Source organism: Saccharicrinis carchari (genome assembly GCF_900182605.1).
GTDB lineage: Bacteria > Bacteroidota > Bacteroidia > Bacteroidales > Marinilabiliaceae > Saccharicrinis > Saccharicrinis carchari.
The window spans coordinates 173,014-219,143 of the sequence record NZ_FXTB01000007.1; the positions used below are offsets into that span (position 1 = coordinate 173,014).

37 protein-coding genes and 1 rRNA gene (1 of these 38 running past the window's edge) are annotated in these 46,130 nt (G+C 40.4%); 9 read left to right on the top strand and 29 right to left on the bottom strand.

The genetic code is table 11. From position 1 onward, the window contains the following. The 9 genes from FN809_RS13315 to purL all read right to left on the bottom strand — a co-directional run. Positions 1-340 carry the start of an adenylosuccinate synthase gene (locus tag FN809_RS13315; protein ID WP_142534016.1) on the bottom strand. Its footprint begins 929 nt before the window's first position, so 340 of the gene's 1,269 nt are visible here — the first part of the coding sequence; it begins with the start codon at positions 338-340; its stop codon lies beyond the left edge, outside the window. A gap of 210 nt (positions 341-550) precedes the next feature. Then, a complete protein-coding gene (locus FN809_RS13320) occupies positions 551-1,009 on the bottom strand; it encodes a Fur family transcriptional regulator (protein ID WP_142534017.1) in 459 nt (152 codons plus the stop codon). A gap of 99 nt (positions 1,010-1,108) precedes the next feature. Further along, positions 1,109-3,331: a RelA/SpoT family protein gene (locus FN809_RS13325; RefSeq protein ID WP_142534018.1), complete on the bottom strand. Its 2,223-nt coding sequence runs from the start codon at positions 3,329-3,331 to the stop codon at positions 1,109-1,111. 63 nt (positions 3,332-3,394) lie between these two features. Beyond that, a complete protein-coding gene (locus tag FN809_RS13330; protein WP_142534019.1) occupies positions 3,395-4,672 on the bottom strand; it encodes a M16 family metallopeptidase in 1,278 nt (425 codons plus the stop codon). Next, entirely contained in the window at positions 4,666-5,922 is a 1,257-nt protein-coding gene (locus FN809_RS13335) for a M16 family metallopeptidase (protein WP_142534020.1), read from the bottom strand. Before FN809_RS13335 ends, FN809_RS13330 begins: the two co-directional genes overlap by 7 nt. A gap of 4 nt (positions 5,923-5,926) precedes the next feature. Continuing rightward, on the bottom strand, positions 5,927-6,880 hold the full coding sequence (locus FN809_RS13340; protein ID WP_142534021.1) for an NAD(P)H-dependent flavin oxidoreductase: 954 nt from the start codon (positions 6,878-6,880) through the stop codon (positions 5,927-5,929). Positions 6,881-7,154: 274 nt separating this feature from the next. Beyond that, complete coding sequence (gene porT / locus FN809_RS13345; RefSeq protein ID WP_142534022.1) at positions 7,155-7,919, bottom strand: type IX secretion/gliding motility protein PorT/SprT; 765 nt, start codon at positions 7,917-7,919, stop codon at positions 7,155-7,157. Between the two features lie 169 nt (positions 7,920-8,088). Then, complete coding sequence (gene ubiE / locus FN809_RS13350) at positions 8,089-8,811, bottom strand: bifunctional demethylmenaquinone methyltransferase/2-methoxy-6-polyprenyl-1,4-benzoquinol methylase UbiE (protein ID WP_142534023.1); 723 nt, start codon at positions 8,809-8,811, stop codon at positions 8,089-8,091. 370 nt (positions 8,812-9,181) lie between these two features. Then, positions 9,182-11,413, bottom strand: a complete 2,232-nt coding sequence (purL, locus tag FN809_RS13355) for a phosphoribosylformylglycinamidine synthase subunit PurL (RefSeq protein ID WP_142534024.1) — start codon at positions 11,411-11,413, stop codon at positions 9,182-9,184. Positions 11,414-11,677: 264 nt separating this feature from the next. On the opposite strand from purL, the gene FN809_RS13360 reads away from it, so the two are divergent. Then, complete coding sequence (locus FN809_RS13360) at positions 11,678-12,442, top strand: SDR family NAD(P)-dependent oxidoreductase (RefSeq protein ID WP_142534025.1); 765 nt, start codon at positions 11,678-11,680, stop codon at positions 12,440-12,442. A gap of 2 nt (positions 12,443-12,444) precedes the next feature. On the opposite strand, the gene FN809_RS13365 is transcribed toward FN809_RS13360, so the two are convergent. From FN809_RS13365 to tamL, 5 genes are all read right to left on the bottom strand, one after another. Continuing rightward, a complete protein-coding gene (locus FN809_RS13365) occupies positions 12,445-13,533 on the bottom strand; it encodes a ComEA family DNA-binding protein (RefSeq protein ID WP_142534026.1) in 1,089 nt (362 codons plus the stop codon). Positions 13,534-13,771: 238 nt separating this feature from the next. Then, positions 13,772-15,082 (bottom strand): sodium-dependent transporter, encoded by a 1,311-nt coding sequence (locus FN809_RS13370; protein ID WP_142534027.1) that lies wholly within the window; start codon positions 15,080-15,082, stop codon positions 13,772-13,774. Between the two features lie 12 nt (positions 15,083-15,094). After that, positions 15,095-16,408, bottom strand: a complete 1,314-nt coding sequence (locus FN809_RS13375) for a sodium-dependent transporter (protein WP_142534028.1) — start codon at positions 16,406-16,408, stop codon at positions 15,095-15,097. 99 nt (positions 16,409-16,507) lie between these two features. After that, on the bottom strand, positions 16,508-17,587 hold the full coding sequence (gene fbaA, locus FN809_RS13380) for a class II fructose-bisphosphate aldolase (protein WP_142534029.1): 1,080 nt from the start codon (positions 17,585-17,587) through the stop codon (positions 16,508-16,510). Positions 17,588-17,821: 234 nt separating this feature from the next. Continuing rightward, complete coding sequence (tamL, locus tag FN809_RS13385; RefSeq protein ID WP_246095604.1) at positions 17,822-20,188, bottom strand: translocation and assembly module lipoprotein TamL; 2,367 nt, start codon at positions 20,186-20,188, stop codon at positions 17,822-17,824. Between the two features lie 140 nt (positions 20,189-20,328). On the opposite strand from tamL, the gene FN809_RS13390 reads away from it, so the two are divergent. Further along, positions 20,329-21,099 carry a TrmH family RNA methyltransferase gene (locus tag FN809_RS13390; protein ID WP_142534030.1) on the top strand — a complete coding sequence of 257 codons (771 nt, stop codon included), beginning with the start codon at positions 20,329-20,331 and terminating at the stop codon, positions 21,097-21,099. Positions 21,100-21,343: 244 nt separating this feature from the next. On the opposite strand, the gene FN809_RS13395 is transcribed toward FN809_RS13390, so the two are convergent. The 3 genes from FN809_RS13395 to FN809_RS13405 all read right to left on the bottom strand — a co-directional run bounded on the left by FN809_RS13395 (position 21,344) and on the right by FN809_RS13405 (position 24,203). Then, positions 21,344-22,906 (bottom strand): NAD(P)/FAD-dependent oxidoreductase, encoded by a 1,563-nt coding sequence (locus tag FN809_RS13395; RefSeq protein ID WP_142534031.1) that lies wholly within the window; start codon positions 22,904-22,906, stop codon positions 21,344-21,346. A gap of 178 nt (positions 22,907-23,084) precedes the next feature. Further along, entirely contained in the window at positions 23,085-23,543 is a 459-nt protein-coding gene (gene smpB, locus FN809_RS13400; RefSeq protein WP_142534032.1) for an SsrA-binding protein SmpB, read from the bottom strand. Positions 23,544-23,597: 54 nt separating this feature from the next. Beyond that, on the bottom strand, positions 23,598-24,203 hold the full coding sequence (locus FN809_RS13405) for a hypothetical protein (RefSeq protein ID WP_142534033.1): 606 nt from the start codon (positions 24,201-24,203) through the stop codon (positions 23,598-23,600). Between the two features lie 94 nt (positions 24,204-24,297). On the opposite strand from FN809_RS13405, the gene miaA reads away from it, so the two are divergent. Both miaA and FN809_RS13415 read left to right on the top strand, forming a co-directional pair. Beyond that, on the top strand, positions 24,298-25,239 hold the full coding sequence (gene miaA, locus FN809_RS13410; RefSeq protein WP_142534034.1) for a tRNA (adenosine(37)-N6)-dimethylallyltransferase MiaA: 942 nt from the start codon (positions 24,298-24,300) through the stop codon (positions 25,237-25,239). A 930-nt stretch (positions 25,240-26,169) separates the two neighbouring features. After that, entirely contained in the window at positions 26,170-27,570 is a 1,401-nt protein-coding gene (locus FN809_RS13415) for an adenylate/guanylate cyclase domain-containing protein (protein ID WP_142534035.1), read from the top strand. Between the two features lie 61 nt (positions 27,571-27,631). Here the strand turns inward: FN809_RS13415 and FN809_RS13420 are convergent, their stop codons facing one another. Continuing rightward, entirely contained in the window at positions 27,632-29,536 is a 1,905-nt protein-coding gene (locus FN809_RS13420) for a sensor histidine kinase (protein ID WP_142534036.1), read from the bottom strand. 129 nt (positions 29,537-29,665) lie between these two features. Between FN809_RS13420 and FN809_RS13425 the strand changes: the two genes are divergently transcribed. After that, positions 29,666-30,397, top strand: a complete 732-nt coding sequence (locus FN809_RS13425) for a lysophospholipid acyltransferase family protein (RefSeq protein WP_142534037.1) — start codon at positions 29,666-29,668, stop codon at positions 30,395-30,397. Positions 30,398-30,610: 213 nt separating this feature from the next. Here the strand turns inward: FN809_RS13425 and FN809_RS13430 are convergent, their stop codons facing one another. Next, positions 30,611-31,615 (bottom strand): substrate-binding domain-containing protein, encoded by a 1,005-nt coding sequence (locus FN809_RS13430; RefSeq protein WP_142534038.1) that lies wholly within the window; start codon positions 31,613-31,615, stop codon positions 30,611-30,613. 238 nt (positions 31,616-31,853) lie between these two features. Between FN809_RS13430 and FN809_RS13435 the strand changes: the two genes are divergently transcribed. Then, complete coding sequence (locus FN809_RS13435) at positions 31,854-33,629, top strand: methyl-accepting chemotaxis protein (protein ID WP_142534039.1); 1,776 nt, start codon at positions 31,854-31,856, stop codon at positions 33,627-33,629. Positions 33,630-33,848: 219 nt separating this feature from the next. Here FN809_RS13435 and FN809_RS13440 read toward each other — a convergent pair whose 3' ends face one another. Further along, complete coding sequence (locus tag FN809_RS13440; RefSeq protein WP_142534040.1) at positions 33,849-35,981, bottom strand: HD family phosphohydrolase; 2,133 nt, start codon at positions 35,979-35,981, stop codon at positions 33,849-33,851. A gap of 148 nt (positions 35,982-36,129) precedes the next feature. On the opposite strand from FN809_RS13440, the gene FN809_RS13445 reads away from it, so the two are divergent. Together FN809_RS13445 and FN809_RS13450 are read left to right on the top strand one after the other, a co-directional pair. After that, positions 36,130-36,912, top strand: a complete 783-nt coding sequence (locus FN809_RS13445; protein WP_142534041.1) for a C40 family peptidase — start codon at positions 36,130-36,132, stop codon at positions 36,910-36,912. Further along, on the top strand, positions 36,912-37,343 hold the full coding sequence (locus FN809_RS13450) for an NUDIX domain-containing protein (RefSeq protein ID WP_142534042.1): 432 nt from the start codon (positions 36,912-36,914) through the stop codon (positions 37,341-37,343). The genes FN809_RS13445 and FN809_RS13450 overlap by 1 nt, the downstream gene beginning before the upstream one ends. A 48-nt stretch (positions 37,344-37,391) precedes the next feature. On the opposite strand, the gene FN809_RS13455 is transcribed toward FN809_RS13450, so the two are convergent. The 5 genes from FN809_RS13455 to dapB all read right to left on the bottom strand — a co-directional run bounded on the left by FN809_RS13455 (position 37,392) and on the right by dapB (position 42,020). After that, a complete protein-coding gene (locus tag FN809_RS13455) occupies positions 37,392-38,036 on the bottom strand; it encodes a WbqC family protein (protein WP_142534043.1) in 645 nt (214 codons plus the stop codon). Continuing rightward, positions 38,023-38,298, bottom strand: coding sequence for a LapA family protein (locus FN809_RS13460; RefSeq protein WP_142534044.1), 276 nt, complete (start codon positions 38,296-38,298; stop codon positions 38,023-38,025). The genes FN809_RS13455 and FN809_RS13460 overlap by 14 nt, the downstream gene beginning before the upstream one ends. Before the next feature lie 198 nt (positions 38,299-38,496). Then, positions 38,497-39,729 (bottom strand): signal peptidase I, encoded by a 1,233-nt coding sequence (gene lepB, locus FN809_RS13465; RefSeq protein ID WP_185957555.1) that lies wholly within the window; start codon positions 39,727-39,729, stop codon positions 38,497-38,499. Positions 39,730-39,846: 117 nt separating this feature from the next. After that, on the bottom strand, positions 39,847-41,286 hold the full coding sequence (gene lepB, locus FN809_RS13470; RefSeq protein ID WP_142534046.1) for a signal peptidase I: 1,440 nt from the start codon (positions 41,284-41,286) through the stop codon (positions 39,847-39,849). A 17-nt stretch (positions 41,287-41,303) separates the two neighbouring features. Then, complete coding sequence (dapB, locus tag FN809_RS13475; protein ID WP_142534047.1) at positions 41,304-42,020, bottom strand: 4-hydroxy-tetrahydrodipicolinate reductase; 717 nt, start codon at positions 42,018-42,020, stop codon at positions 41,304-41,306. Between the two features lie 715 nt (positions 42,021-42,735). Between dapB and FN809_RS13480 the strand changes: the two genes are divergently transcribed. Next, a complete protein-coding gene (locus tag FN809_RS13480; RefSeq protein ID WP_142534048.1) occupies positions 42,736-42,933 on the top strand; it encodes a hypothetical protein in 198 nt (65 codons plus the stop codon). 246 nt (positions 42,934-43,179) lie between these two features. Here the strand turns inward: FN809_RS13480 and FN809_RS13485 are convergent, their stop codons facing one another. The 4 genes from FN809_RS13485 to rrf all read right to left on the bottom strand — a co-directional run. Next, positions 43,180-44,868: an FAD-dependent oxidoreductase gene (locus FN809_RS13485; protein ID WP_142534049.1), complete on the bottom strand. Its 1,689-nt coding sequence runs from the start codon at positions 44,866-44,868 to the stop codon at positions 43,180-43,182. 145 nt (positions 44,869-45,013) lie between these two features. Then, on the bottom strand, positions 45,014-45,529 hold the full coding sequence (locus FN809_RS13490; RefSeq protein ID WP_142534050.1) for a cob(I)yrinic acid a,c-diamide adenosyltransferase: 516 nt from the start codon (positions 45,527-45,529) through the stop codon (positions 45,014-45,016). A gap of 15 nt (positions 45,530-45,544) precedes the next feature. Continuing rightward, positions 45,545-45,793 carry a hypothetical protein gene (locus tag FN809_RS13495; RefSeq protein ID WP_142534051.1) on the bottom strand — a complete coding sequence of 83 codons (249 nt, stop codon included), beginning with the start codon at positions 45,791-45,793 and terminating at the stop codon, positions 45,545-45,547. Positions 45,794-46,055: 262 nt separating this feature from the next. After that, positions 46,056-46,130: ribosomal RNA gene (gene rrf, locus FN809_RS18265) — 5S ribosomal RNA — on the bottom strand; the annotation flags it as partial.

A 46,130-nucleotide genomic window follows, 5' to 3' on the forward strand; every position in this document is an offset into this window, starting at 1 on the left:
CTAAAATTCTATGGGTGGGTAAAATGAGATGGGCCTTTTTTGAAATCATCAGATTCCGGGTCAGATCCATTCCCATCGCCTCCAGCTTATCCACTTCCTCTTTAAAACTTATTGGATCCAGCACAACTCCGTTGCCAATGATATTCATCTTGTCGGAATGGAAAATGCCGGAAGGAATGTTGTGCAGCACATGTTTTATACTATTAAATTCGAGTGTGTGCCCAGCATTGGGGCCACCCTGAAAACGGGTAATCACATCATACTCCGGGGTAAGTACGTCCACAACTTTACCTTTACCCTCGTCGCCCCATTGGAGACCAAGAAGAACATCAACTTTCATTTATAACTATTTTTGTGTTAACACAACAAAAATAGCTATTAATAATATTATAATAGAATGGATTTTAATAAATTTTGAATGGATTTGACAAATTGCACCAATAAACTTAAACAAAGCAAAAAAGGAATATTCCCACTTATTAAATAATGGTCTTATTTATTAGCTTGTATAATTTAGTAACATATAATTTAATGGGAACCCGGGCGATGGCTATATATTCTTTTTATCGTCGCATTCGCTGCAAATACCATATATATACAAGGAATGATGCGACACCTTAAAGTTCATTGTTTCTGTGGCATTGTTAAGTACCAACTGTATGCTAGGGTCGCAAAACTCCGTTACCCTTCCGCAATTAATGCAAAGGAGATGATCATGTTGCTTGGATTCATAAGCTTTTTCGAATTGAGCTATATTTTTACCAAATTGGTGTTTGATAACAAGCTTACATTCTAACAGCAAATCGATGGTGTTGTATAACGTGGCTCGGCTTACCCTGTAGTTTTTGTTTTTCATATGGATGTAGAGCGTTTCTACGTCGAAATGACCAGTGCGGGAGTAAATCTCATCCAATATAGCAAAACGTTCAGGTGTTTTCCGATGACCATTTAATTGCAGGTACTCGGTAAAAACATTTTTAACCTCATCCTTGGCTTTCACCCTATTCATATTTAAATCAATTAAAAATAATAGCTAAAGATAGGTATTTCGGCAAAAAAAAGAAATGATTGTTTAGACTAAATTAAAACAAGGCAAGAAAGACATCTATTATGTGGGTTGTATTCGTTCCTGACGGGTAACGGTATGGATGCCCTTAATCTTCATTAATTTATAAACAAGGTTGTTTAAGTCCTCAACACTGTGAATATAAAGATATAAGGAGCCTTCGAAAATACCATCATGACTCTCCACGTTAATGGCACGCATATTCACATTTTGGTCATCCGCAATCACTTTCGTCATCTTATTAACGATACCTACCTTATCGATACCTGAAATATTAAGAATGGCCAAAAAGGAAAACAGCTTATGCGTAGTCCATTGGGCAGATACCAAATGGTTGCCCTGGCTTGACATGAGTTTAATGGCAACAGGACATTTGCGACTATGTAAAATTACTTTCTCCTCACTATCTACATAGCCCACTACATCGTCGCCGGGGATAGGGCTGCAACAATCGGCAATGGTATAGCTGGCCTGATCCGTTTCGTCGTTTAATACGATAGGTTTACGCTTGTCAATTTTTTTATTGGGCGAATTTTTTTCTTTTTTAGTACCAAACGACAAGCCCCAATATTTAATCCATTTTTTTGATGTTTTTTCTGTAAGTATCTTATCCAGATCTTTGAGTTCAATCTTTTTTTTACCGAGCCTGTAATACAAGTCATCTTTTTTCTCAATCTGAAAGTAACGCAAAAGCTTATTAAGTATCCGATTGTTGGTGGTTAGTTTTCGCTTGTTAAGGGCTTCCTCTAACATTTTTTCGCCAATACCAATAAATTCTTTTCGCTCCTTTTTGGAAGCATCTTTAATGGCCGTTTTTGCTTTGGCTGTGGTAACCATATTTAGCCATTCGTATTTAGGCTTTTGCTTCTCCGAGCTCAATATTTCTACCTGGTCGCCACTTTTTAGCACATGGCTGGCGGGCACTAACTTATAATTAACTTTAGCACCAATACATTGGTATCCCAGGTGTGTATGTATTTCAAAGGCAAAATCGAGTGCCGTTGCACCTTTAGGCAGGATGACTACCCGACCTTTGGGAGTAAATATCATTATTTCGGAAGTAAAAAGATTGAGCTTAAAGTCATCTAAAAATTCCAGTGAATCAGAAACCGGGTTTTCAAGCATGTCGCGGATACGCTGCAGCCAGATGTCAAGTTCCGATTCTTTTTCGTTTAATCCCTTGTATTTGTAATGCGCGGCAAACCCCCGTTCTGCAATTTCGTCCATCCTTTCGCTCCGTATCTGAATCTCTACCCATTTACCGCCCGGTCCCATAACAGTGGCATGTAAGGCCTCATAGCCATTGGCTTTAGGGTTACTCACCCAATCTCTTAATCTGTCGGGTTTTGGTTTGTACAAATCCGTGATTAACGAATAAATATTCCAACACTGTGCTTTTTCGTGAGTTAAATTGTCGCTTTTAAACACAATACGGATAGCCAATACATCGTAAATTTCATCTACCTGAATATTCTTTTTTTGCATTTTGAGCCAGGTAGAATAAATGGATTTAGGTCTGGTTTTTAGTTCAAAGTTAATACCGGCATTTTGAAGCGAAGCCTTTATAGGCGATATAAAACGCTCTAAGAGCTCTTTGTTTTTATACTTATTGGTTTCTAGCTTTTCACTAATATCTTTATGTATAGTGGGATGCTCATACTTAAAGCTCAAATCTTCCAACTCTGTTTTTAAAGCGTACAGCCCTAAGCGGTGTGCCAGCGGAGCGTATATAAATAGGGTTTCGCCGGATATTTTAAGACGTTTATGCTCGGGCATGGAATCCAAGGTGCGCATGTTGTGCAAGCGATCGGCCAACTTAATAATGATTACCCGTATATCCTCCACCATGGTGAGTAAGAGCTTTCTGAAGTTTTCGGCTTGTGAGGATTGGTTTTTATCAAAAACATCCTCCAGCTTGGTCAGCCCTTCTACGATGGAGGCTACTTTAGCACCAAATACGGCTTCCAGATCTTCGTAACTATAGTCGGTATCTTCTATTACATCATGCAGCAGCGCGGCAGCCACACCTGTACTTCCCAAGCCTATCTCTTGAGCAACTATTCTCGCAACCGCCAAAGGATGGGTAATATAAGGCTCGCCTGATTTTCGGTATACGCCTTTATGGGCATCCAATGCCAACTCAAAAGCCTTTTTTACAAGTTTGAGCCCATCCTCCGTCCTACACTTTGGGCAGACGCTAATTAAATCGTCAAATTCCTTTCGTATGGCGTTTCTTTCTTCTATATCCGACAGTGATTGATCCATTCAGAATTATTTGTTCATCAAGGGTTTTTACAGCACAACACACCAATAATAATAAAAAAAATGCTACTTCCCGGCAACTATCACGTAAAAATCATCCGACAATAAATATTTATTAGCCAGCTGATGTAGTTGCGAAGATGTTATATGCTGTATGGTATGTTCAACTTTCTTAAAATAATCAAAATCCAGACCAAAACCCAATAAACCCCTATACGCGTCGGACATTGCAAAAGGTCCGTCGAGGTTACGCATCAAATCGCCCAGCATATAATTTTTTAAACGGGTAAGTTCTTCTTCTTCTACCGGAAAGTTGCGCAGCTTGTCCATTTCATTAAATATCTCATCAATAGCCAATTGCCTCATATTGGCCATTACTTCGGTGGCAACACCAAATATTCCCACATTTAATAAGGAAGTTAAATACGACGAGATACCGTAAGTAAGCCCTTTTTCTTCGCGTAAATTGTTCATCAACCTGGATCCAAAATATCCACCAAACAAAGTGTTTAATACCAATAAAGGTAAAAAATCAGGATGTTTTTTACTCACACATGGCCTCACTATCCGGATGGCTGATTGTAAGGCATTCTCTTTTTCTTCGAGATGAAAGGTCTTTTTAAAACTTTTTACTTCGGGCACCTCGTGCTTATCATCAGTTCGGTTACCCCAATCGTTTCCTCCAAAGTGCTTGTTTAGCAAATCCAAAAATCCCTCACCCGGTTGACCCGAAACGATGAGAGTGCACAAGTTAGAGGCATATTGCGTCTTATGGAAGGCCTGCACATCAGATAGCGATACCTCACTAAAATGATGCAATTTAGCCACCCGGCCATACGGATGATCTTCGCCAAAAAGAACTTCCTGCGATTTACGGTAAGCCAAATTCTTAACTTTCTCAGAGTCCACCAAAAAGTCCTGTTTTTTTCGTGCCAGCAGGACATCAAATTCGTGTTGAGCAAGTGCCGGCTTTTTGAGTATCTGCTCTATAACGGGCAGTAAGTCGGGCAAATACCGCGACAAGGTGTAGAGGGTTATTTGGGCATGGTGATAACTGGTAGATTGCCCCAGAAAAGCACCAAAAAAATCAATCTTTTCCGATACTTCAAACGAAGTCATCCATTCCGTTCCCTCCTGCAAAAGGGTGTTGGTGAGTGCTGCCACCAAAGGCTTATTGGATTGAACAACCCCGGCCGAAAAAATGAAATCGATCTTTGCTACTTCTTGTGTTCCGCCTTGTATAAAGTGAACCGGCACCCCGTTTTTTAAACTTAGCTCCTTTTGTTTTAACATGTTTAAACCGGTGGGTAATGCATACATTGGAACCTCTTTTCGTTTTAACATGTTAACTGCTTTTTGTTTTTTGATAAATAATATAATTTAGAACAGTTGTGGGTTTTAAAAATGTCGCGCGCATAATTTCTTATTTCCTGGGCCGTAACCGCACTATACCTTTCTACCTCTGAGTTCAAATCCTCGGCCTGCCCCAACAACTCAAACTGTGCCAGATTCATGGCTTTATTCAGGAAGTTTATCTCGGCAAACATCATCGAAGATTCTATCTTATTTTTAACTTTTTGCAATTCGTAATCACTCACCAAAGTGGTTTTAATAATTTCTATCTCTTTCCATATGGCTTTCTCCGCTTCGCATATGTCAACATCATCGGCTACATTGCCGGCAAATGTAAATAGCCCTTTTTCCACATCTCCCGAAATATAGGCATGTAAATCGGTAAACAATTTTTGCTCCTTAACCAATCGCTGGTAAATTCTGGCACTCGTACCGTTCGATAGTATATCTGAAAGCAAATCAGCGGCATAGTATTCCGGCTCTGTTCGGGCGCACATATGAAAAACCAATTGCAATATGTCGGAGGGAACGTCCCTTACCACCTTAGTTTGGCGCATTTCGGTTTGTGGAGGCTCCGGAGGCAGCGCGCGTTTTTGTATGTCACGCGCCGGAATACTGCCAAACCATTTTTTCACTTTTTCAAAAACGTCCTCCGGTTCTACATTCCCGGTAATGGCAAGTACCGCATTGTTGGGCCCATAATGTGAATAAAAAAAGCTTTTCACCTCATCCAATGTGGCGTCCTCTATATGCTTAATATCGGCACCTATGGTAGGCCAGCGATAAGGATGTGTTTTATAGGCCAGCGGTCGCAGCAATAGCGGAATATCGCCATAAGGCTGATTTAAATAGCGCTGTTTAAACTCCTCTATGACCACTTTTTTTTGAACATCGAGTGATGCTTGCGAAAAGTCGAGCGACAGCATGCGATCCGACTCTAACCATAGGCCTGTTTCGAGGTTAGATGCGGGCAGCGTTAAATAATAGTTGGTAAAATCGTTACTTGTCCACGCGTTATTGTCGCCCCCGGCATTTTGTAAAGGCATATCGTACGACGGGATGTTAATACTCCCTCCAAACATCAAGTGCTCGAACAAGTGCGCAAAACCCGTTTTATTTTCATCCTCGTCCTTGGCTCCAACATTGTAGAGTAGATTAATGGCCGCCAGCGGAGTTGTTTTATCCTGATGCACTACAAGGCGCAGCCCGTTGTTGAGCTTATATTTTTTTATCTCTATCATTCGTTTAAAATTGATAAGCCGGGCCACAAAGCGTGTCTATCGTTGTCTTGTATTCCGACAACAGATCGGCCATAATTTCTTTTACTGGTTTAACTTGGTCTATCAGTGACGAAACCTGTCCTATCTCCAGTTCACCTTCGTCTGTATCGCCAAGGAACATCCCTTTTTTGGCACGTCCTTTTCCAAGTAGCTGCCTTAATTCCTCCACCGATGCACCTCTGCTTTGGAGCTTATCGACCGAATCTGAAAATTTATTGTGGATAAGGCGCACGGGTGACAGTTTTTTCAGGGTTAATGTGGTACCTCCTTCGCTGGCTTCAACCACTTTACGTAAAAATGCCGGATGTGCAGATGATTCTTCACTGGCCGCAAAGCGCGACCCTATCTGTACTCCGTCGGCACCGAGTGCCATAGCTGCTGCCATTGCTCTTCCTGAGCCTATTCCACCGGCAGCAAGCAGGGGCAACTTGGTGTTTTTTCGAATTTGAGGTATCAACACCATAGTGGTGGTTTCTTCGCGACTGTTGTGCCCGCCAGCTTCAAAGCCTTCGGCCACCAATACATCAACACCACTATCTTCGCATTTTTTGGCAAAGCGGCTATTTGCAATCACATGTGCCACGGTAATACCGTTCTCTTTGAGCTTAGCAGTATATTTTGCCGGATTACCGGCACTGGTAAAAACAATCTTAACCCCTTCCTGAATTACCAAATCGATTAGTTGATCCACATCGGGATAAAGCAAGGGAATGTTTACACCCCAGGGCTTATCCGTCGCTTTTTTTATTTTAGCAATGTGTTCTTTTAATACATCCGGATACATCGATCCGGCACCTATCAATCCCAATCCGCCCTGATTACTTACTGCAGCTGCTAATCTCCAACCACTACACCACACCATACCCGCTTGTATAATGGGATATTTTATATTGAATACATTCGTAATTTTATTCTCCATCTTTGTATAGCTTTTATCAAAAATAAATAGCCACAAAGATAAAAAATTTTAATGCCGAATGGTGGCTTTGAAGAAATCTCTCAAAGGAGGATGAAAGCACTATGCAGGAATAACTTCACCTCCCTGCCTGTACAACCTGAACTATATGTAAATTTTAGATACTTTGAAGTTAATGAAATGGAGAATACCCATCTTCATTGATATATTTATTTTCGGTAGTGCTTTATTTTACCCACTTCAATTGAACAACAGAGGTTCTTTCAGGGGTCCGGCCTTATTCAAAATAAAAATTCAGCACAAAAATACGGGAGGTCAGTTTATCAATAGCCTGCGTGTATGGCATGTCCAACAGTTCGCCGGTACCGTCGTGGTTGAGCACATCACGCATACCTATGGATATTTTAAACTCGGTAGATAAGCGAAAATAATTAAGATAGGAATCGAAACCCGCTCCAATCTCGTAATACAAGTCAAAGGAATTTAAGAGTAGCCCGTTTTGCTTTTTCTTAGCCAAATCGAAGCGAGGGTTTAAACCGGCTATGATATAAGGTTTAAAATTATGATTTCTATCGCCACCATACTTCAGCATGATAGGCATTTCTAAAAAGGTAGATTTAATTTTAAGCGGATCATATCGTACCGAATCGGTATCGATAAAGGATAAATCGCGCTGACCGAATGAAAGACCGGGAAGCACCCGCAAATTCAAGTTCTTGCGAAGCTTAAGACTGGTCACTATCCCCAGGTTTATACCGGGCTGCAAATCCAACACCTCAGCATACCTGGGTTTATTATCATTTTCGGGTGTGGCAGCTCTGGAGTGTATTATGCTAAAGTTAGAGGTGTTTACGCCTATTAGAAATCCAAAATGAATAAGCTTTTCGTCAAATCCCTTTAAGTTAGGCACCAATTTACCCTCCTTTTGAGCCTGCATGTTAAGGCTTGCAAGAAGCAACAAAAAAACAAAACCGATACGCAAAACGGCTCGTCTTGCTACACCATATGACGAAAAATATAGCTCACAGCAAATTTTCGACATGCTAACAATTGCCTTGCCCTGGTTATTAGTATTACTTTTGAAACACATCTTAATATATTCAATATATCCTATTCGATAAAGACGGATGGTATAAGGCCCTTTTTTCGCTATTTAAACCCAAACAATCCTATTTCAATAACTAATTTTTGTTTGCTTTATTGCGTTCCTATTATTTATGTGCAAAATATATGGTGGCCACACCCATGGTTTGCTTCCATACTTTTTCGCTCGTGAATCCGGCTTTTTCAAGTTCGGCTACAAAGGCTTTCCCCTCCGGAAAAGCAGCTACAGAAGCCGGCAGGTAAGTATAGGCTGCCTTATCTTTTGATAGCAAGCCACCCCACCAAGGTAATATTTTGCCCGAATAAAATTTAAACAACTGCTTAAACGGGAAGGCCGTAGGGTTTGAAAACTCCAGCACCACAAATTTACCCCCCGGTTTTAAAACCCGCGCTATCTCCATCAGACCTGCATTTAAATTCTCAAAGTTACGCACACCAAAAGCCACCATAGCAGCATCAAACTCTGCATTTTTAAATGGCAGATTTTCAGAATCGCCCTCAACCATAGTTATAATATGATCCAGGTTTTTTTTCTTGATTTTTGCGGCTCCTACCTTAAGCATCTCCGGCGATAAATCCAGCCCCACCACTCTTTCCGGTTTAACACGCAACGCAGCAATGGCCAAATCACCTGTTCCAGTAGCAATATCTAATATGGCAGGATGGTTCAATCCTTTTAACAGACCGATGGCTCTGCGTCTCCATATTTTATCGATACCCAGCGACAAAAAATGATTTAAAAAATCATATTTCGCTGCTATATTATCGAACATATTTTTTATCTGCTTCTTTTTACCCTCCTCAGAGCTAAGGTATGGCTTAACTGTCATATTGTATTTTTTTTATACTGTAGTTGGTGGTGTGGATGTCGTATTTCCCGGGTGTCCTGCACCAACAATGAATTTATTCAAAAAAAATTCGCTGTGTAATATCTGTGCAACAAAAATACAATAGATATTAAATATATGGTGAGAATTGTTAGAAAAAGAGTTTTAGGGTAGAAAGCGGGGGCATACCGCAGAAAGCATGAGGAGTAGAGTGGAGAACCCACCACGGGGGGTATACTGTTAGCAGGTTCGAGAGCAGGAAGGGTTACACTATAAGGCGCTTGCATTAATCGGCATAGCTAATAAAAAATGCGGCATAGAAATTTCCATGCCGCAAAATATAATAGCTTGTAATATAATGACTGCAAGAAAATTACTTCTCTCCTTCCATCCATTTTTTTAAATTAGCCGTAAACTTTTCCTTATAACTCTTTATAAAACCAAAAGACTCGTCATCGATACGTATTTCGCCTTTGGTTACATGGCCCAGTGCCGAAAAAGGAACGCTTTTATCGAGCATAAAATCAACAAAATCGTCCTGTTTTTCTGGAGCTACTGTTACAATAATTCTACTTTGCGATTCGCCAAACAGGAAAGCATCCTTGCGCACTTCGGCATCGGTTGTGATATCAAAACCAAAATTTAAAGGCATTGCCGATTCTAAAAGATTAAAGAACAGGCCTCCTGTAGACACGTTATGAACCGACCTAACCAGGTGATTATGAATAATCTGCTTTACCGTTTCTTGTAATTCGAGCTCTTCTTCTATATCAAAATAAGGGGTAGCATGGCTTTTTTGCTTATGATAAAAATTCAAGTATTCCGAAGCATTGATATCGTCTCTGGATCTACCAATTAAAAATATCATATCGCCTTTGCACTTATAGGCCAAAACGGAATGATGCTCCTTTGACTCTACCGTTCCAACCATTCCCACTACAGGACAAGGCGAAATGGACTCTATACGTCCTTCTACAGAACGCTGATTATAAAAGCTCACATTACCACTTACCACAGGGGTATTAAATCTTTTACAGGCATCCGACAATCCATCAACAGCTTGAGTAAATTGCCAAAAAGATTCAGGATCGTAGGGACTTCCAAAATTTAAGCAGTCGGTAACCGCCAATGGGGTACCCCCACCACAAACAATATTACGCGCCGCCTGGGCTACTGCTATCTGTGTACCCACGTAAGGATCAGCCTCAACGTACAAGGAATTACAATTCACTGAAAAAGCGAGCGTTTTATCCGCTTCTTCAATATATACAAAAGAAGCATCGGAGGGATACTTATTGCTTAAAGTTTCATGCTTATAAGCCTTGTCGAATTTATCGGTCAGAAACTCGCGTGACAACAAGTTCAAGTCGGTCATCATTTTGGCTATCACTTCCTGATAGTGATCCGGCTCTTCTACATCGTCAATTTGAAGTGGCTTAATTTCATTTTTTCCAGGCTCCTGTATTTCTCTATCGTAAATTGGAGCCTTACCTCCCAGCCCTACATAGGAAACCGGGATATCCGCTATGGTTTGCTCACCCCGAATACAAAGGAACGATTGCGTTGCAGTTACTGTACCTATTTGAGCTACGGAAAGCGGCATGGGCTGTAACAGTTCGGACACCCTTGCCATATTTTCCTTATCTACACACAGGAGCATTCTACCCCAGGTTTCCGACAGAAGGATTTCACGGTCAGTCATTTCTTCGTCGCGGGTAGGGATTTTATCGCACGACATCATTATGCCTGAGTTGGCACGCGCCGCCATTTCAGTGGCTGCACCCGCTATACCGCCGGCACCGATGGTTTGAATTCCGACGACCAATTTTTCTTTATTCAATTTCTTTACTGCTTCCAGCAAGCTGCGCTCCACCGTGGAGTCCATCATTTGCTCAATATTAAAGGAGCCGGTTCCGCTATTGGTAACAAAATCGGCCGAAAAGGCATCAGTATCCACTCCGTCCTTCCCTGTTAAGGCGCCCAACAGTACGATAATACGCCCTTCGCCCTTGGCCACACCCGATATCAAATCTTCTTTTGGGGCTATTCCAATGGCTACATTATTAACTATGGGACTACTGTTAAAGCCTGCGTCAAAACGCACTTCGCCACCAATAACCGGCACTTTCATGCTTTTTTCAAAATCTTTCACTCCATGTACCACCTCGGTAAAGAGCCATCGGGCGGTATCACGTTCTGCATTTCCAAATCGTAAGGAGGTTAAAAACGCCACCGGCTTAGCCCCCATCGAAAACACATCGCGGTTTACGATTCTTAAACCCGTTAATGCGCCCAGCCTTGGCTGAATGGCACAAGGGTGGTTATGCGATTCTATCTTAAAAACACAAACATATCCGTCGCCAATATCAACCGCACCGGCCGACTCATCACCTGCCTCCACAATAACTTTCTCACCCGTCTTAGGCAACTTACCTAACCATCTCAGTGAATTTTTATATGAAGCATGCTCTGTCCAAAGTCGAGAAAAAATATCCAACTCGACATCATTGGGATCACGTTTTAGTATTTCCGAAATAAAATCCAGTTCCGAGCGTGTCAGATTCAGGCTTTCAGTAGTTTGAACAGTAGATTGCGTTTTATTCATTGTATTAATTTTTTTGATGCTATCCTTAATCATATAGCCGTTGCGTGCCTATTTTATAATCGATTCAAAAATATACATTTATATCCGAAAAGATACTTTGGTTTTCCAGTTTAATATTCTATACCTAAATTGCGTACGCTTATTTAACGTTTGAAAGTATAAAAAATAAAGCGAAGTACAAAAAGCCATCTTCTTTTGAGCAAAGATATTTTTTATTCTGGCATTCGTTTTTAGTTTTACAGAAGAACATTAAACCTTGAAAAGATGGAGACCAACAAAATTGCTCTAATTACAGGAGCCACTTCGGGTATTGGTGAGGCCACCAGCAAAGAATTAGCACAACTAGGTTACAACACTATCCTTACGGGCCGAAGATCGACTCGTTTAAACAAGCTGAAACAAGAAATTGAAACTACTTATCAAACTGAGGTACTCACGCTTTGTTTCGACATCCAAGACCAGCAACAAACAACGTACGCTTTAAATTCAATACCTACCCATTGGAGAAACATTGATGTGTTGATAAATAATGCGGGGTTAGCGTATGGAGCCGAAAAAATTGATGAAGATGCCTGGGACAAATGGGCACAGATGCTTGACACAAACGTAAAAGGGCTCTTATTTCTGTCTAAAGAAGTGATTAAATGGATGGTGCAAAAAAAACAAGGCCACATTGTTAATATTTCCTCTATTGCAGGTATTAATGTATATGAGGGCGGAAGTATTTATTGTGCTTCGAAACATGCCGTGAACGCGATTACCAAAGGTATGCGAATTGATTTATTAAAGCATAACATTAAGGTCACCTCCGTTTCGCCGGGAATGGTAGAAACCGAATTCTCTTTGGTAAGATACGATGGCAACCGGGACAAGGCAAATCAGGTGTATAGAGGCATAACGCCGCTCTCGGCCATTGATGTTGCCGAAGCCATCGTATTTGTTGTAAGCAGGCCTGCTCATGTAAACATTAACGACATATTAATTATGCCCACGCAACAAGCCGATGCTTACAATACCTACCGAAAGTAAGTTTACTTACTAAATATCAGGTAATGCTTTATCTTTTCCCAGTCTTGTTCGCTTATCGATTTAAGTTTAAGGATATCCGCCGGCTTTGGAGTTGTATTTTTTCTATACAAATTTTTTAGCTCTCTGGCCTGTTGGTATGTAAAGTAGTGATGCCGGCTGATTTCTTTTAAAGAAAGGTGTTGGACATCCATTTTTTGTATAAGTGTCGGATTTACCGAAACGCACTTTTGCAAATCATTAAATAGTTTGTCTGAAATCCCATACACATCTGCCAGCTGCGATATATGGTAAAAGCCACCGAGCGAATTCCTAAAATTGACGATGCGCAGCGACAACCGGCTCCCTATCCCTGGCAATTGCATCAGCTGGGTAGTGTCGGCCGCATTGAGTTCAATATGCGGAGGCGACAGCGCAACAAGCTTATCCCCGGGTTTTGTTATAGTACGGCTATTTTTAAGCAACCATTGATATAGTTGGTCATCGCTGTAAGCATTGACCTTATGCAGCGGTAATGATTTAGTAATATAATTATGCCCTGTCAGTTGTATAATGCGACTACGAATCGAATCGGAAAGGATATGCTGCTCCCAAAACTCACCCTCTTGCCGGTTAAAGTTAATCCATTCCAATTGCTGCGGTGCTTCAGGTGGTGGGCTCGACTTTTTTCTTGACAACTTTTTTTGCTTATCCAGTAAAATATAAGGCTTAATTTTTATAAATAATGAGGTATCCATACCGTAAACTTTTAACAAGTCGGCCTTTACCATAAATTCTTTTACCTTAGTTCTATAGCCTATTAAAGATTTTAATTGATAATGGGTGAACCCAAGTGCTTTGAGTTCCTCTTCCGAAGCAGTATTTGGATTGAAATAGAACAGGGAATCTGATTTTGGGGAATTGTTTTGAGCAAGTAGCTGCGCATTTAATTGGCGAACTTGCTGCACAAATTCCTCATCTACCGTATTATTTACGAAATACACCGCCCAATATGGCATGGTAAAACGCGCTGCTACAATCAATAAAATCAGGATAATCAATACGATTATTCCACGTTGCTCGCTACGGGTATATAAAAAAAAGCTTTTCCACATAAGTTTAAATGTCGGATAAACGTATTTAACCCAATAATTAGCCAGATACCCTGCCACAAAAACTTTCCGTGAGCTACAAAGCTTCTGAACACAAGCCTGACACCAGACAGACAAGGGGTTAAACTAAAGCTTATTCCTGTCTTTGATAAACTACGAATAATTCAGCTTAATTTAATACTTATTTTATTGAAATAAAAAACCTGTAGAATGTATTTTTAATCTCGTTCGTAAATTTAATTTATATCAGTCCTAAATTATTAAGCAATACCATAGCAATGGCTATGGGTGCCACAATTTTTACTATGATTATAAAAACACGAACATAGCTTGCCCTACCTCCATGAGCCTCCAATTCGTTACGAACATTAGCCCCACCCAGAAACCAGCCAACAAATACCGAGATAAGGATACCCCCTAAGGGTAAAAGCAGGTTAGAAGATGTCCACTCAAACCCGTTGAATACCCTGGGATAGACAACACAGAAAGTACCAAGTATAATCATCAGAAAGGCCCCCAACAGGGTGGCCGATTTTCTCTGTATTTTTAGCTCGTCGGTAAAATATGAAACGACCACTTCGAGCAGGGATACGGAAGAAGTTAGTGCAGCGATAAGCAGTAAAATAAAGAATGCGGCCGAAAAGTAATAGCCACCCACCATTTGGTTAAAAATATTGGGCAAGGTTACAAACACCAATCCGGGACCTGCATCAGGCTTTATGCCAAAAGCAAATACCGCGGGAAATATAGCCACACCGGCCAACACGGCAATAAAGGTATCCAGAAAAGAAACCGACAAGGCGGTCTGTAGCAGGTTCTCCTTTTTTTTAACATAACTGCCATATGTAGCTATGGTACCCATGCCAATACTCAACGAGAAAAAAGCCTGTCCAAGCGCAACCAGTACAACATTGCCGGTAATTTTTGAAAAATCCGGTCTAAACAAAAACAAGACCCCCTCGCCCGACCCTTCTAACGAAAGCGACTTAAGGCACAGAATAAGTATAATGACCAACAAAAGTGGCATAAGGATTTTAGCATATTTTTCAATGCCATTTTTAATTCCTCCAATAACAATAGCCGCCGTTAGCGCCATAAAAACAACCAAATAAATAATAGGTCGCCAAACCGAGGTAGAAAAGTCAGTAAACAGTCCTGCTAACTGTGAAGGCGTTTTATCGGCCATTTGATTACCCAGGGCAAGTAGGGTGTATTCTACGGTCCAGCCTGCTACCACTGAATAAAAAGATAAAATTAAAAAGGCGGTTGTTACGCCAATAATCCCAATAAGCTGAAAAAAGCCATGCTGCGGAGCCAAAACCTTAAAGGCACCAAAAATACTTTTTTGGGCACGCCTACCGATAATCAGTTCCGACAACATAACCGGCACACCAATTACTACTATAAATGCGAGGTACAACAAAAAGAAAGCTCCGCCTCCATTTTCGCCCAGCACATAAGGGAAACGCCATATATTACCCAGCCCTATGGCCGAACCCGCTGCAGCCGCAATGATACCAAATCTACTGCTAAAGCCATCTCTGTTGTTCACGTTTGTTTAATTTTAAATTATATTCAGGTTGTCTAAAAACACCAGTGCTATGGCTATAGGGGCAAAGATTTTTAATATAATCATCAAAATGCTTATGGACTTTACGCTTCTGCCGTGGGACTCCAGTTCGGCCTTGGTTTTCCTGCTTCCTATAAACCATCCCACAAAAATAGTGATGAGTACGCCACTCAGGGGTAGCAAAATATTTGAAGTCGTCCACTCAAAGCTGGTAAACAATATGGGGTAAGCCACACAAAACATTCCGAATACTGTAATAAGGAATGCTGCAAGAAAGGTGGCTTTTTTTCTTTTTAATTTTAATTCCTCCGTTATGTAGGCCACCACCACTTCAAGCAAAGATACTGAGGATGTTAAGGCTGCAATAAACAAGAGAACAAAAAAAGCTACTGCAAAAAAATAGCCCCCCATCATTTGATTAAATATATTGGGTAAAGTTACAAATACCAATCCCGGTCCGGCATCGGGTTGAATGCCAAAAGCAAAAACCGCCGGAAATATAGCTACCCCGGCCAAAATGGCAATCAGGGTGTCGGCAAATGAAACGCTAATGGCCGTTTGTAAAAGGTTCTCTTTTTTTTGTACGTAAGAGCCATAGGTAGCAATAATGCCCATACCCAAGCTCAACGAAAAAAAGGCTTGCCCAAGGGCTTCCAAAATTACGTCGTTATTAATTTTACTAAAATCCGGTTGAAACAAAAAGGAGAGGCCCTGCATGGCTCCATTGAGCGATACCGAATTAATACATAACATAACAATGATAAGCAGCAAAACAGGCATTAGTATCTTGCTGTATTTTTCAATCCCGTTTTTTACACCTCCCACAACAATTGCAGCGGTAAGGCACATAAATACAATCATATAAAACAAGGGACGCCAAAAGGAGTTTGAAAATTCGTTGAAGAGGAAGGCCAACTGTGGCGGTGATTTGTCGCCTAGTTGGTTTGCGGTGGCCAAAAAGGTGTATTCAATGGTCCAACCGGCCACTACAGCGTAAAACGATAGGATAAGAAAAGCCGCACCTACCCCCATTACTCCCACTACTTTAAAAAACTTGAAATCCGGCGCCAACACTCTAAACGCCCCAAAAACGCCCCGTTGCGACATGCGGCCAATCAGAAGCTCCGAAACCAATACAGGCACACCAATAGCTACAATAAAAAATAAATAAATCAACAAAAAGGCACCTCCGCCATTTTCGCCCAGCACATATGGGAAGCGCCAAATATTACCCAGCCCGATAGCCGAACCCGCTGCCGCCGCAATTACCCCAAATTTATTACTAAAACCATCCCTTTTTTGATCCATACCTTTAAATTAAGGGCGTAAAAAAACTAAAAATGAAAATAAAAACAAAGCCCACACCAAAAATGATGCGGGCTTTTCTATTTTGATTATTGCTTTTTATTACAATACATCCACACAATTTAAATCGCTAAAAGCAATTTTCATTCTTTCAACCAAAGATACTTGTCCTTTACGCAACCAGTTACGTGGGTCGTAGTATTTTTTATTTGGTTTATCGTCGCCATCGGGGTTACCGATTTGTCCTTGCAGATAATCATGATTCTCGGCCTCAAACTTGCGAACACCATCCCAGGTTGCCCACTGCGTATCGGTATCGATGTTCATTTTGATAACACCATATCCGATTGCCTCGCGTATTTCTTCTAATGAAGATCCGGATCCACCGTGGAAAACAAAATTTACAGGGTTGTTAGATAAACCGTGCTTTTTCTCAATGAATTTTTGCGAGTTATCCAGAATTTTTGGTGTTAACACCACATTACCCGGCTTGTACACCCCGTGTACATTACCAAAGGATGCCGCAATAGTAAAGTTAGATCCTACCGAACTTAATACTTCATAAGCCTCATTAACTTCTTCGGGTTGTGTATACAGCAGTGATGTATCAGCATCTGTATTGTCCACACCATCTTCCTCTCCGCCGGTTATACCGAGTTCAATTTCAATGGTCATACCTATTTTTTTCATTCTCTCGAAGTACTTTTTACAGATCGCCAGGTTTTCTTCCAATGGCTCTTCGGATAGATCGAGCATGTGAGAGCTAAAAAGAGGTTTTCCGGTTTCTTTAAAATGCTTTTCGCCAGCATCCAAAAGACCGTCGATCCAAGGGAGCAATTTTTTTGCTGCATGATCCGTATGTAAAATTACGGGAACCCCATAAGCCTCGGCCAACTCATGAACATGTTTAGCGGCTGCAATGGCACCTAATATAGGACCTTGCTGCCCCTGAAGACCAATTCCTTTACCTGCATAAAAGGCAGCACCACCATTGGACAACTGAATAATTACAGGTGAGTTAACAAGTTTTGCAGCTTCCAAAACACCATTGATAGAATCGCTACCTACCACATTAACTGCAGGAAGAGCAAAGCCATTGTCCTTTGCAACTTTGAATAATTTACTCACATCATCGCCGGTAACAACACCGGGTTTTACTACATCTAAAACTCTTTGTTTCATTGTGTCTATTATTTAAAATTTAGTTACCCAATAAATATAGATAACCGATACATATTTAATAAATGATTATTATTTATAACGAAAAAGGATCTGCGCGATTTTATGCCTGCATTAACTTATAAAATACAACACCTAAAGCTAATCCCACTAAAATCATTGCAAAAGTACAAAATAAAACTAATTAGTGCAGTAATAAGCAATTTTTAATAATATCAACTTAAGCAATACTTACACTTAGAATGGATAACCAATGGCGAAATTAAAGGCTACATCATCCCAGGTGTATGGTCTGCTTCCCATAATCCACTTATTACGCAAGGGGCCATTGGGGTTAAGTTCATCGCGGGGTATATCCATCGGGTCGCGCAATTTTAATCCGGTATCAAAGCGAAAAACAAAATATTTTACATCAAAACGCAATCCCAGACCCGTTCCTACGGCCAGTTTGTCGGTGAAATTTTTAAACTTAAATAAGGCGTTCTCATCGGGGCTTATATCCTTTCGGATGGTATAAATATTACCTACGTCCAAGAAAAGTGCCCCTTCGAGTACCCAGAACAACTTAAAGCGATATTCTGCATTCATCTCCAATTTTATATCTCCCGTTTGATTATAATAACTGGCATTAGGGTCGTTATACGAACCCGGACCTAAACCACGTACCGGCCAGGCGCGTATGCTGTTGGCTCCACCGGCAAAATATCTCTTTTCGAAGGGCAGCACAGCTAAGTTACCATACGGATAACCTACACCGAGATAAAAACGGTAAGCCATGCTACTGATACGGCTTGGGTAATGATGGTATCGAATATCGATATTACTTTGAACAAATTGTGCATACCGGATACCCATTACTTCATAATAAGTGTCGGTACTTCCGTTTTCGTTGGGTGTAGAAGTTACTTTTTTGCCAAAGGCCCGGGCAGCCAAATCGAGCACATTACCGGATTCTTCAACATTTAAGTTGGCATACCAAAAATTTTTACGCTGATCGAACTGTTGCTCGTTATAGACAATGGAATAGGCTGTGCTTGAAATCAAGTGATCTTCGTACGAAAATCGCAAATAGGTATCCTTAATCAAATTCCAGAAATCTACTTCCACAACGGGCATACGTACCAAATTGACACTTAGGGGTGTTACTACATGAGTGGTGTGCTTATTGGCCTTCCAAAGGTAACTTATTTTTCCGTTGGCAATGGTGCGTGTGTAATCCGGGCGTCGCTGATAACTGTATGCCAACGATAAGGACGTTTTAGGATTATACCTTTGCCTGAAACGTGGAATTTTAAATGGCATCCAAAATTTTGGATAAACGATATCGCTCTCTCCCCCAATTTCTATAGTACTAAAAGAAAGTCCCTGGCGGTTGTTCTGATTTTGCATAGATGCTCCAAAACTAAAACTAAATTCCTCGGCACCCTTGAACAAGTTTTTATGTTGATACTTAAAATTACCTCCCGCACCAAGGTTTCCTGATGAGTTTATCCCTTCGATATCGATGGAGTAAGATTGATGTTTGGCCGGAATCAGCTGAATATGACAATCTAACCATTTACTGTTGGCATTGGCTGTATCAGGGGGCGAGGCATCCTCAAAACGGATATTCACATAGCGGTATAATTTTAAACTTGAAAGGAGGGATTGTGTTCGATCCACCAAATCGGCACGAAAAAGCTGTCCCGGTAAAATATAACTTGAATTGTAAAGTACATCGGGGTTAACCTCTACTTTATCTACATACAAAAAATGGCAATTGTTAATTTGCAGGGTATCAAACAGCTCAAAATAATCATCTTTTTGACTCAGGGCTCTGTGGGTATCGTATCCCATCCTGAAAAACACATCCTTTATCCGGTACGTATTGTGTGCATAAGTGGTATCCTTACCACGATACAGTTCCCGATGCTGATTTTTTATAATTATGGAATCGTTAACCAAAAAATCCCCTATTGAACTATCTACCCTATAGTAGATAAATTCTTTCGAAAAATTATAGTACCCCATATTACGCAGCTGATGGGTAATACGCTGCCGTTCGGCATCGTGCACCGCCACATCAAAGGGTCTTCCTTCTTTGAGAAGGCTGTTTTTTTGATTTTCGATGACCAGCTTACCCACCACCGTATCTTCCGAACCATAATTAATCTGGTTTATTTTAAATCTGTTACCCGCTTGTATATTGTATACTACCTTCGCTTTTTTTTTGGATACAGGCACCAAACTATCATGCACGTGCGCATGAAAATACCCCTTATTTTTTAAAAATGTTTCAATATATCCGGCCGATTGACGCGCCTGCAAAGAGTCGTATAAAACGGGGGCTTCCCCCACACGGCGGAGCCATCTGTTCAACCCCTTGGTGGTATCGCTTCCGGCCAGATTGTACAGTCCTAAATGGAATTTAAGGATGCCGAAAATACGCAGGTTTTCATTTTGTTTTATAAAAGGCTTAAAACGATCTTTTGATATACTCCGTGGATTATTTTTTACCTGCGCTCTTTTTAACAGATAAGCATCCTCGGGTACATTTTTTACCGAACTACAAGCCACCGTCATCCAGAGGGTGAATAAAAGTATATAATAAATTAAATATTTCAATTGCTGTTTACCTTTTGTTGTTAAAAGTATATTTTAGTGCCGACAAAATTAGTTATACTTATTCCCGATTTGATTTAGCTTAGCAAAAATATCTAAATACATTGACATTAAGTAAATTTGTATGCAACTATATTTTTAAAATGATCAGCCAAAGCAAAATAAAACTTATTAACTCCCTAACCAAAAAAAAATACAGGGAACAAAATCAACTGTTTATTGCAGAAGGCGAAAAACTGGTGTTGGATTTAATTCGATCCAATATAAAAGTGATAGAATTATTTGTTAGCGAAAGTTTTACATCTATATCTCAACTTCCCCCTGGCTTACCTTGTATAAAAATAACAGAACAGCAATTAAAGAAAATAACACAACTAAAAAGCCCATCTACTATTATTGCACTCTGCCAGATACCCCAAAACACGCTTGATCCTCATACAGTACACAAAGGGCTGACGCTGGCTTTAGACGACATACAAGATCCCGGTAACCTGGGCACCATTATCCGCTTGGCAGACTGGTTTGGAGTAAAACACATCATTTGCTCAAAGAATACAGCAGATGCCTATAATCCCAAAGTGGTGCAGGCCACCATGGGAGCCATTGCGCGTGTTGCCATATATTATACCGACTTGACTACTTTTTTAGCAGAGCAAAAGGAGAATCAAATCCCGATATATGGCACCAGCTTAGATGGAGAAAATATTTACGGAGAAAAACTTACTAACAAAGGCATTATCGTTATGGGTAACGAAGGAAAAGGCATATCGCCGACCATTGCACAGCAGATCGATAAAAAACTTCTTATCCCCTCATTTTCAGAATATCCCGATCATTCCGAATCGTTGAATGTATCTATGGCTACCGGTATTGTACTGTCCGAGTTTAGAAGAAAAGCGAGTGGCGATAATTAATTTGCACCATGTGGGTAGTATGCATCTGATATTCAGTGTCGGATGCATCCACATCGCGGATTAAAACCATTTTACAGGTATTGAATTCCACTTCTTTATCAAGTTTTCACCCACCCATTAAGTTGTAATCGAAAAGGATTACGGCTCATAAAACAAGCTCAACTGCAATAATGTACAAATAATAATAGCATGTTGAACTATTGCCCAATTCTCCAGTGGGCGTGCGCATTCTCACACGCAAACACTAGTCCAGCATTCGCGCCACTGCCTCGGCACATTTTTCGCCGTCGATGGCCGATGAGGCTATTCCACCGGCATAACCGGCCCCTTCGCCGCAAGGGAACAAGCCTCTTATTTGCACATGTTGCAGGGTGAGCGGATGGCGCGGTATGCGCACAGGCGACGATGTTCGCGATTCCGTTCCCAAAATTATGGCTTCGGGATCCAAAAAACCCTTGGCCCATTTGCCAAATTCAATAAAGCCTCCCTGTAGTCTTCTACTAATGGCCTCTGGGAGCACCATGTGCAAAGGCGACGATATGGTACCCGGCACATAGGATGTAGATGGTAAGTCGAAGGACAGGCGCGAATCAACAAAATCTGCAAGGCGCTGTGCAGGCGCTATCAAATTTTTACCCCCATTAATATAACACAAGCGTTCCACTTCTTTTTGATAGGCTAAACCCGCCAATACGCCGTTCTTTTTATACTCATCGGGAATATCCTGCGGACGAACCTCCACTACTATCCCTGAATTGGCATACGGTGAATTACGCTTGGACGGTGACATGCCGTTGACCACCATTTCGTTTTCGCCGGTCATGGCCGGAACAATAAATCCACCGGGGCACATGCAAAAAGAGTATACACCTCGCTCCTGCACCTGACAGGAAAAATTATAGGCTGCCGCAGGTAAATATTCACCCCTACCTTCGGGTGTATGATATTGTATCTGATCTATCAGCTCCTGCGGGTGTTCTACGCGAACGCCCATTGCCCAGGTCTTGGCCTCCAGCTTAATGGCGTGATCGTGCAGCATGGTATATACATCTCGAGCTGAATGACCTGTGGCTAGCACAACAGCTTCGGCCAACATACGGGAACCATCGGCAAGCCTTACTCCTTTGGCCGCTAAATCCTCTATAATTATATCGGTTACAGTGGCATTGAACATCACTTCGCCACCTGCCTCAATAATCGATTCCCTCATTTTTTTTATTACTCCGGGCAATCTATCGGTTCCTATGTGCGGATGGGCGTCAATAAGTATTTCTTCCTGTGCCCCATGGAAACGGAATACATTGAGCACCTTATTAAAATCGCCACGTTTTGTACTTCGGGTATACAATTTACCATCGGAAAAGGTTCCTGCACCTCCTTCGCCAAAAGCATAATTCGATTCCGGATTAACGGGGTTGTTCCTGTTCAGTAGTGCGAGGTCTTTTTTACGTTCGCTTATCTCTTTACCCCGCTCCAATACTATTGGTTTATATCCCAGCTCTATCAAGCGCAGCGCAGCAAATAGCCCACCCGGTCCCGCACCTATCACCAGCACCTCGGTTTTATCGCATACATTTTGATATTCAAATTGAACCAGCTCCTTTTCGGGAGCCGGCACATTAGCAAACGCTACGAGGTGTAGCTGAACCATAACCTGACGCTGACGAGCATCAATAGAGCGTTTACGCACCCGTATGGAGGTAATCTTATCGGGGTGTACCTTCATTTTTTTGGCTACAATGTGCTTGTAGTATTTTTCGCTCGAAGCTTCTTGTGGTGTCAGCCTAAGCACAATGTCTTTTTTCATCCCAAATAATAATAAGTATGCAAATGTAGTGAATGAATTGCTTTTAAAAACCACGGGTTAGCGCTTACGGGTTAACGCTTAGCGTTTGAAATTAAAGCGCTGTGGATTAAATAAAATACATAGGCTATTTCAGCAATTCCCTATCTATTAATCTTTCGATTGAGAACCCCTTAGCTGCTTAGTGCATTTTTTTTATTCTGTCCATTTCTCTTTTGGCATCTTTTGTTTTTAGTGTCTCCCGTTTGTCGTGGCTCTTTTTTCCTTTCGCAAGGCCAATTTCCATCTTTGCCCATCCTTTTTCTGTTATAAAAACTTTAAGCGGGATAATAGTCAATCCGGATTCTTTGGTCTTCCGCAGAAGCTTTTGAAGTTCTTTTTTATTTAAAAGGAGCTTCCGTTCGCGTAGAGGCAAATGGTTGTTGTAGGTACCAAAAAAGTACTCCGCAATATTAAAGCCCCTTACCCAAAGGTCGTTTTTTACAAAATAACAATATGCCTCTACTAAGCTGGCCTTACCCAAACGCAAGGATTTTATCTCGGTACCCGACAATTGAATTCCGGCCACATATTTCTCGAGTATATCGTAATCGAAATATGCTTTTTTATTACGTATGTTTAATTTATTTTGCTTCTGCATAATTATTAAATAGCATTGGTTATTCTACGGCTGTATCTTCCTTTTTGCGACAAATTAGATATGAATAAAGTTGACAAATATCCTCAACAAAAAATAAGGAACAAACAACAACAATACACTTACGATTATCGAAAAAACAATCCTCAAGTCTATCGATTCAAATTCGCCCAATTTGCCGGAACCCAGCCACACCAGATAAGCTACATACAAACCCAGTATATGTAAAAAATATATTTGCGGAATAAGTGCTGTGCTTATCTTAACCAGATATAAAATCAGCGAGCTGTATGCCGTTAGTTTGTACGCCAGTATTTTTATATCGCTCGCATAGGTTTTAACCGTAAATTTAGGAATTAGTTTAATGGTGATAAAATAGGTAACATAGAGTCCTAAAAAAAAGGAAGTAAACAACAGCACAGCCTGTTTTAGTGCTGACTCGAACGGATAGCTTGAATGGGAGGCCAGATGGCTCACAAAACTCAATAGCGATAGAGCCCCGATGTAAGGCAAAACATAATTTGCGAGAATCATGTTCGCATCCGATTTTTCGTTAAAAATAGCCTGCCACTCCTGCTTAGGTGTTACGATAAGATTTTTGGTGCGGACAAATAAATCTCTGTATTTTGCACTCATGCTTTCTGGTATATTGTTTGCGCTCATGATATCCTTATTTAATCGGCATTTATAAAAACAAAATGCCCCAAAATAATTAGATTTGTAAAACAAATGTATAAAAATTTGAGTCATTTAAGATATGCGGCATAGCAATAAGTATAATTTGGTGGTTGTATTGGGTCCCACGGCAAGCGGTAAAACTGCACTGGCCGCTTCTTTGGCACATCATATAAACGGAGAAATAATCAGTGCCGATTCCAGACAAGTGTACAAACACATGAACCTGGGCACCGGAAAAGATTACGATGAATATATAGTAAATGGACAGCATGTACCGTATCATTTGATTGACATTGCCGAACCCGGCTACAAATACAATGTATACGAATACCAACGTGATTTTTTTAAGGCTTTTGGAGATATCCGCGACAGAAATAAGTTTCCGCTTATGTGCGGAGGTACAGGAATGTACATTGAGGCAGTGCTCAGCGGTTTTAAAATGATACAGGTTCCGTCTAACCCCCAACTTCGCGAAGATTTAGAAAATAAATCATTAGCGGAACTAACAGAGCTATTACAATCGATGAAGCGTTTGCATAATACCACCGAAGTAGACACCAAGAAACGAGCTATACGAGCCATCGAAATTGAGGTCTACTACCAGGATAATCCACAAATAGAAGTGAAGCTGCCCCAATTAAACCCTCTGATAATAGGAGTTGATATAGAAAGAGAGCTGCGACGCAAAAAAATAACCAAACGCCTAACAGAGAGACTTCAGGAAGGTATGACAGACGAGGTAGAAGGCATTTTAGATTCGGGCGTAAACCCCAAAGATCTTATTTATTATGGTTTAGAATATAAATATGTAACACAATACATTATAGGCGAAATCAGCTATGCCCAAATGTTTGAACGCTTAAACATTGCGATACACCAGTTTGCAAAAAGACAGATGACCTGGTTTCGAAAAATGGAGCGCAGCGGCTTTAACATCCAATGGTTGAGCGCAGAGAGCTCGCTGGAAAGCAGGCTTCAGAAAATTGAAGACCTATTATTTAATTCATCCCTATCCGTTTAAGTCTTATAATTTCCCTGTTGTAACATTCAAGTTCACCACCTTAGGTATAACAGAAGATTTTGATTATGGAATCAAGACTTAGCATGTAGTAGCCAGAGAAATATCTTATTATTTTGTATTGTTTAGATCCTACATTAGTGTGTTTTTTTATAAAAACGCTTAACTTGGATAAACCGTTATAAAATCAATACTTTAATATCATGTTTTTTTAGCATCCGCCTTAATATTCGGCAAAATTAAGGAACACTACAACTAAGGCACGCGTTTTATATCAGGAATGGAATTTCAGGTAAGATGTCGTTTTTTATTGCACTTGTTACAAAGAAAAAAAGCCTATCCATAGTTAGGTGAGCATTTTAATCCTAAAAGATCCATACTTGATTCGTAAGATTGTACACAACTTAGCAGTAAGATTCCCGCAATGGCAAAAGCCACCGTATTGTTGGCACAGAGGCTTCGGGGGATTTTCACCACATGAGTATGTTCGATACCGATTAATTAATCCTTTTCCGCGTGTCGTCAAGTTTCTCCGACAAAACGCTGTCATAGAAGCTAAAGCGTACGAGAGCGTAGCTTACATTTGTTGTGTTGTAGCCTCTGTACAGAAGACTTAACGGTTGAAAAAGACGCCTAGCAGTACAAAAAAACCTCATCTGCCTGTTTGCGCTGCCTAAGCATCAAACAACTATATGTTAATCCATATGCTGACAACAGCTTATCATCAATTGGATAGCAATCGTTAGTTTATAGACCTAATTGTTCAAACAGGAGGAATTTTAATATGTGAACAGCTCCTTTTGTCATCAAAAAACAGATATTCAAATATTAAATATCAAGATTGATGTTAAAATGTATATATTATAAAACCTATCTCACCATACGCCGTAATAGAATATAAATAAAAAAGTATAAGAGGGGAATACGAATCAAATGGATAATATTGAACTATATATTAATAGAATTTTTAAGCTAGCCGATAGGAATAAGGAGCTTAATCGTGAGATGAATGAAATTGTGGCGAGATACAATTTTATTCAAAAGCAAAACGATAAGTACCTTAGTTTGCTTTCTGATTTTACTTTTGACGATGAGGAAGTTGCCAAGCCGCGAAAGAAAGTCCATCGATTCAACAGAGCCTCCTTGCTTTATGCTTCAATTGAAGGCTTTAACAAGCTAAATGATAGCCCCAATGCGCTGGCACTAATGGATAAATTAGATGAATTACATCGGGCTATGGACGCTATTGCCAAAAAACATGGCATTATAAAAATAAAAACAGTAGGCGACACCTTCATTTATGGTGGCGGTATGCTTGAGGAGAACCGAACCAATCCTATTGAGGTTATTCTGGCAGCTTTTGAAATCCAACACGCGGCCATCACTATTAACGGGGGCGAAAACAACAGTGCTTTTTGGGAGGTGAGTATTGGTATACATACCGGCCCTGTGCTGGCCGAACCCACCGGAAAAAAGTGGGCACCATACCGCCTTTCCGGCCATGCCATTAATTTTACCAGCCGATTAAGCAAAGCAGCCGCCTCGGGCAAGATTAATATATCTGCCATGACCTATGAGCTGGTGAAAGAATTTTTTCAATGCCATCCCTCGGGACAAATGCCCGTTAAATACAAAGGGCTGATGGAAACTTATTCTGTAAGCGGTTTTTTACCAAATTTTGTGGATCCGGAAAACAAGCAAAATAAAAACAAGGATTTTGATATTAAGTTTTCACTGATACAATTCCTGGACATACAAGAAGTGGTATTAGATATGATGGAGCAGAGCCTTCCGGACGACCTTTTTTACCACAATATAAAACATACTATTGACGTAATTACTGAAGTAGAGCTTATAGGCTGGGCTGAAGGCTTGAACGAGCAAGACATACTGACGCTTAAATTAGCCGCCTTATTTCATGACTCGGGACACATGATAAGTTACAACGACCATGAACTTCACAGCACCATAATAGCCAAAAAAATGTTGTCCAAATATAAATATTCAAGTGAAGTAATCGAAAAGGTTTGCCATTTGATTATGGCCACTCGATTTCCGTCGGACCCACAAAATATTTTAGAGAAAGTTATTTGCGATTCAGACCTGGACTATCTGGGGCGTGCAGACTTTATACCGGTATCCAATATGCTGTATCAAGAGCTGAAAGTGAGAGGTATGGTAGCCTCTTTTAGTGAGTGGAACCAAAAACAGCTCAACTTTATTAAAAAGCATCAATACTATACAGATACTGCACAAAACCTACGCGAGGTAAATAAAAACAAACAAATAGAGCGCCTGGAAAGCCTGCTGGCCGTTGAGTCGAATGCCGGATAAAACAACGGCAAGAAACCATACCGGGTGAGGCCGCCTAATTATACTTGACAAGAGGTAAGCATTATTTATATTTATTATCAGGCAGTTCTACCCTAAAAACAGAACCTTTATCCAATGTTGATTCTACCGTAATTTTTCCGCCGAGGATGGTTACTATTTTATTAACAATGGCTAAACCCAAGCCTGCGCCGCTTGACTTACCAAAATGGATTCGTTCTATTTGTCGGAAAGGCTCAAAAATATTTTTTTTATCCTTTGCTGCTATTCCTATTCCGGTATCCTCAACCAAAACAATTACAGCGTTTTTTCCTTTGTAGCATCCTATCTTTACCTGCCCCTTATCAGTAAATTTTATCGCATTGGCAATTAAATTGTTAAGCACCATCTGAATAAGGGTTGCGTCGGATAATATTGGCATGGATTGCTTATCATTACAAGACCAATCACAAACTACTTTTAGTCCTTTTTCTTGTGCCAAAACGCGATAAATATTCGTGGTATCGTGCACCAAAGCACATACATCTACCTTTTTCCAATTGGCTTTTATTACTCCCGCTTCAATCTTCGACAAATTGATTATGCTATCCAAAATGGAGAGAAGTTGTTTCCCACTTTTCATCACAACACCAATATAATTCTCTCTATCCTTAGCGCTTATATCCGGTTCCAGCAATAACTGCGAAAAACCCATAATACTGTTCATTGGCGTACGAATTTCGTGACTAATATTGGCCAGAAACGATTGCGTGAGGCGCTCACTTTCAGAGGCCTTATCTAAGGCTACATTCAATTGCTCATTAATATGCTTTAATTGTTGCTTATCCAGGGTCAAGTCGTTATTCATCCTATTTAGCTGGGCAATATTATTGGCCAAATGTTTTCGCATTATTTCAAAGGAACTTGCCAGACTACCAATTTCATCCTTTCGGTTTATCAAATAATCGTCGCAATCGATATCTAAATCGCCTTGCGCCCAATACTCACTTTGCCTTTTAAGGCGCAATAAAGGCAGTGTAATAATGCGGCGCGACACTAACCGGACAATAAAAACAGTAAGGATTATAAATATTACACTAAATATTAAGGTCTGTCGTTTAATAACCCCGAGCACAGGAAACAATTCGTCATTGGGCACTAACATTAGTACTTTATAACGTGTATTGCCCAAAGGCACGCCGGCTAACTCAACCCCTTTGTTATCCACCCGGGCATTTGAGATAACAAACGAGCTGTCACTTTGCAATATTTCATTTAACTGATCAGGTGGCAGCTGCAAACTAAGAGGCCGATTAATTTCATCAATTCGCGACGAAACTTTAACGGTACCCACACTATCCAACAACCAAAAACAACTGTTTTCGGCTATTTGATGCTCATGAAATTCCTCCATTAAAATCGAGATATCTACCCCTACACCGGCTGCCCCAATAGGATTTCTGGCCTGACCCATTAAAACATTCACAAACAACATTGTTTGATTTAAATCACGGTCATAATCAAAATTTATCGACACTTTAATACCTTTGGCAATGGCATCAAAGAACCATTCATAATTGGCATCGTTTTTAGATATAACATTTAATAAACGATAATCGGAGCTCCAATAATTATTGGTTATACTGTTTACAGCGAATACTGCCTGATAGCCATACTCTTTCTGTAAATTATCTAAACGTTTCAGGGCCAAAACCTTTAACTCATCGTTCTTTTCGCCACCCTTGAACCAAGACAACACGACCGGATCATCGGCCAATGTAACGGAAGTTTCTATAGCCCGCTGCAAGGTAGCCTGAAATCCACTTTGCGTTGCTATTAAAACAGCGTGTAAATAATTGTTCCGGAAATCACTAAATAAAGATCTTTTAACTGATGTATAATGTGCGAAGCCCAAACCTGCGATGACAGATAGAACCAATACAACCAAAATTAACTGAAGCTGAAAGCCTATTTTTTTGAATCGTATCAAAGATCGAACGGAATTTATAGTTAACAAAAAATAAAAATTATTTTACGCAATATATTGTTTTACACGTAATAATTCAAATAATTAAGCTATTTATTGTTTCTTTGCAGCTTAACAATTTTGTGCAAGCATATGATTATTTTTTCGTATCTATTATCTGCCATCTACTGGATATATTTTGGTGTTCTGTTGGCTATTTTTCATGTTATTCAGGTTATATGTAATGCTTTAGGAGGATACCAACTCCGTAAAAAAGCAGTTGATCTACTTAACTATCTTTTACTTTATGGGCTTGGAATTGTTGGTGCGCGCATACGGTTCACAGGCTTCCAAGACCTTCCGCAAAACTGTCCACTTATTATTGTTTCCAACCATCAAAGTACTTTTGACATCCCTCCCATTGTTTGGGGTTTCAGAAAGCATCATCCTAAATTTGTTTCAAAAAAAGAACTGGGCAAGGGCATTCCAAGTATTTCTTATAATCTCCGCCATGGAGGTTCGGCACTGATCGATCGTAAAAACGGCAGGCAGTCGATGATGGAGATTGCCAAACTGGGTCGGCACATTGAAAAGGAAAAATATAGTGCCAGCATCTTCCCCGAAGGCACCCGCAGCAAAACAGGTACAGTTGGTAAGTTTCAACACCCCGGCATAGCGGCATTGATAAAAACAGCCCCATCAGCCATGATAGTGCCACTTGTAATTGACGGTAACAGCAGACTCACTAAACGCGGTTCGTACCCATTACAGATCGGCACAAAATTATCTTTTAATGCGCTGGCAGCTATCAATCCAAAAGGAAGAGACATTAAAGAACTAACGGCCGAAATAGAAGAAAAAATTAGGGAGAAACTGGAGCAGTAGCATTCGACTTAAGGGTATACGGTGTGAAGATTTAAGGGTGTAAATGTGTTTGACGCTACACGTTTATCGCCTGATAAAAAGGTGCAGAATATGCCCCGCATATGTTAAAAATCGCGGCTTTCAAAATAAGCTCCAGCTTAGCGTGAATCAGCCCTTGGTTACCCTATTCATAAAACTTTATGAATAGGGCAGGCTACGCACGTTCCTTGATGCTTATTCTCCGTACAATTCCTTTTTTGTATAAAAACCGGACCCCACCAACACTTCTTCAATGTTATTTTTATTAACAGCAATAGAACTAACTCTGTGCGTGGGTACATCAATTAAGCCATTATATTCTGTGCTGTTTACAAAAGCATCCAGGCCTTTACCTTTAGCCATTTCAATTGCCACCTGAGCACCTTTTTCGGCAATGGTTTTTAAAGGGTGAAAAACAGTAACTGTTTGCTTACCTGCAATCACATTTCTACAACCTGTAAGCTCCGCATCCTGTCCGGAAACAGCAACACTGCCCGCCAAACCATAACTTTCAAGCACGTCTATCACACCGGTTGCCATCCCATCAAAGCCGGCTATAACAGCATCTATATCATCACCATACAACTGCAACACTTTTTCCATCTCGAATGAAGCAATATCACGATCCCACTTTTCAATATAGGTTTCGTAAACGATATTTACCTGTTTACTTTCCACCTTGGGTTTTAGGTATTTTTTTACCGCAGCATATTGATCTTCTCCATTTTTATCAAATTTATCGCCCCCCAATATCACAAAGTTTCCGGATGGTTTTTCTTTTAAAATTCCATCCACCATAGCTTTTCCGATAAGATCGTTGTTGCTGGCTACAAAAAAATCCACCTCGCTATTTTTTATCATACGGTTATAGGCCATCACAGGGATTCCCTCGGCGTGTGCATTGCGCACAATTGCACCCGCAGTGTTAATATTGGCGGCTATCAATACCAAAGCATCTACCCCCTGTTCTATCATTTCGTTAGCCAATTCAAGCTGTATTGATTCATCATTGGAGGCTGTTTTAATAATCACCTCAACACCTTGCGTGGCACAGTAGTTTTTGAAATAACTACTTTCCTTATTATAGCGTTCCGTCACCTCCGACGGATATAAAAAACCTATGGTTATTTGTTCTTTTTGTTTACAAGCTGTAAACAACAAAAAGGCTAGTGAAATTATTAAATAAATATTTCTGTTCATATTGCAACAAATTTAAGTAAGAAACGTACTAGGTTCTAAGCGCTGCAAATCTAACATTTTTTTATGTAATTAAAATAAACCGACGGCTATAAGTTAAAAATAATTAATTTTGATAAAGACCCATATATCTATGGGTAATCGATTAATAATTTATATCATTGCAGCTTTTAAGTCCAAAACCAACCCTAGTGGCAATCGCCTTTACATTATCCATAACGCACAATAATTTAAGAAACTTATGTCCTGGAAAGATTTAAAAATTAAAAACAAGGTTGGAGTTGGCTTTGGCATTGTAATCCTATTAACTATCATTTCGAGTACCATCCTTCTTATTAATTTGTTAAAGGTTGACGAGGAAATACAGTCTTTATCTAACAGGTATATTCCATCGGTAAACGAAACCTCCAAAATGGATCGTTTTTGGGAGCTTGCCATGGGAAATATGAATGCTTTTGATTTATCGGGAAATGTGTTTTACAGTAAAACGTCACAACAACAGCTTCATAGTTACTTCCAGGCTCTCCAAAACTTAATTGCATTATCCGACACCAGTGATAACAACTTAAAAAGCAGAGGAGCCAACTTAAACAGCCTAAAAGAACTCTCGGAAGAATTCATCCAAACAGAAAAAAAATACGCGGATGAAGAAATAAAAAATGGGTTACAGCTGCAGGCTATTCACATTCTTTTTAATCAGCTAAATCAGGATGCCGGCAAATGGTCGGGCTCGTATGCTACACAAAACGCATTGGCCCGGGCCAACAAACTACACGCCGACCTGCTTAGCAACATGCAGACAAAAAATGTGGTAACATTAGCCCAATTACAAAGTGATGTGGACAAAATTGCCTCGCTGCATGGCTTGCCAACACAACTAAAAAATATTTTGAAAGATATCAGCAGCTCCACCTCTCAGTTTATAGCGCAATATATTAACACACGCCATCGTGAACTTAAAAAGTACGAAATGGCCAAAATGCTGATGTGGGAAATTCGTAAATCATCGGAAATTGGCTTGGATTACCTGATAGAGATGGGCGAAAAAAGTGCTGCTATTGTGGAGACCGAAAAACAGATACTCATCGTCTCCTTAATTGCCGTTCTTGTAATTGGTATTGCGCTCAGCTACTTTCTTGCCACCTCAATAAGTCGTCCGCTGGAAAATGGCATCGCGTTAGCCGAAGTAGCCGCTCAGGGCAATCTGGATGTCACTTTTGCAGCCAATAGCAAAGATGAGGTAGGTCGTTTATCAGCAGCTTTAAACACCATGGTGGGGAATATTAAAAAGGTAGTGCAAGAGATAAGTGAGGGCACCAATAAAATGGTTGACGCCAGTAAAAAGCTGACCGATGAGTCCATTGGTCTTAGCGAAGGTGCCAGCGAACAAGCTTCCGCTGCCGAAGAAGTTTCGTCGTCGATGGAAGAAATGTATGCCAACATACAGCAAAACACCGACAACTCCAGGCAAACAGAACATATTGCCGTTAATGCGGTAGAGGGCATAAAATTGAGCAATCACAGCTCCAATCAGGCCAACGATTACCTGCTGCACATTGCCGAAAAAATATCCATAATAGAAGATATTGCCTCACAAACCAATATTTTGGCACTTAATGCCGCCGTTGAAGCTGCCCGGGCCGGGCAGGAAGGCAAAGGTTTTGCTGTGGTTGCAGCCGAGGTGCGTAAGCTGGCCGAGAAAAGCCAGCAAGCGGCCAATGAGATTAATACGGCGTCGCAAAACACCATCAACAGCTCTAAAGAAGCTAATGACAACTTAAAACTTATTACTCCGGAAATTGAAAAAACGGCACAGCTGGTGCAAGAAATAACCACCGCCTCGCAAGAACAGGTATCGGGAGTTGAGCAAATTAACAATGCCATACAACAACTCAACCAAATTACGCAACGCAATGCCTCTACCTCAGAAGAAATCAGCACTGCTGCGCGCAAATTGGAAGAACTGTCGTCTACTTTAAAGGAGAGTGTATCTCTGTTTAAGGTAAACAAGGCTTAGCAGGGGGTACAAGAATCAGCTATTCCCCATCCCTGCAACTTGATTACGGTACTTTCACAGTTTTTTATAAGCCAACCCCTCCCCCACAAAAAATGGGAGGGGAAAGATTCCAATTTGCAAGAGTTGTTACATTAAACGTATTTTATACAGCTGGCAGCTTGTAAACTAAATACGGACTACTGCTTACTGATAACTGTTAAGCAAACACCAATCCTTCGGCTATTTTTTTTTCTTATTAAGCTTAGGGTACACAACACGTGCATGATAAATATTCTTTAATTTATCCTTAAAAACTGCCTTGGCCTCAGTAATTTCCCTAAAAGTAATAGGGGCATTAACAAACTGGCCTTCCTCTATCTGGGTATCCACTATAGTTTCAACCAACTTATCTATAGCTTCGTTAGAATATTCCTTTAAGCTCCGGCTGGCTGCCTCTATGGAGTCCGCCATCATTAAAATTGCGGTCTCTTTGGTAAACGGTGTAGGCCCGGGGTAGCTAAAGTTGGCCTCGTTTATTTCTTTATCGGGATATTTATTGGCAAACGAGTTGTAAAAATATTTAGTCTTGGTAGTACCCTGATGCGTAGTAATAAAATCAATTATTTTTTGCGGTAACTTGTGTTTATGTGCAATCTTTACCCCTCCCTCAATATGATCAATCACCACTTTAGCACTATTTTCGAAATCCATATTATCGTGCGGGTTGATCCCCGATATTTGATTTTCGGTAAAATAAAGCGGATGAGCTGTTTTACCTATATCATGATACATAGCTCCCGCCCTAACCAACAATGGATTGGCACCAATTTTATAGGCCACCTCCTGAGCCAGGTTGCCCACCTGAATAGAATGCTGGAAGGTTCCCGGCGCTGTCTCAGCCAACTTTCGCAACAGCGGATGATTGGTATCCGACAACTCCACCAAAGTAACATCTGATACAAATCCAAAAAGCTTTTCGAATATATAGATGAGCGGGTACAGCACCAAAATAAATAAAGCATTGATAGCGAAATACATAAAGTAATTATAATCAATAGTTCGTATCTCCCCATCCTGAATAAGATGTAAACCGGTATAAAACAACGAATAGGTTATAAAAATCAATATAGCCGAACGAACAATTTGGGCACGACGTGCCATTTTATACAAGCTAAATATGGCCGCAATACAGGCCGGAATTTGCAGAAAAATAAACTCGGCACTGTTTTCGGCAAAAAAAGAAGCCATAATAATGGCAATAACACTAAAGAAAAAGCCAAGCCGCGAGTCCATGAATGTTCGAACTATCAAAGGTAAAATAGTGAAAGGGATTATGTAAATGGAAACATCTGGAATGCGGTGCGATAAAAAAGCCATTACTATAATGGTGCACAATATGAGCAGCAGAAAGCTGATATACTTAAGCTTACCGTACACATCTTTTCGATAAAAAAATATAAACAGAAACAAACTAGCCATAAACATGGAGGTAACAAGCACCTGACCGGCATATCGAATATTATACTGCGATAGGGTACCCACCCTGGATTCATATTCTTTTTTATATGAATTTAACTTTTTTAATCCCTCTTCGTCAATTATTTCACCTTTTTCGATCACCCGCTGTCCCGCCATTAACATACCATTAGTAAGGGCCAGGTTCTTCAGGGCCGTTTCTTTTTTACTTTGCGTCCTGACTTTATCCATAATGACGTTTGTATGCAAGAAATCGTTTATGGGTAACTCCGATATAAAATTTTCTATGGCATCAAAATCGTCGGTGGAGAAAGCCAGACCTGTGGCCAACTCATTTACAATATACTTGTATGCCGACCGTAGGGTATAAAATTCATTGGCCATAAAGGGTTCCGCCAAATTATCGTACACCAACATTAATTCCAACTCATTTTTTTTGTCGGCATATTCATCCGGTATTTCAATAACACCTTTAGCATATACCTTTTGGAGAATGGTATCCACCATTTGAACTACCCTTTGGCTACTATCGGGTAGGTTGGTTTTAAGATTTAAAAAAGGGTATTTCTGTCGATAAATGGATGTGTTTTTACTAAAAACAGACCTAAACTCCTGGTGAGCCACTTTTACAACAGCTGTATCGTAAATAAAATAAGGTCTGAACTTTTTTAAAATACTATCTTTTTCAACTTGTATTTCCTGTTGCGTTTTATAAATCCTGAAATCAAAGGGGGCAATCAGTATTTCGTACCTCCACGGTTCCCCTTTATTGTACTCGTATCTAAACTTGCTTTCGCGAGGCATAAGGGTGGAGATAATAACTGCAGCCGCAACAAACAGCAAAATCCTATATGATGCCTGCGAATATTTTTTTAAACGTTGAATATATTTGTTCATATTTAAGAGCTAATTAATTACAATAACAAATATGCGTAAAATCCATCACAAATTAAGGGTTTGACTTAGGCATAACGATAAATTTATAGCACCCGAATTTTAGTGTTGGTATATTTTGGTATATTCGCAGCTCTAAATTTTAAAGCATATGAGCGGTTCAATAAGCATATATAGTTTTATTCCAGTACGAAAGGAACCTTCAGAAGCTGCCGAACTTGTGACGCAAATTCTGTTTGGTGAAACCTTTATGGTACTTGACAGGATAGAAAAGTGGGCACGTATAAAAATGGATTTTGACGGCTACGAGGGATGGATAGATGCCAAACTGGTATTTTCTGTGGGTAACAGAGAGTATGAACTTTGGAAAGATGCCGATGCATGGATGGTGCCTACCCCTAAAATAAAAATTGTTAAAGACGGAAGTACTGCTCCTCTTACGATATCTGCCGGGAGCCGCATTGTATTTAATGGTCACGACCGGAACAGTTTTTCCATTGGCAAAAATGACTATTTTGTTTCCGGCCCCTTGCCTTCCTCAAAGGAGCTGGGTATCAGAGAGGTGGCTACATCATTATTACACACTCCCTATCTTTGGGGAGGCAGATCGTATTTTGGTATCGACTGCTCGGGGCTTACACAAATCGTATACAAGATCAATGGTATAGCCTTGCCTCGCGATGCGTATCAGCAAATTGAACAGGGTAATATTATTAACTTTGTGGAAGAAGCACAAGCGGGCGATCTGGCCTTTTTTGATAACGAAGAAGGCAGCATATCGCATGTGGGTATCTGCCTGGGTAGCGGTACTATTATTCATGCCTATGGCGAGGTGAGAATAGACACCTTGGATCATCAGGGTATTTACAACCGCGACACCAATAAGTACTCGCATAAACTGAGAGTGATAAAACGAATTATTCCCGAAAAATAATGAGTTTCAGTTACCAATATCCCCGCCCGGCTGTAACCGTAGACATTGTTCTGGTTACTACAGATGATCCGGCAAAGATTTTATTAATACAACGCAAGCATCCTCCATTTGAAGGAGAATGGGCCTTACCGGGTGGATTTTTAGATATGGACGAAGATCTGCATACGGCAGCCCTGCGCGAACTACAGGAGGAAACGGGAATTGAAAACCTTGCTTTAAACCAATTTAAAACATTCGGAGCGGTAGATCGCGACCCAAGAGGAAGGACGATTTCAGTGGTGTTTTATGCCTTTATACCCAGGTGTAAGGAAACATTGGCCGGAGATGATGCAAGCAAAGCAGAATGGTTTGAGCTAAGCAAATTACCGCAACTTGCATTCGACCACAATAACATACTGAATGAGTTTAAATCGCAAGTGATGGCGCTTTAATTTTACCCCCCAATAGTTTTCTCCACTAAAATCCGAAAACAGGGCTTATCAGAGAAGGGAACTATCCTCTAAATAGTCGATGGCCTCGGGTCCTTTGTTAAACATTAAGTCGATGACACTCAAATTGGGGACAAACGCAAATCGTTCGTTAAAGACCTGACGATATTTTAAAATTTTAAAATCAGGATCCTCTTTATCAAAAGCTTTTTTGGGATGAATTATCTCGCGGTAATCATAGATATATGGGCGGTCCTTTGAAATATATTCGGCCGTAGTTTCAATACATATATCAACGTCTAACGAATTCAATATAAGCGATAGAAGCTCCATATTAAAATCAAACAACCAGCGAAATTTTTTGCTATAAAAAGGCTCAAAATCGGACATGTAATATTCAAAGAAGGGTGAAGAGTTGTAAGCCGACACAATAGACCGCCAATGTAGTGCCTGCCATCGTTCGTCATACGATATTTCCAGATCTTTCGTTTTTACTTTTAAGCGCCTGCCCTTGGCCACGGGCACCGTAAGAGACATAGCTCCGTTGGCACCCAGTATATCGCAGCGGTTACGGTATGTTTGTTTAATATAATTATCGTGCTTCTCAATTATTGCACCACCGGAAGCTATCATATGCGCCAGATATTGCACCGGTGGCAGATAGGCTATCGTAAACAGCGCCTTATATTCCGTCATCTTTAATACTTCGTCCTTCCTTTTCAAAAGGGATATCTCCGCTTTCATCTTCCATTTTGTTCTTCTTTTTCTGTCGCATGGCTATTCCATAATATAAGGCTCCTACCACCGCCCCAATTATAAATGAGCAAATTAATAAAATGGCCAGCGAAAGCTCACCCCTCCACATTAACATCGAAAAACTTACCGGGTCAGCATTTTGCACAGAAAACACAACCACAAAAACGGCCAGAATCATCAATATCCAGAATGACTTTTTCATATCTCATTATTATTTGTTCATATATGGCATTTTCCTTATTAAAGGATTAATTCTTTAATGGCATTCGAATTAACTTGGTTTCGATGTAACCCGCCAATCACACTCCTCACGCGTTTATACCAAAGCTTCAGCCACACGCCCGTGTAAACGTGCATTTGGCCTGCTCGTTTCAAATAGCGTTTAAATACAGGCGCGATTTTAATTAAGCTCTTTCAAAAATCTGTTTTTCCTGTGATATATCCAACCTTTTTTGTTTATATCTCGCGAAAAAATAATTTTCTCAACTTTGCCTATAATATGATTTTCGGGTACAAAACCCCAAAAACGGCTATCGAAGGAATGCGGACGATTATCGCCCATAACCCAGTAATAATTCAACTTAAAGGTATAATGGGTGGCTGGTTCTCCGTTCAACCATACCTTTTCGTCTGTTATTATTAGTTGATTTTGCTCAAACACCTGTATGGCTCTGGAATAAAGATCCAGGTTACCCGGTGTCAGGGAAACGGTGTCGCCCTTTTTAGGAATATATACCGGGCCCATATGGTGCATATTCCAAAGCAGGTGACTATTAAAAGGAAAAACCAGTGGATCGGGAAGGTTTTTAAGCATTAAATCAGGTTTAATTCCTTCGCTAAGCTCCTGCAAACGTTCGTAGTCTTTTTGCATAAGTTCCCAAATAGTCCCCCGCTCTGTTACATACTCGTTGTAAGGCTCAATATTATTCTCTTTTAAAAACGCTATCGCCTCGTCGCTTAGTAGGTATCTATCAATGCTTTCTTGCGGAAATTGAATGTGTTTATCATTGGCAAATACACGTCCGTAATCTATTTTAATCGAGTCGCCGGGTAAACCGAAAACCCTCTTTACAAAACGTGGGCGTTGATCTACCTCAAGATGTTTCAATTGACTTTTATCTTTTATGCCCACACCATCCTCGCCGTACAAGCGCCTGAGGTAATGATAGCTCTCTGTAGGCCTGCTTTCCAACAGGGTATCTGCTTCGGGATAATTAAAAATAATAACATTGTTATAAGTTAAATCAGAAGTACCGCAGCTCCTGACATAGTTGTTTACATTATTGCAATTATGCCTGGGACCGGGCACCAGCTTATTTACCAATAACACATCCCCCACCTGCAAGGTTTGGTGCATTGAAGAGGTATGGAAAGTATAAACATCGGCAAAATTATTTTTCGCAAAAGCAATGAGCCAGGTGGCCAATAAAATAGCCAACACCCACTCTACAAAAACCATTTTTGTTCCTACATGTTTTTTTACAAAGTTTAAGATACGAGGATAACAGGTGTTTTTGCGTAAGGAATCTAATATGATGAGCACGATAAGATAAGGCAAGATGCTTTTTGACCAAATCCCCAAGGCAACAAAAAGAACGATTAAGGTGATTTTAAAAATTCTTTTTTTATCCATCGTTGTAATTAATGGCGGCATGGAAACACAACTTTAATAGGTACTTTGATAAGAAAGTGACAAAGTACTAAATAAAAAGCGGGCTCTAAACGCATAGTACCCGCTTTTTAAAAAATCTTACTCGTTAACCACCCATTTAAAGAAACGGTTAAAGCGTATTTTTCCGTCAATCAGGGATTTATCTTTATTTAACGACAGCCACACCAAAATCGGACGCCCTACCACGTGATCTTCGGGCACAAAACCCCAATACCTTGAGTCGGCCGATTGATGGCGGTTATCCCCCATCATAAAGTAATAATTCATCTTAAAGGTATACTCATTGGTTTTTACATCATTGATATAAATATCGCCATTTTTCACCTTTAAGGTATTGCCTTCATAGGCTGTTATAATTCTATCGTAAATTACCAGATTTTTCAGGTTCAGTTTCACCTTTGCCCCTTTTTGTGGGATATACAACGGACCATAATTATCGCGGCTCCATTTATAATCGGTACTGTAAGGCCATACCTGAGGCATGCCGGTGGAGTCCACTTTATGCTCATCCATAGCCATTTGACTAATAAAAGGAAAACCTTTCATTTGTTCGGCCTTATCTTTGGTAAGTGGTAAACGATAATACGGCCCCATACCCATGTTAGCCGCATCTTCGAAGGAGACTTCCATTTTATCCAGAAATCTATTATTCAGCTTAGTACCATCGGTAATAATATTGTACCAATGCTGCAAACCATCAGGATTGACGGCTTTTTTACCATTGATGTATATCTGGTTATGGCGCATCTCCAAAGTATCTCCGGCAATGGCCACACATCGTTTTACATAGTTATCTCGTCTATCAACCGGTCGGTAAACTACTTTACCATAATACTCAGGATTAAGCATGATGCGTTGTTTACCAAGTTCTCGCAGCCTCTTATTTATTTCCCATTGACTCGCATCTTCATAACCTTTCATTAACTCCTTGTTGGCATTTACGAGTGCCAGGCCCTGATTACGTGATTCTATATAAATATCGGGGTTCACATACTTGGTGGGTACGGTATCGCCAGTGGGGAAATTAAACACCACAATATCGTTGTTCTCTACCTCCCCAAAGCCTTTTAACCTTCGGTATTCCCATTGCGGCCATTCAGAGTACGATTTGGTGTTAAGGATGGGCACGGTGTTCTGCAACAGTGGGAAGGAAAGAGGAGTTTGTGGTATACGGGGACCGTAGCTCATTTTACTCACAAATAAGTGATCGCCAACCAGCAAAGTTTTTTCTAACGACGATGTGGGTATTTTATAGTTCTGGAACAAAAACAAGTTAATAAAATAAACGGCCACCAGGGCAAATATCAGTGCATCGGCCCACTCGATCCAGGCTTTTGGTTTTTTCCCATTCTTGGTTTCTTTCCAAAAACCCCAGGGTACTTTTTTTGAAATATACACGTCAAATATAACGGCCACGCCAAGGAGCAGCCAATAGTTACCCACCCAGATAACCCATAGTAAATACACAAGTGCCGCAATGGAAAACCTTACCCATGTAGCAACAGAAACTTTTGGCATAATTATTTTTTTAAAAATTAAAATTTAAGCATATCGCCCATGCCGAGCATACCTTTATTTTTTGCAGTAAATTCGGCTGCCAGCACAGCACCAAGGGCAAATCCTTGTCGCGATTTGGCACTGTGATATATTTTTAACTCATCCACTTCCGATTCATAAATTACCGAATGTATTCCGGGTACCTCCCCCTCTCTAAACGCTTCGATATAAATCTGATCTTCCTTGGAATTTCTATCCTCTGTCCAACTATTCTTATCCTTCAAATTATCTATGATACCTTGTGCCAGGGTAATGGCGGTACCGCTGGGGCTATCCAACTTATGAATATGATGCGTTTCTTCCATTCTCACCTTATAACCAGGCACACCATTCATTAATTGCGCCAGCTTTTTATTGATTTCGAAAAGAATATTTACACCAACGCTATAATTAGAGGCGTAAAAAAAGGTTTGTCCGTGGTTTTGACATTGATCTTCTATATAGTCGATTTTGTGGAGCCAGCCGGTAGTTCCGGACACAACCGGTTTATTGCGCTTAAAGCACTCCACAAAGTTATTGTAAGCGGCATCGGGCATTGTAAATTCAATGGCTACATCGGCAGCCGCAAATCCTTCTCCATTAAAAGAATCTTCGGTCTGCATATCAATTTTGGCGGTAACTGTATGGCCACGTTCTATGGAAATTTTTTCAATTTCCTTGCCCATTTTGCCATACCCTATTAAAGCTATGTTCATTGTATTAGATTAGTAGATTAGAGACTAATAGATTAGCTATTTACAATACCAAGCTACCCGCAGGCGGAATGCGATACTGTAATAATTGAATTGAATGGCAAATATAAAAAAGATAGTTCGCAATTCCGTGCAATTGGTTTTTTACTCAGTTTTTTTTATTAGAGAAGAAAAGATCATAGAAATTAGGGCAAAATAAGATAAACAACCCCTTTAATCACCTCCTTATTTCAAAAAGAGCTTCACAGGAATAAAAAAGCTGGTGTACATGAGGTGCAAAACGTGGGCCAGTTGCCGGACACATCAGAGGGCGCGACATGTACAAAAAAAACACTTTTAAAATAAATAAAGAAAATAGTTTTTTTAAGTAAGGCAAATAAACATTACCAACAGACAGGCATTTTAAATGGCAGCTTTACCATTACGATACTTACCAATCCTAATGCAACAATCCCGTAAAGTAAAATGAGACGGAATGTGGTAGGGCCTTGATAAGTAAAAAGCAAGTATTTAATTGTGGCTATAGGGCGTAAAACTACAAAAATTAGGCAAAGGGATAGTCGAAAAAAGTCATTCAGGCAGGAGTACGGATATGGGAAAACACTTAAGAAGTAATTAGTCATAGCATTCATCATTTAAATAAGAGGTCATCATGCCTGTTTTAAACACAAAAGAATCAAAAGGTTAGGCACTATGGTAGGACTTAGAATTAAGCATTATGCTGATTTACAGACAAGCCCAAAACAACAAACCGACCATTCAAAACAAAACGTTACTGAAGATATGCCTGAATATCCTCAGAGAAGAAACTTTGGCTTTGGACGCGGAAGAGGTAGATGCGGCAGAGGTTTGGGAATGGGACAACAAAACCATTTCAGAAACGGATTTTAATTTTATTTTGGAGAGACCGTTTTAGCCTCTTGTTAATGTATTAATTCTGACTAAAAACCATAACAAGATCAATTCTAAATTTTATAACAAACGTATTCATGTTCATCTGCTTGATCTCTATTAGGGCATTTTCTAAAAAAACATGTCATTTATATATACTTAATTACAGTCTTTTACTCAACAAAAACCACCCCGGTAAACGGAGTGGTTTTTTTATGTGTTTAGCAATACACTATTGCCAACTGAGCACTACTAAACACTTGCCTATCAATTACTTTTCTTTTTCGAATGGCCATGCCATTATCCCACCTTCTAATACTTTTACGTTAGTATAACCATGGGCTTTAAGCATAACGGCGGCTTCGTAACCGCGCAAAGATATTTTACAAAAAGCAACAATCTCTTTTTCCTTGTCTTTTGGCAACTCGTTTAAGCGCTTTCGGAGTACACCCAACGGAATCAATGTTTCACCAATTCCCAGCCGGGTCTCCTCGTATTCATCGGCACCACGCACATCCAATAGATACATATCGGCACCTGCATCCAGTTTTTCTTTAACATCCATGCACGAAATACCCGTAAACACCCCTTTCATCTTGTTTTGCAATATGTGTGCAGAGGCTACACTGTGATCGATAGCCAGAGAGAAAGGCGGTGCGTAAGGCAGGTCGGCATTCACCATATCTTCCACCGTCAGCTTACCTTTAATGGCCGTTGCCCATATGGCCAGTTGCTTGCTTACATCACCGGGTCCGAGGCATTGTGCACCCAGAATCTTCCCTGTTTTACTATCAGCAAGCAGCTTGGTTACCAGCAATTTACCATCCATAAACCCAGGCTTATCGGGGCTGGCATTTACTACCTTCACAAAATCGAAGCCAGCTTCCTTAGCTTTAGTTTCGGACAGTCCCGTAATGCCAATTCCATAATCGAACAACTTACATACACCCGTTTGAATAGTACCTGGAAAAGTTACCTTATTACCTGCAATAACGTTTTCACCGGCCACCCTACCCTCGAGATTGGCCAAGTCGCCATAGGGAGCCAGCACATTTTTACCTGTAATAATATTATTAATTTCGCAACAATCGCCTGCTGCATAAATATCTTCGTCAGAAGTTTGCATGTATTTATCCACAACTATTCCGCCCATTTCGCCAATTTTAATACCTGCATCTCTTGCCAGATCAATATTTGGTTTAACACCGATAGCAATAACGGCAAGTTCACAAGGCAGCTCAGTTCCGTTCTGCAGCTTCACCCCTACCAACTTACCGTCTTTTCCCAGAAACTCCGACACCCCATTTTTAGTGATTACATTGGCTTTGGTCTTGAGATAATTCTCGACCAGCTTAGCCATTTTCCAATCTAAAAAAGTCAGCAGCTGCGGCAGAAGTTCCACCATAGTAAGTTCTATGCCAGCCAAGTGCAAGGCTTCCACTGTCTCTATTCCTATTAGGCCACCACCTACTACAACAGCTTTTTTCACTTTCCCCTCGTCTCTTATCTTTCGCAAATAATCGGCATCCTGCATCGATTGCAGTGTGCTTATACCTTTTAAGCCAACCCCTTTAACAGGTGGCAAGTTGGCCTTAGCACCGGTAGCAATTATCAGCTTATCGTATTCCTGAGTACCCTTTTCGCCGGTAACCACATCGGTAAATTCCACCGTTTTATCTTGCTTGTTTATGCGGGTGACCTCGGTATTAACCTTAGCCACTATTTCTTTTGCGTCCCAATAAAAATTCGGATCCCGCACCACACCGGTAGGTGTACACAGTAATTTGTTTCTATCGTCGAAAAAACCACCCACAAAATAGGGGTATCCGCACGATGCCATAGACAGGTCAGCGCCTTTCTGAAATAAAGTGACTTCAGCAAATTCATCCATTCTGCGTGCTTTTGCAGCCGCTTTGGGTCCTGCAGCCGACCCACCAATAACGATAATTTTTTTACGCATGTTTTCTGTTTAGATTATTAGATAAAAGATTGTTAGATTTGGGGCAAAGCCACATCCCCCAGAATTAAGGGAGAAACCAAGAATCTAGGATTTCAGTAGGGCGTGTGAGACTGAGCCCCATGTACTCCATACCGCTTACTGAAACTCAGAACTCCATCCCCTTTCTGGCTTCAATGCCTTTTTGATAATAGTGTTTAATTTCTTTCATTTCTGTAACCAAATCGGCCGCTATCTTTAATTTCTCAGGAGCTTTACGGCCTGTTACCACAATCTCCAACCCATCTGCTCTTTTATCAATAACAGACAATAACTCCTCCACAGAAAATAAATTGTAAAACAAGGCGATGTTCGCTTCGTCCAAAATAACCAGATCATATTTTCCACTTCGGATAATGCCAGCAACTTCTTTCAATCCTGATTTAGCAGCTTCAATATCTTTTACAGTAGCTATCTTTTCGATAAAACAATCCAAACCATATAACCTGATTGTGATATCAGGAGACAGTGCTTTAAGAATTTTATGTTCGGCATATTCCATACCCTTTACAAATTGTGCAAAAAACACTTTCTTACCTGCTCCCAACGCACGAATTGCCAGACCGATAGCCGCTGTTGTTTTTCCCTTGCCGTTGCCGGTATAAACCTGGATATATCCTTTCATGTTAAAATTCCTACATTAAGCTTTCCCTTTACCCATACCAATTAAACGTCCAAAGCCACCCCTTCTGTTTCCTTTACCGCGTCCGGCACCAGCTCCCTGGCCGCCTCCGGCTCCTTGTCCCGAACCATCTCTTCTGCGTGTACCAAATGAAATATCGGCTTCCTCTTGCCTGTTTCTACCTCTTCCCTCAGGGTTACATTTACCCATTCTGCGACCTGTTTGAGCACCTTTACCCTCTGGTCCTGTTTTGTTAAATCGTGGCATATCTTTTTAATTTAAAAATTTGAATTAATTTTTATAGCGCTATACAACGTATAAAGATAATGAGAATATTCTCATTATAAAATTTTAAGAGATGTTTATTAACATTCGGTCTCTTTAAAATATTATTTTATGAAAAGGTGTACATAGCATGTTCGCGGCTAAATCGATCCCATTTTTTCTATATGGTGCGTCATGGACGATTATTGGAGGGGTATAAACAAAAAAAGAGCGACCGAAATGAGTTTCGATTGCTCTTTTTAAAGATGGGCGGCGACCTACTCTCCCACATTTCTGCAGTACCATCGGCGCTAACGGGCTTAACTTCTCTGTTCGGAAT

Coding starts and splice junctions, on each gene's coding strand:
- FN809_RS13485 (WP_142534049.1), bottom strand. CDS start 44,868: ATGCGTAAAAAAATTATCGTTATTGGTGGGTCGGCTGCAGGACCCAAA.
- fbaA (WP_142534029.1), bottom strand. CDS start 17,587: ATGAAACAAAGAGTTTTAGATGTAGTAAAACCCGGTGTTGTTACCGGC.
- miaA (WP_142534034.1), top strand. CDS start 24,298: ATGCGGCATAGCAATAAGTATAATTTGGTGGTTGTATTGGGTCCCACG.
- dapB (WP_142534047.1), bottom strand. CDS start 42,020: ATGAACATAGCTTTAATAGGGTATGGCAAAATGGGCAAGGAAATTGAA.
- FN809_RS13460 (WP_142534044.1), bottom strand. CDS start 38,298: ATGAAAAAGTCATTCTGGATATTGATGATTCTGGCCGTTTTTGTGGTT.
- FN809_RS13490 (WP_142534050.1), bottom strand. CDS start 45,529: ATGAAAGGATATATCCAGGTTTATACCGGCAACGGCAAGGGAAAAACA.
- FN809_RS13390 (WP_142534030.1), top strand. CDS start 20,329: ATGATCAGCCAAAGCAAAATAAAACTTATTAACTCCCTAACCAAAAAA.
- FN809_RS13405 (WP_142534033.1), bottom strand. CDS start 24,203: ATGAGCGCAAACAATATACCAGAAAGCATGAGTGCAAAATACAGAGAT.
- FN809_RS13445 (WP_142534041.1), top strand. CDS start 36,130: ATGAGCGGTTCAATAAGCATATATAGTTTTATTCCAGTACGAAAGGAA.
- ubiE (WP_142534023.1), bottom strand. CDS start 8,811: ATGACAGTTAAGCCATACCTTAGCTCTGAGGAGGGTAAAAAGAAGCAG.
- FN809_RS13360 (WP_142534025.1), top strand. CDS start 11,678: ATGGAGACCAACAAAATTGCTCTAATTACAGGAGCCACTTCGGGTATT.
- FN809_RS13330 (WP_142534019.1), bottom strand. CDS start 4,672: ATGTTAAAACGAAAAGAGGTTCCAATGTATGCATTACCCACCGGTTTA.
- FN809_RS13480 (WP_142534048.1), top strand. CDS start 42,736: ATGCTGATTTACAGACAAGCCCAAAACAACAAACCGACCATTCAAAAC.
- FN809_RS13415 (WP_142534035.1), top strand. CDS start 26,170: ATGGATAATATTGAACTATATATTAATAGAATTTTTAAGCTAGCCGAT.
- FN809_RS13320 (WP_142534017.1), bottom strand. CDS start 1,009: ATGAATAGGGTGAAAGCCAAGGATGAGGTTAAAAATGTTTTTACCGAG.
- FN809_RS13340 (WP_142534021.1), bottom strand. CDS start 6,880: ATGGAGAATAAAATTACGAATGTATTCAATATAAAATATCCCATTATA.
- porT (WP_142534022.1), bottom strand. CDS start 7,919: ATGTCGAAAATTTGCTGTGAGCTATATTTTTCGTCATATGGTGTAGCA.
- purL (WP_142534024.1), bottom strand. CDS start 11,413: ATGAATAAAACGCAATCTACTGTTCAAACTACTGAAAGCCTGAATCTG.
- FN809_RS13365 (WP_142534026.1), bottom strand. CDS start 13,533: ATGTGGAAAAGCTTTTTTTTATATACCCGTAGCGAGCAACGTGGAATA.
- FN809_RS13450 (WP_142534042.1), top strand. CDS start 36,912: ATGAGTTTCAGTTACCAATATCCCCGCCCGGCTGTAACCGTAGACATT.
- lepB (WP_142534046.1), bottom strand. CDS start 41,286: ATGCCAAAAGTTTCTGTTGCTACATGGGTAAGGTTTTCCATTGCGGCA.
- FN809_RS13335 (WP_142534020.1), bottom strand. CDS start 5,922: ATGATAGAGATAAAAAAATATAAGCTCAACAACGGGCTGCGCCTTGTA.
- FN809_RS13440 (WP_142534040.1), bottom strand. CDS start 35,981: ATGAACAAATATATTCAACGTTTAAAAAAATATTCGCAGGCATCATAT.
- FN809_RS13425 (WP_142534037.1), top strand. CDS start 29,666: ATGATTATTTTTTCGTATCTATTATCTGCCATCTACTGGATATATTTT.
- FN809_RS13495 (WP_142534051.1), bottom strand. CDS start 45,793: ATGCCACGATTTAACAAAACAGGACCAGAGGGTAAAGGTGCTCAAACA.
- lepB (WP_185957555.1), bottom strand. CDS start 39,729: ATGGATAAAAAAAGAATTTTTAAAATCACCTTAATCGTTCTTTTTGTT.
- FN809_RS13435 (WP_142534039.1), top strand. CDS start 31,854: ATGTCCTGGAAAGATTTAAAAATTAAAAACAAGGTTGGAGTTGGCTTT.
- FN809_RS13375 (WP_142534028.1), bottom strand. CDS start 16,408: ATGGATCAAAAAAGGGATGGTTTTAGTAATAAATTTGGGGTAATTGCG.
- FN809_RS13325 (WP_142534018.1), bottom strand. CDS start 3,331: ATGGATCAATCACTGTCGGATATAGAAGAAAGAAACGCCATACGAAAG.
- FN809_RS13395 (WP_142534031.1), bottom strand. CDS start 22,906: ATGAAAAAAGACATTGTGCTTAGGCTGACACCACAAGAAGCTTCGAGC.
- smpB (WP_142534032.1), bottom strand. CDS start 23,543: ATGCAGAAGCAAAATAAATTAAACATACGTAATAAAAAAGCATATTTC.
- FN809_RS13430 (WP_142534038.1), bottom strand. CDS start 31,615: ATGAACAGAAATATTTATTTAATAATTTCACTAGCCTTTTTGTTGTTT.
- FN809_RS13455 (WP_142534043.1), bottom strand. CDS start 38,036: ATGACGGAATATAAGGCGCTGTTTACGATAGCCTATCTGCCACCGGTG.